The sequence below is a fragment of the Rhodococcus sp. ZPP genome (genome assembly GCF_017656075.1).
Lineage (GTDB): Bacteria > Actinomycetota > Actinomycetes > Mycobacteriales > Mycobacteriaceae > Rhodococcus_F > Rhodococcus_F oxybenzonivorans.
Genome location: NZ_CP058642.1, coordinates 57,672 through 113,113, shown reverse-complemented (window position 1 = coordinate 113,113; position 55,442 = coordinate 57,672). Strand labels below are relative to the sequence as shown.

Here is a 55,442-nt window from a genome sequence, read left to right as displayed (position 1 = left end):
GATGGGGCTCTCGACGAACATCTTCGTCCCATTCGTTCCGGTCACCCAGCGTCGGGTCTTGTCATAGAGGTGTGCGCCCCGGATCTGCAGATCCATCGGGATGGCCGACTGAACCTTGTCGCCGATCGTCTCGGAAACCTTCACGCGTCTTACCTGCCTTTCGTCGTCACAGTTGGAACTCGGGTGTTCGGACGACCAAGCCGTCCCATTCCTCTGAGCCCACCATCTGGCAGGACAGCCGAGAGGTAGGTTGCCGCTCAGGGTTCATCGCGAGCATCTCTTCTTCATCGGCACCCGAGAGGCCCACCACGTCGGACCATTGCGGATCGACGATCACATGGCAGGTCCCGCACGCCGTTTCTCCACCACAGTCCCCATCGATCCCGGGCACCGCATTATCGGTAGCAACCTGCATCAGCGACTGACCTTCCACCAAAGCCGCCTCATGCGTCTCGCCGTCGTGGGAGACAAAAGTGACAACTGCCATAGTCAACTCCTGATATGTAGTCCTCAATGTGAATACTTGGTAGAAGTCTTGTCGAAGATGAGCACCTACGACTATGTTCGACAGAGTCAGAAACTTGTGAATTTGGCTCAGCGAGACGATGGTGAACATCAGTGACGAGGGGCGTGCCCCAATGACGCGGGCGTGCCCCAATGACGCGGGTGTGCCCCCGCTCGTGTTCGTGCAGCTGCTCGAGAGCCAAGCGCTCGACCCAGACGCCGTCGCACGGCTTCGTAACATCATGGCACGCGAAGGAACCGACGAGGCGACGCTGATCCAGCGTGACACCCAGGTCCCGTTACGGTGGTTTCGGGAGGTCTACCCCGAACTCGATGTCGACCAGGCAACCCTGCTCGGTTTCGCGTTCGCTGAACAGGCCCAATTGACGTCCTTCGGCCCGTTGAGTTTTCCGTTGGTCAGCGCAGGCTCAGTGGCCGAGATCGTGGAGCTGCTCACCTATCTGCCGTTGATTTCGACAGCGGTCAGCCCCCAGTTTCACCCAAGTGAGCACGGCCTCACCGTCGGGCTCACCGGACACACACGTGATTCGGCCCTGGACTGCCTGGTCGTCACCTACAGTGGGTCGGCGCTACTGCGACTGCTTGACATGCTCGCCGGCGAGGTGCAGACCGTTACACTCCACTTGAGTTGGCCAGCGCCCGCCTTCCCGACCAATTACGAGGACATGCTAGCCGGGCGCCTGTTCTTCGACGCTCCGATGTCGTTCCTCCACATCCCCGCTGACACTCTCAACGAGGTCTGCCGGTTCTCTGATCCCGTCGCGTATCGACACGCCATCGCCGATCTGCAACGAACTCTCGACCAGCGCAGCGGAACCACGTCGTTCTCGGAGAAGGTGAGACGGCTGTTGGAGAAGGACCCCGGACAGAGAAGTAGCCAGTGGGTCGCGCACGAGCTGTCGATATCCACCAGCACACTCAAGCGGCGCCTTGCCGAGGAGGGGACCACCTTTCGCGGGTTGCACCAGTCATTCCTGCGCGAACGCGCGATGCTGCGGCTACTCGACCGATCAATGTCGGTGAGTGAGATCGCCACGGATCTCGGATACAGCGACCTCACCAACTTCTCACACACCTTCAAGCGATGGACCGGCCGCTCCCCGAGCGAGTTCCGGCGCACATAACGCTGAGCTGCCCGGGGAGTCCGGAGACTTTGGCTTCGCCTCGGCTCCTCGGTGGACTGTCGGAACAACGGCTGATCTGATGACCGATCGAACCCGTGCCCGGCTTCTCGCGCTCGACGTCCCCCGCGAACGGATCTTCATCGACAACGGCTTCTCCGGCACCACCCCGCAACAACCTGGCCGCCTCGATAACGTGCTCGCTGCGGTCACCTCGGTCGCGGCGGCCATCACCGGGCGGCAGCCGCGTTCTGACGCCTGTTCCTGGGCCCGAGCAACTCGACCAACGCATCGAGCCGGGCATAGACCGCGTCCCGGCGCTTGACCATCGTGGAGCGCTGCTTGACCAGCCGGACGGCCACGACGATCCGCAACGTCCATGCCATCGTCATCGCTCCTGTCGGTCCACATCCTGGGGTCACCAGGTGACTGACCATCGCGGCCACGGCCCAAACATCTTCTAAGCAGGAGTCCACGCCTACCGGGGGTCAAAGTCCTGGGTGGTGGTGTATGACGTCGTCGCGTGAGTCTTCGTCGGGTGGTTATGCGGTCAGCGCCGCTTGGGTCACCTCCTGAGCGGGTTCGGTGGCGGTGTTGTCTGAGGTTCCCCCCGAAAAGTGGACATCGAGTTAGCGGGACTCCAGTCCCGCTGGAAGGATGTCCGTATGCCTCCTCGCAAGCGTCGGTCGTTCACGGCCGAGTACAAGGTCGAGGCCGCCCATCGTGTGATCGATTCCGGCCGTACCATCGCAGAAGTGGCCCGGGAGCTGGGCCTGAGCGAGAGCCTGTTGGGTGAGTGGGTCAAAGTCGAGCGACGCAGGATCGCTGCCGCCGAGGTCCATGGAGAAAAACCTCTGGACACGGCCGAACGCGCCGAGTTGCTGCGATTGCGACGGCAGGTCGGCGAGCTCGAGAAAGACAACGCTTTCCTGGTAAAAGCCTCGGCTTATGCTGCGACGCAGAAGAATCGACCCGGTTCGATCTGATGGTGAAGTACGCCGGCCCCGACGACATTGCGGAGACCGCCGGTACCGCCGCACCGGAAGGTGAGCGCTTTTCGATCACGCGGATGGCGCGACTGCTGACAGTGTCCACATCTGGCTACTACCAGTACATCAAACGTAGAGCTACCACGGTGTTGACGCCGGGACAGCAGCGTCGCGCCGACCTCGAAGTCAAGATCGTCGAGATCCACAAGGATTCGAAGGGAACCTACGGGTCTCCGCGGGTCACGGCCGAGTTGCGTGCTCACGGCGAGGTGGTGAACAAGAAGACGGTGGCCAAGATCATGGCCTCGAAGGCATGGAGGGCATCAGTCCGCGCACGTTCAAGGTCAAGACGACGGTGGTCGATCCGCAGGCGTCGTTCCCGCCGGATCTGATCGAGCACTTCGACCAGGGCCGACTCGATGCCGTCTGGCTCACCGACGTCACCTATCTCACCTCCGGTGAAGGTGACATGTTCTTGTGCAATCCGGGACGGCCATTCGGCGGAAAGTGTTGGGATACAGCATTGCTGATCACATCGGTGCCGAGATGGTCACGACAGCCATCGACCGCGCCGTGGCTGCGCGCGGTGGGTGGTGTCGTGAGACGATCCTGCACTCGGACCGGGGTGGGGAATACACGGCTCACCTGACCGCTGAGGCTGCACCCTTGCAGTGGACACCCCTGACAATGGTTCCAATGGAGAGCCAGAAGGATGTCGAGGTGGGACGCCCGTCTCTGTACCCGGAGGAATTCCGGAAGGACGCGGTCGCGTTGTATCGCGCGGCCGACGGTAAACGCACATACGCTGTGGTGGCTGCGGACCTGGGATCACTGGCGAGACGCTGCGGACGTGGGTTCGCAAGGACACCGCCCGTAACGGGCCGTCGCAGGACCGCAGTACCGGCGCCGACGGGACCGAGTCGGACGAGCTCGCGCGGCTGCGCTCGGAGAATGCTCGGCTGCGGGGTGCGGAGAAGGAATGGCAGCTCGAACGCGAGATTCTGCGCCGGGCACGCCGGCACTGAACGCATTCGCGACCACATTCGCAGGCCGGATCACCCTGAGTCAGAACTAAACCGATGTGCCAGAGACACAGGCCTGACCGGCTGGAAACGCCCAACGCAACCTGGATGTCCAACTGGCGCAGATTCTACCGAATATAGAGAAGACAACGACGGTGCCCGGCACCCACAGGGGAACAGTAAAGAAAAAGAGACGAAGTGGTCGTACTCGTGTTTCGGGGTGAAATGCCTTTCGGCGGCGGCGTCGAACACATACTGCCCCTCGGGTGTCACATCACGTGTCGCACCCGCATATCGTCGAAAACCGCCGCCACACGTACTACGTCACCCGTTGTCGGCGCATGGATCATCTGCCCGTTCCCGATGTAGATGGCGACGTGTCCCGGCCCGTTCGGTCCCCAGTTCCCAAACAACAGGTCACCGGGCACTGCCTCGGCGAGGGGCCGTTCGAGACCGACGTTCCACTGGGTCTCGGAGGTGCGCGGGAGGACGACCTTCCCGGCGGTCGCCGCGTACAACGCGTAGGAGGTCAGGCCGGAGCAGTCGAATCCGCCCTGCGAGGGGCCGTGAATGTTTCCGCCGCCCCATACGTAGGGAAGGCCGAGAAACTTCATGGCGCTCTGGACGACCCGTGCGCCGGCCTCGGACAGGGCCGGTCCCCCGAAGGGGGAGAGCAAGCTGGCGAAGTAGGCCTCGGACGCGCGGATCTTCGCGACGTACGGTTTTGTCTGATTCTCGTAGTCAGGGCTACCGGAGGGCATTCCCCGAGAGGCGAGCACGGCGCCCAGGCCGGCGTTGTAGCCGGCGATCGCCAGGTCGAGGGTGTCCCCGCGGACTCGTCCTTGGTGCTTCCACGAGTCGATCTGGGTGTACATGTCGCACAACAAATGCCCGGAGGCCATGACGGAGTCCGCGACGCCGAGAACATCTGCGGTACCGTCACCGTCGGCGTCCTTGCCGTACGTGCGCCAGGTTCCATCCATGAATTGACCGGGGCCCTTGGCGCCGACCGGAGATACCGGGGCTGACGGTCCGTAGCGGAATCCGTTCTCCGCTGAATAGAGTGCCGCGAGCGTAGGCGCTGTGATCCCGTCGCACAGTGCGCCGGCCTTGTTCAGCCAGGGCACGAAGGTGGCGAAAGTATTACCGGGGGCCAAAGTGAGGCGGGGCAGTACGCTGCTGATCGGTGCGAGAGACGCGGTGTCTGCGAAATTGGCACTGCTCCAATATCCTCCATCGGATCCGTCGGTGGCAGCGGTGCCGGGGCTGGGTACGACGGCGCGGTCTGCCGGCGGCACGGGTTCTGCAGGGGCGGGATCTGGTCGTGGGGGTGTGTCGGCCGGAGGAAGCGGGATCGGCGGCGCGGGCGGGGGTTGAGGGGGTATCACCTCCGACATCGCCTGCGCCGCATTGTCGATCCCTTGCTGCGCAAACTGCTGCACGGGGGTGGGAAGTGTTGCCAACACATCTCCGACCTGTTGATCGAGGGCTGGTGCTGCCTGCTCGACCGCCGCTAGGGCGTCGGTGACCGGTGTTTTCACTTCGGGCGGCAGGGCGGTGTTGTTCGCGGCGCCACCGACGGCGATGACGATCGCCGTGATGATGGCGGAGGGGTCGGACATCTTGCGCTCGTTTCTCTACATCGGATAGTCGTCTTCGCGTCCCCCCATTGGGCTCGCCCGTTCCGCGAGCCGGGTCATGGCGTGCTCCATTCATGCACGTCGGTGGTGTCGATTTCCTCAGTGACGTAATCGAACTCGTTATAAAGCTGGTGTTCGTCGAAGCTTTCCTGGATCGCGATCTGCGCGCTTTCGGGCAGGGTGTGCAGGATGTGACGGACGCGTTCCTGTCTGCGGGTGACGGCTTGGCGGAACGGCATTCCGGGGGTGGCCTTCATCTGCGGGACGATGCCCTCGACGTCGTCGACGCCACCGGCGTGGTGGCCGGCGTCGACCATCGCTTGTTCGGCGGCCATGGTGGCTTCGTCCTTTTCCTCGGACATGCCGATCGGGCCGATCATGGTGCCGTTGAGGAACTGTTTGACCACCGGCTCCTCACTGGTGAGCAGCACCTCGCGGGGTCCGAACATCACCAGTTCCTTACGGAAAAGCATGCCAATGTTGTCCGGCACCGTCCGGGCGAGGTTGATGTTGTGCGAGACGATCAAAATCGTCGCGTCGATCTCGGCGTTGATGTCGATCAACGTCTGCGAGATGTAGGTGGTGCGCACCGGGTCCAGGCCTGAGTCCGGCTCGTCCACCAGAATGATCTGCGGATCCAGCACCAGGGCGCGGGCCAGGCCCGCGCGTTTGCGCATACCGCCGGAGATCTCGCCGGGGAGCTTCTCCTCGGCCCCGAGGAGACCGACGAGTTCCATCTTCTCCATCACGATCTTGCGGACGTCGGACTCGGACTTCTTGGTGTGCTCGCGCAGCGGGAACGCCACGTTGTCGTATAGGTTCATCGACCCGAACAGGGCGCCGTCCTGGAACAGCACCCCGAACAGTTTCCGGATCTCGTAGAGCTCCTTGGAGGAGCACTCGAGAATGTTGGTGCCGTCGATCACGATGGAGCCCTGCTCCGGGCGGAGCAGGCCGATCAGCGACTTCAAGAACACCGACTTACCGGTTCCCGACGGCCCGAGCAGCGCGCTGACCTCACCTGACGGAAGCGTCAACGACACGTCCTGCCAGATCCTCTGCGAGCCGAACGACTTGGTCAGGTCGCTGACTGAAACTTCGACACCCATCGTGACTTCCTTACGTCGATTTCGTGAACTGGGGGGGAACTCGGGTAGTTGATGCGGGAGCTCATACCGGGGTCATTTCGGTGATCTGCCAGGAATCTCCATCGCGCTGCAGTGAAACCTGGACGCGGCTGCCGTCCAGCTTGGGTGCAGGGCTGTCGGTGCTGGTGGTCGACTGGTTGAGGAACATCAGCACGGTGGCGGCGTCGGCGTCGGCAGAGACCACGGAGGATTCCACGACGGTCGCCGAGGTGACCACCTGTCGTTCCTTCGCGGAGGGGATGATGACGTCTTTGCTCACGCTTTCGAACTGAGTGCGGAAGTCGCCCCCGAGATACTCCAGTGCGTTGGTGAAGTGGTCGTCGATGGTGTTGAAGTCGTAGGACAGGATGTCGGGAACCATCTGCGCGGCATGCGCGCGGGCCTGGTGCCGGGTGTCTTCCTGGCTGCGGCCTTCGTGGGCGCGGATCGTCAGTGTCGCACTGGCGATCGTCACCGCGACCGCCAGGACGCCGAGTCCGGCGACCACCAGGGCGCGTTTGCGGCTGCTCCACGTGCCGAGGAGCGAGGTGATGCGAGCGAGGTAGGTAATCATGCGACGAACTCCACGTTGGATACGAGCCAGCGACCGTCGACCAGGTCGAGGGTCATTTTCATGCGGTAGACCCGCATCTCACCGTCGGGGGCCTCGGTGTTCTTGACCGTCGAGGTGACTGCCGCCAGGACGGTGGCGTGATCGTCCGTCGCGTCGACGATCCCGGCGGATTTCACTTCGCCCGTGGACTCGACCTGTCCCTGGTTCAGCACGTCACCGAAACCGCCTGAGGAAGTGGTGAATTGGTCGTGGAATGGTCCGGTGGTTCCGTCGGAGACTTTCTGGATGTCCTCGTCGAGGCTCTGGTGGCGGAGGGTGACCAGGTTGGTCGCCATCTGGGCGGCAGTGTCGAGGATGGTGACGTCGCGGGTTGCGGCGGTTTCCGTGGTCCGCCAGTCGTTCCACGATCTGACCCCCAGAACTGTGCCGGCCAGCATGAGGGCGCCGAGGAACACGATCGCAGCGAGAGTGATCCGGCCGGTCCGTCGGCGGGCGGAGTCGCCGGAATCGTCGGCGGCGGTCGTCGGGGTTTCGGGTGGTGGTTCGGGTCGATCGAGGACGTTTTCGTCGTCGATCGTCTCGGTGGCTAACGCTGTAGCAGACTTTGCCATGTCAGTTCCTCCTCGGACTGGGTTGGGGACTTGGCGTCGATGGAGTACAGGGCGCCGTCTGGGGCGCGGAACGTGCCGGTGATCGGGTCGTAGGGTGCGGTGGCGATCGCCCGTGGTTGCCGGCTGTCCCAGGAGGCCGGGGTTACCGTGACAGGCGCCTGCTGCGAGTTGCCCGACTGCTCGGGCTCCGGTGGAGCGGCGGGCGGTTCTCCCGGTGCCGGGACGTAGGGCTGCCCCGGCCGTGCGAGCATCTGCGGCCAGCTCGAGGGCAGGCCGCCGGGGCATTCACCGACTTCAGCCGTGCGCACGGAGGGGTCGGTGGCGCAGGGAAGGTTGCGGGCGCCGCGGACCACGCGGGGCTCGTTCGGAGGCAACTTGCAGTAGGGGTCGGTGGCTGGTTCGGCGGCGGACAGGTCGCCGGGGTCGCGGCGCTGGGTCTGCTCGTATCCCTCGGTACAGGGCAGGGGATTGGCGGTGTTGCCCAGCTTGATATCGAGCGGTCCCTGCCCGTAGGTGCGGTCTGCGCCCTGCACGCCCAGAGCTGAGTAGTTCATCGCGGCCGAGATCGCCGGGTAGATCACCAAAATCTGGCGGAGACCGGGCACGTTGACCCGCAACACTTCCCCGGCGCTCTGCAGGTTCGCCAACAGCAACGGCAGAGACGGCTGGAGGTCGGTCATGGTTCCACCGAACGCGTCGAAGAAGGCGGGGCCGTTGTCCAACACGCCGCGAATCTGAGTGTCGTTCATGGTCAGCTGCTCGGTGAACGAGGCCAGATCGGTGGCGAAGCTGGAGATATCCGGGCCGGCCTCGTTGGCCGCACCGAGGACCGGCTCGACGTCGTCGATCAAGGTGGTGGTCGGTTTCAGGTTCGCTTGCGCGAGCGCGATGAGCGGGCGGGCGGAGTCGATCAACCGGGACAGGGCGGGCCCGGCGCCGTTGAAGGCGATGTACGCCTCGTCGACGGTGGTCTTCAGATCCTCTTTGGGCAGCCCCTCGAGGAGCGTGTTGACCTCGTCCACCACCTTCGCGGCCGGCACGGGCAGGGTGGTGCGCGATCGGTCGATCACGTCGCCGTCGGCCAGGAACGGCCCCTCCGAGGTGGTCGGCACCAGGTCGACATACTGCTCACCGATCGCGGAGACGCTGCGCACGTAGGCGTCGGTCGACTGGGGAACCTTGTGGTCGGAGTCCAGCTGCAGGTGCACGGTCACATGGTCGGGGTTCACGTCGAGCGATTCGACGACGCCGACATCGACGCCGCGGTAGGTGACGAGCGCATTCGGATAGAGTCCTCCCGCTCGTTCGAGTTCGACATCCACCGAGTACATTCCGATACCCGAGAACCGCTTCAGGCCCATGTAGCTGTAGACGGAGTTGCCCACGGCGACGAGAGCGACGACGGTGAAGATGACGAGTTGGATTCGAACCAGTTTGGTGCGCATCAGCGTTGACCTCCCTGCTGTTGAGGTGTGCCAGCAGCCGGAGTTGCGGGGAGTGTGGCCTGGCGCGGCTCGGTGGGTGCCAGCAGCGGGTTGGCGGCTTGTCTGGCGGGGTTGAGCCCGGCGAGCTCGGATACCGGAATGCTGCCGAGGACCTTGCCGCCCACGGTCTCGGCGCTCACGTCGAGGGTGAGGAACAGGTTCACGTAGTCACCACGCGCCGCGCGGTCGGTGGTTTCGATCGGGAACGGCAGGGTTGTGGCGATCTTGAGCGCCTCGGGGATCGAATCCCCGACGGAGGCGAGCTGGCTCAACGTGGGCTGCAGCGCCGTGAGATTAGCGTGCAGATCCTCCCGGCTGCTGTCGAGCACCTCGGTGGCGACCTGACCGAACTCACCGACGCTGGTCAGCATGGTCGTCAGCTGCTGCTGCTGGTCGTTGAGCACCCCCATGGCCGGGGTGATGGTCTCGATGCCGCGATCGAGTGTTCCGCTCTGCGTCGCCAGCTCGGCTCCGAGCCGGTCGAGCCCGTCGATCGCGCGGACGATGTCGGCGCGCTGCTGATCGAGCCCGCCCATGAGGGTCTCGAGGTTCCCGAACAGCTCGTGCAGGTTCTGCTCCCGACCGTCCAGGACTCGCACGAGTTCGGAGGTCACGGTGCGGATCTGCTGCAGCCCACTGCCATTGAGTACGAGGGACAACGCGGACAGAACCTCTTCGGTGGAAGCGTACTGGCTGGTGCGGGACAGGGGTATGACGGCCCCGTCCTGCAGGGTTCCCCTAGGTTCTTCACCGGCGGGAACCGTCAGTTCCAGATACTGCGATCCAAGCACACTGTTCTGAGCCAGCTTCGCGGTGACGTTCGCCGCGATCTCGGCGTTGTCCTGGAGCTCGAGTGTCAGGTGAGCGATCCAGTCTTGTCCGCCGATTCGGGCGATGTTCCCGACGATCACGTTGTTCGCCTTGACCGGCGAGTTGCCCACCAGATTCTGGACGTCGGCGAGCTCGACCGTGACCTGGTAGGTGTCTCCGCCGACGGCGTTGCCTGGCAACGGAATGGAGTTGATCCCATCGAATCGGCACCCGGTCGAGGTCACCGCCACCCCGAGTACCAGGGCCGAGTAAGCGGTGAGTTGTTTGATCGAGGTCATCGGGTTCCTCCGCTCGGTGCCGGCGCGCCCGGGGGTTGGACCAGTCCGGTTGCCAGTGCTCCTGTGGTTTTGATGCATTCGTCGGCGGGGGCGTCGACTGTGGTGAGGAGGGCACAGATCAACGACCGTGGGTCGGGGGTATCGGAAACGGCTATCGCGGCGGTCAGTGAATTCGAGTCCGGGTCGTAGATGTTGTAGAAGTTCGACAGCGTCGTTGGAGCGGTGTGGAGGATGGAGGCAAGGGCGTCCTCACGGTCGACCAGCTGGCGGGTGATGTCGGTCAGTTTGCCTACGTCGGTGGTCAGTGCCCCACGATTGTCCTGGAGGAACTGGGTGACCTCACCGAAGGTCACGAGCATGCTGTTGAGCAGTGCATCGAGTTCGGTGCGATTGGCGTTGAGCACCGACGACGTGGTCGCGAGTTCCCGGCTGAAGGCCGTGATCTGCTGCTCGTTGGCCGCCAGTGCGCTGGTAAACGACTGCAGGTTCCGGACGGAGGCGAACAGGTCCTCCCCGCCCTTGCTGAGGGTGCTGCTGGCATCGGAGAGCTTGACGAGGGAATCGTGCAGGGTCTGACCGTTGCCGCGCAGGGTGTCTGCGGTGTTCGACACGAAATCGTTCAGCGATCCGTTGGGATTTTCGGGCGTGCGCCCGACGTCCTGGGCCAGCTTGACGACCTGCTCCTTGACCTCGTCGAATTCCACCGGTACCGCGGTGCGTTCGACTGGGATGGTCTGTCCGTCCTGCATCTTCTCGCCGCCGGTGTAGGCCGGTGCGAGTTGGATGTAGCGGCCGGTGACCAGGACCGGTGCCACGATCACCGCCTGCGCGTCGGCCGGGACGTCGTAGTCGCCGTCGTATTCGAACTCGATCCGGACGCGATCGCCTTCCGGGGCAATTTCATTGACCCGGCCCACCTCGACGCCGAGGATCATGACTCGGTCCCCGACATACAGTCCCGTCGCGCTCCGAAAGTAGGCCGAGATGTGGTGGGTGGCGTTATTGGCGACCCAGGCCCCGGTTCCGGCCACGACGGCGACGATGACCACGATAAGCAGCAGAACCTTCGCCGGCATCCGCACAGTCGGCCTGCGTGTCCCCTTCATCGAGGGCCTCCGAGGCTGCCGGGAAGCTGGCCGGCGAGATTCGCGGGCAGGATGTTCTGCAACAGTGCCGCGAAGAACGGTCCGCTGCCCACGACGTCACCGATCTGCTGGGAATAGCGCTCGAGACCGGTGAGGGAGGCGTTGATGTTGTCGTAGTTGTTGTTCAAGGTGGTCACCAGGGTGTCCATCTGCGCGAGGGTGGGTGCGAGGGTGGCTTCGTTGTCCCGCTTCAGCGCGGTGAGTTCGTCGGCGATCTGCCGGGCCTGCACGAGGATGTGGTGGATGGCGTCGGCCCGCTGATTGAGCGCGGCGAAAAGCGACTGACCCTGGCCGAGTAGTTCGGCGACACGCTGACTACGGTCGGAGAGTAGGGCGCTCACCCCGGCGGTGTTCGTCAAAAGGTGACGCAGGTCGGCATCGCGACTGGCCACCGTCTCGGACAGCCGGGACAGCCCCGTCAGCGACGACTGCAGGTTCGGGGGCAGCGCCTGCTCGACTTCCGAAAGCTGGTCGAGGGCACCGGACAGATCGACGGTGTCCGTCTTGGAAACCTTGTCGGTCACCTCTTCGAGCGATCGTGTCAGGTCATATCCGGAGGTGGTGTTGGACAGCGGTATCGTGCCACCGCGGCCAAGTTCCCCGTCACCTCCTGGTGTGAGTTCGATGTATCGACGTCCGAGCGCGGTCTCGACCTTGATTGTGGCGTGCGTGTCGTCGCCGAGGCGTACATCACCGCTGTCGGCATCGAATTCGACATCGACCTTGTCTCCGTCCAGCGAGATCTCCCGCACCTCGCCGACCTTGACGCCGGCGATCTGGGTGGTGTCACCCACTACCAGGCCGCTCGCGTCGCCGAACTCGGCGTGATAGGTCTTCGCCGCGATGCCGGGGATCGTGTCGTAGTTGAGGGCCACAACGATTACGCCGAGTAGGACGAGGGTGCCGACGACGCCGACGCGGATCGGGTTTCGTTCGAGGAATGATTTGGTCATCATTATTTGCACCTTTCGGCGGGCGCGGTGAACATCGGCGTGAGTCCGCCCGGCCCTTGCGCGTACTTGATCGCCAGCCCACACACGAACAGGTTCACGTAGCTTCCGTATCCTCCTGCGCGAGCAGTCAGACGGTAGTTCTCGGGCAACTTGGCCAGGATCATGTTCACCGTGTCGGTCTTGGCATTGAGTTGGCCGGCCAGGTCGCCGAGGGCGGATACGTCCTGCGCGATGGCGGGCCGGTTTTCGGTGAGAACCTCGGCCAGTGTCTTGGAGGCGTCGTCGATCTGCCCCAGGGAGCGGCTGATCAGATCCCGGTCGTCGTTGAGGCCGGCGACCAGGTGTTGCAGTTGGTCGACGAGTGCCCCGAACTGGTCGTGCCGGTTGTTGACGGTGCCGAGCACGGTGTTGAAGTTGGTGATCACTTGGCCGATGGCCTGATCGCGGTCGGCGAGGGTGTTGGTGAACGTGTCGATCTGGGAGATCAACGCGCTGATACTGGCTTCCTGACCGTTCAGAACCTGGATCAGAGAGGTGGACAATTGATTGGTCTGATCCGGATCCAGGCCCTGGAGAAGTGGACGGAAACCGTTGACGACCTGGTCGAGATCGAGGGCCGAGGTCGTCTGCTCGAGCGGAATCGGGCCGTCGAGCGCATGCGTATCGAAGGCGCCCTGGGACAGGTCGACATACCGGTCCCCGATCAGGTTCTTGTACTTGATCTTCGCTTCGGTGGTAGAGGGCAGGGGACGCTCGGTGGACAGTGAGAAGGTGACCAGTGCCGTGCCGTCCGGATTGAGGGCGACATCGGTGACCTTGCCCATCGGCACTCCGGCCACCCGGACGTCCTCACCGTTTCCGAGTCCGGACGCGCTGGTGAAGACCGCGCTGTAGGTGTGTGTGCTGCCGAAACGGAGGTTGCCGACCACCGTGGCGACACCGAACCCGGTCAGCGTGGTCACGAGCATGAAGATCAGCAGTTTGAGGACGGGTGCTTTCGTTGTCATCGCAGACCTCCCAGGAAGAACTGCGCGAAGGGGTTCCCGATCAGATCCATCGGGGTACGCGCGGGACGGTATGCGTCACTGCCGTCGTCAAAGTTGGTGTGTCCCTGCGGCTGTGTCCAGTCGTAGCAGGCCACGGGACCGTCGGCCTCCACGACCGGCAGATTGGCCGAGTTCGTATAGGGCGGGTCACCCATCAACAGGGTGCTGGTGATGTTCAACCCGGGCATGTCACTCCCCCCGAAGATCCGTTCGAGGTAGGTGTTGGTCTGCTTCAGGCTTTCGACGAAGCAGGGAAGGGCCGGAGCCCGCTCGGCGAGCAGGGCGGTGGTCGGCGCCAAGGATGACAGGGATTCGGTCAGCGGTGTGCCGGCGGCGTCGAGAAGGCCGTGACCACTGTTGCCGAAGCCGGTGAAGCTGAGGATGAACGCGTTGAGCTGGTCTTGGCGTTCGGTGATTGTCGTCGCGGTGGTGCTGGCGTGATCGACAGTTGCCATGAGGTCGGGAGTCGCGGCGGCGAGGATGTCGGTGGTTTGTGCGCCCTGCATCAGGTCACGCTGCAGGGTGGGGATGCTGTCGTTGAAACTCGAGAGATAGGTGTTGAGTTCGACCAGGGTGTCCCCGAGGTGGTCGCCCCGGCCGTGCAGTGACGTCGCCAATGCGTTCAAGGACCCGTTGACCTTCTCCGGCTCCACCGTGCGCAACACGGTCACCAACGATTCGAGTAGATCGTTGATTTCCGTCGCCACCTGTCCCGTCGAGAGCACCGTGCCCGCCGAGATCGTCTCGGAGGAGGGCGTTGCAGGCTGCACCAGGGTGACGAACTTGCGGCCGAACAGGGTCGTGGGATCGATCGCCGCTGAAACGTTCGCGGCGATGGTGCTCGCACGGTTGTCGTCGATGTCCATGGAGATCTCGGCCTGCCCGTCAACCAGCTTCACGTCGGTGACCCGGCCGACGACGACCTCGCGTATCTTCACGTCGGATCCGGGTTCGAGCGACAAGCCGGCGCGGGTTGCGTACAACTTGACGGGGATAGCCGAGGTGAAGTTTCCCCGGTAGACGGCGATTGAGGTGGCCGTCGCCAACGCGCCCACCACGACCAGCAGCAGGCCGAGTGCGACGTAGGTTTTGCGGCTGCGTTCTGCCAGATGTCCACTCATGTCAGCCCGACACCCGCACTGCCCCGGCGGTGCCGCCGTACACGGCGATACCGATCAGAAGGTCGATCACCATGATGGAAATCAGGGACGTTCGAACTGCCCGACCGACCGCGACACCCACACCGGCGGGACCACCGCTGGCGTTGTAGCCGTGGTAGCAGTGCACGCACATCACCACCACGGACATCGCCAGCACCTTGACCGCCGACCAGATCACGTCGCTGGGTACGAGGAACACGTTGAAGTAGTGCCAGAACGTTCCTTCTGCTTCCCCGACCATGTAGACGGTGACCAGCTGGGTGGAGGCGAAGCCGATGAACAACGCCACCGAGTACAGCGGGATCACCGCAATCACCCCTGCCATCACCCGCGTGGTGACCAGGTACGGCAGTGAAGGAATCGACATGGTTTCCATCGCGTCGATCTCCTCGCTGACGCGCATGGCGCCGAGCTGTGCGGTGAATCCAGCCCCCACGGTTGCCGTCAAGGCGATGCCCGCGATCACCGGGATCGCTTCGCGGGTATTGAAGAAGGCAGAGATGAAGCCGGACAGTGCACCAAGGCCGATGTGGCCGAGAGAGGTCGAGCCCTGCTGGCCGACCTCGTACCCCACTGCGGCGGTGAGCATGGTGATGACCACCAGGGTCCCCCCGATCACGGCGAGGGCTCCGGTGCCCATGCTCACTTCTGCGAGGAGCCGAATCGTCTCGGCGCGGTAGCGCCGGAAGGTCCGCGGAACCGACGCGATCGTGTGGTTGTAGAAGGAGAGCTGTCTACCCATCTCTTCGAGATGGCCGACCGGCGCATCAATCAACTTGATCGCGGCGGCTCCGGTTCCCCGGAGACCAGTAGGTCTGTTGGATTTCGACACGAGATTCCCGTCGTTCTTGTCGTGCGGTTTTCTGTCAGTTGTCCAAACGTGTTCAGTGCAAGGCCAATGTGGTGATGATCGAGTTCGCCAGGAACAGCAACAGGAAGCTGAAGACCACTGTCTGGTTGACGGCGTCACCGACGCCCTTCGGCCCGCCGCGCACGTTCAGGCCGAGGTGGCAGGCGACCAGTCCGGCGAGCATCCCGAACACCGCCGCCTTGATTTCGGCGACGAAGAAGTCCCCGAGACCGGTCAGAATCGAGATCGAGGTGACGTACTGGCCGGGGGAAGCGCCCTGCATGTACACGGTGGCGATATAGCCTCCGACCAGACCGACCGCCGACACCAGGCCGTTGAGGAACATGGCGATGACCGTCGAGGCCAACACTCGCGGAACGCACAGGCGGTGAATGGGATCGATGCCGAGGACCTTCATCGCATCGATCTCCTCGCGAATCGTCCGCGATCCGAGATCGGCGCAGACCGCGGTCGATCCCGCGCCCGCGACGACCAGGACTGTGACGATCGGTCCGATTTCGCGGACGATGGCGACACCGGCGCCGGCGCCGCTCAGGTCGACGGCACCGATCTCGGCCAGCAAGATGTTGATCTGATAGACGAACATCATGCAGAACGGGATCGCCATCAACAGAGTCGGCATGATTGACACACCGGCAATGAACCACGCCTGGAGGAGGAATTCGCGCAGATGAAATGGTCGACGAAACATGAAGCGGAACGTCTCGAGTGAAGTGGCGTAGAAGGCGCCCACCGCGCGGGGTGCCACGCGTAGGGCGGCCGACGCCTGCGCTCTTCTCTCGCTCGCCGATCCGGATTCTTCAAGCGTTTGCACGTAATCCTCCGCGCTGATAAGTGGGTGCCTGTGTGTGAGTAGGTGACGGCGGGTGCGCCGTCACCGTTCGATTCGCCCCTGCCAAAGACGGTCTTCGGTCGGCCTTGGCAGGGGCGGAGCCCTTTCCGGTGCTCGGTGCCCAGCGGGGTGCGGCCACCCACTACCGTCGATTCGACCGTGCCGGGGTCCGTGCCGGGTCCGAAGTCGTGGGGAGAGCCGCGCGGCCCCGGTGCCGACCGTGTCAGAAAGGTGTCACATCGGCTGACAATGCTCGTCGCGTTATCCGAGCGTTCCCTGCGGGAGACTCCGATCACCGTCGGCGATGGGTGAATCGCGGGTGAGCTGTGCTGCGTCGGTCGAAATGTGCTGTTCGATGTCACCTCGTGCGTACAGCGCGCGCAGCGCCTTCTTGTCGAACTTTCCGACGCTGGTTTTGGGCACCGTCTCGAGAAATGCCCAGCGTTCGGGAATCCACCACTTTGCGACCTGTGAGTCGAGGAAGGTGCGCAGTTCGTCCGGGCCGATCGTCGAGCCTGGGTTGCGCACCACACAGGCCAGGGGCCGCTCTTCCCACTTGGCATCGGGTACGGCGATAACGGCTGCTTCGAAGACCTCTGGGTGCCCCATCAGGGCGTTTTCGAGGTCGACGGAGCTGATCCACTCGCCTCCCGACTTGATGACGTCTTTCGTCCGGTCGGTGATCTGGATGTATCCGCGGGGGTCGATATGGGCGACGTCACCGGTGCGCAGCCATCCGTCCGCGAACTTGTCGGTGGCGTCGACGCCGTAGTAGGCCCCGGTAATCCATGGCCCTCGCACCTGGATCTCGCCGATCGACTTTCCGTCCCAGGGCACCTCGTTGCCGGAGTCGTCTATCAGACGCGCTTCGACGCCCGCGGTCACCCGGCCGGTCTTGGATCGCCAGTACATTTCGTCCTCCGGCGCACTTCCCTTCGGCGGCAGGGCGACCGCTGCGAGCGGGCTGGTCTCGGTCATTCCCCATGCCTGAATGATGCGGACACCGAAATCGGACTCGTAGCCCTCGATGAGAGAGCGTGGAACCGCGGATCCTCCGCAGGCGACGAGCCGCAGACTGCTCAGATCTGTGCTGTGTGTGCGGGCGTAGCCGAGGAGGTCGTTCCAGATTGTCGGTACGGCACCGGCGAGGGTGGGTCGCTCGGACTCGATCATTCTTGCCAGATGCTCAGCCTGGAGGTAGCGGCCGGGCAAGAGTAGATCGGACCCGGAGAGCCAGGATGTGTAGGCCAATCCCCACGCATTTGCGTGGAACATCGGTACCACCGGAAGCACGATGTCGTGCTCGTTGACACCGAAAACATTTCCTGCGGCCGACGCCAGGGAATGCAGGTATGTCGAGCGGTGACTGTAGACGACACCCTTCGGGTCGCCCGTCGTGCCGCTGGTGTAACACATTGCTGCAGCCTGAGATTCGTCTAGATCAGGCCAGACGAACGGTGTGCGGGTCAAGGTGAGTAGGTCTTCGTAGCGAAAGTTCCGGTCGTCGGGCAGCTCGTTGGTGTCGGTGTCGCCGACGACGATGACATGCTCGACGGTCGTGAGCTGGTCGAAGACCCGGGCGAGCAGCGGAAGGGTGGTCCTGTCGGCGATGACGACTTTGTCTTGAGCATGGTTGATCACGAACGCCAATTGCTCTGGAGTCAGTCGCAGGTTGAGGGTGTGGAGGACCGCGCCCATCGAAGGGATCGCGAGGTAGCACTCGAGATGTTCCTGCGTGTTCCACAGGAGTGTGGCGACCCGGTCGCCCGGAGAAACTCCGATCTCGGTCAGCCCGCTGGCGAGGCGTTCGGCGCGGTGGGCTACCTCGTCAAATGTGGTGCGACGGCAGGAATCCGGCTCGTAGGTCACGACAGTGGAGTTCCCGTATATGCGCTGTCCGTGAAGCAGAATCTCGCGGACCAGCAGGGGAGAGGTTTGCATCGTACTAAGCACGGGGGTCTCCAGGCTCCAGGAAAAAGGGGGGACTTGTCGTCGAGGGGGCGCGGCGCGGCGAAATCGGCGTGCCGCGCCCCCTCAGGGTGACTTAGGCGTTCAGCAGATCAGCGCGTTCGTCGGCGGCGAGCATTTTTCGGTACGGGTCGAACAGTGTCTTCGCTGCAGGGATGAGTTTGAGGAGCTTCGGCACCGGCCCCTTGGCGCGCACCGTGCCCTTCGCCATGGCAACGGGGAGATTGAGGTTGCCGAGCCAGAACTTGTTTCCGTTGTCGGCCGACATGAACAGCTCGACGTTCGGGTCGGGCCCGACGCCCGCTCCGGTGTAGACCTTGCCATTCGGAAAGTCGACGGTGATCACCGAATCCGGATCGGTGTAGGTGATCCGAAGGGTCACACCCGACTCCGCAAACTTCGGTCCGAGTTCGGGGTCTGCAACTCCCTGAGTGAACACCCCACCGACATACTTGTACACATCGTCGTCGTTCTTGAAGACGCCCATTGCGTTTCTCCTTAGTCGAGATTTATCCAGACCGACTTGGTCTGGGTATTGCCGAGAAGCGCTTCCTCGCCGAGGTCACGTCCATACCCGGAATTCTTGAAACCACCGAAAGGTGAGGTCGGGTCCAGCATGTTGTACATGTTGACCCACACCGTCCCCGCATCGAGTGCGTGCGCAACCCGGTGTGCGCGTGACACATCACGCGTCCACACGCCGGCCGCGAGTCCGTATTCGCTCGAGTTCGCGCGGGCGATTGCCTCGGCCTCGTCATCGAAGGTCAGCACCGACAGAACCGGGCCGAACACTTCCTCGCGGGCAATGCGCATGTGATCGGTGACGCCGGTGAAGATCGTGGGTTCGAGGAAGAAGCCGGCGGACTCGGGGCGGCGGTTGCCACCGATCTGCAGAACCGCTCCTTCCTCGAGTGCGGCCTGGACAAAACCCTCGACCCGGTTGAGCTGACTCTCCGAGACCAACGGTCCCATCTGCGTGTCGTCATCGAGTCCGTGCCCGGTCACGATTCCCTGTGTCGCCTCGACCAGTCGGGCCACCACCTCGTCATGGACGCTGCGGTGTACGAACAGTCGGCTACCGGCGCAACAGACCTGCCCTTGATTCACGAAGATGGCTGTCAGGGCACCCTCGACCACTGCGTCGAGGTCAGCGTCCTCGAAGACGATGTTGGCGGACTTGCCACCGAGCTCGAGCGTCACCTTCGCAAGGTTGCGGGCACTGGCGGCAACGATGCGCCGACCCGTCTCCGTCGACCCGGTGAACGTGATCTTGTCCACACCCGGATGTTCGACGAGCGCTTGTCCCGCCTCGTGGCCCAAGCCGGTTACGACGTTGAACAATCCCGGAGGCAGCCCTGCCTCGATGGCGAGTTCTGCGAGCCGCACCGCCGTCAGCGAGGTCATCTCGCTGGGCTTGACAACGACGGCGTTTCCTGCGGCCAGGGCGGGCGCGATCTTCCAGCTGGCGATCAGCAGCGGGAAGTTCCATGGGACGATGGCGCCGACGACACCGAGTGGTTGCCGCCGCGTGTATGTCAGGGCCTCGCCCACCAGCGGCGATACGGGCAGAACATCGCCGGTCAGCCGGGATGGACTACCGGAGTAGTATCGCCAGACTTCCGTTGCGATGCTCATGTCGAGGAAGAGTGACTCCGTGAGCGGCTTACCGTTGTCCAGGGTTTCGAGGATGGCAAGCTCCTCCGCGTTCTGTTCGACGAGGTGCGCGAGCTCGGCCAGCGCACGACTGCGTGCCGTGGGCTTGAGCGCGCCCCATTCGGTCTGGGCGGCGTGGGCCGAGCGCACAGCGGCGTCGACATCGTCACTGGTGCCCAGCGCGATCCGGGTCAGGACCTTCCCGTTTCCTGGGTCGACGGTGTCCAGGGTGTTGCCGCTCAACGCTGGGCGTCGCTGTCCTGCAATGAAGATGCTCTCCTCGGCACCTTCCAAGGACGGTGCCGTGCCTTCAGGGATGATCGTGGTCATCGAATCTCCTGCTTGAGGACGCCGGACTTCGGCGCACCAGAGGCAAGTCTGGTGATCCAGGTCACGTCTTCGCGCGGGGCGTACGGGCCATGGATGGCCCGAGCAGGCCGTCGCGGCCGCGCTGGAAGGCCCGAGACTTCCGACCGAGCGAGCACTGGGTGGACGGGTAGAAAGCGCCCACAATGCGCACACAGGGGAACCGCCGCCCCCAGATCCGTTCACTACGGGTAAGCCCGGCACCGGAGCAAGGTCGAGAAGTACGCCGGATCAGTACGGCAGAACTGGCTGTGGCGCACCGGGATGAACCGTCCGTAGTGACCGGATCCTGTCGCGGAGTGGTGCCAGTTTTCGTGGACAATGTTGTTACGCGGGCGGGTTGACGGCCTGATTGGCGGCGATCGGGCCGACGCTGCGCAGTGCAGGTGGTGGGCGGCGCCGGCGGGCCGCCGCATTACGAGCAGAGGTTGAGGCTGGGACCGATTCCCGCCCTTTCGGCGTGGAGGAGTCGCATCAGCGTGTGCCGGCGCGTGCTGGGGCCTCCGGGGGGCTGTCCAGTGGGATGACGACGCGGGCGATCAGTCCTCCCCCGGTGCGCGGCACGAGGACGAAGGTACCGCCCATCGCGCTCGATATTTCCGCGACGATCCACAATCCGAGCCCCGCGGTGCCTCCTCGCTCGCCGAGGCTGACGAACTTGCGGGTAACCAGGGTGGTCTCGTCATCGGTCAAACCCGGCCCGCGGTCGCCGACTTCGACCTTCAGGGACGATGAGGTGCAAACCAGGGACAGTTCCACCGGATGGTCCGCACCGTACCGTCGCGCATTCTCGAGAAGGTTCGTCATGACACGGCGTAGTCGGTGGGCATCGCAGCGGACCACGGCGCCGGGAGGTGTGATGGTGATCTTGCTGTTCGCGCGCGAGATGCCCGCCGCTTCGATAGACGCGTGGGCAAGCTCGTCCAATGCGGTGCGCCGGACGCGGGCGACGCCGGTGGGATCACCCGTCCGCAACGCCACATCGGCCAAACTGTCGAGCATGTCGGTGAGGTGCCGGCTATGTGCTGCAATCAGGCTGATTGCCCTTTCCTGGGCCTGGGCGTCAAACCGGCCTGGGGTGGTGAGGGAGTTGGCCAACGAACTCAATGAAGAGATCGGCGTGCGAAATTCGTGCAGCACCACCCGCAGCCCATCATCTCGCATCGCTTGGGCTTCGAGCAGTCTGGCGCGCAGATCGCGTTCCTCGATAACTGCCAGGTGCTCCGAGAGTGCCTCGGCCTTGGCCCGGATCGCCCGGTCGTGTTCACGATCGAGGAGGCTCCGCAGGGTGCCGGTCAATATGGCAAACATAATTAGGTAGCCGAACCACCACAATGCCGTCTCTATGCGGTACGCCGTCGCCACATCGGGCAGCGGGGTGGCGAGTGTAACCACGGCAAAGAGTGCACCCACACATGTTGCGTCGACAATGGCATGCCGCATCCCCTGGCGTACCGCGATCGCGACGATCGCCAAAGGCAGAACCGCGACCAGGTGGCTCACTGCTGCACCGGTCGCGGCCGCCACCGTCACCGACACCACCCCGTCGAGGGCTGCGACCGCATCCTGGGGCAGCTGGCGCAGCCCTCGTAGATCAGCAATCAAGACGTAAGTGGCGTACGTGTAGGCGAACCCGAGACCGATCACCGCCAGCGGCAGGTATGTGCGGTTTATCGGCGTTCCGAACGCTACGACCACGGTGATGCTGACGACGACCAGAACCCGGAGCACCGCGATGACGCGCTCGGGTTCCTTCCATTGAACAGGCTTCGTCGCAGCAGCTCCCACGACAGAGTCGTTCTTTCTCGACATGATCGTTACTCCTCAAGGCCGCACCGAATCGGTCCTGTCAGATCCGCGCCGTAAGCGACCTCACAGCGCCGTGTGCCGATCGGGCGTGTCACACTACAACCTATGCCTGGTTCCCCACTCGTCGTAGTTATTGTGGACGACCACGCGCTCTTCACCCAGGGCCTCGAACTCCTGTTGGGCACCAGGGCCGACCATCTTTTCGACGTTGCCGGCACCACGACGAACGGCGATGAGGCGGTAGCACTGGTCGGCAAGAACCGAGCGGACATTGTGACGATTGACCTGACTCTGCCGCCACGAGGCGGATTGGAGGCCATCGCCGCAGTACGGGCAGCCTATCCCGCAACGCGGATACTTGCGCTCTCGGGCACCGAGGACCTCGCCTTGGCCGAGCGTGCATTGCGGAGCGGTGCGGACGGATTCATGGCGAAGTCGTCCGACGCGGACGCGCTCGTGGCCCCGCTACTCGCCCTCGCCGCCGGAATGAAAGTCGTCGAGGCGGACTTGCTCGAAAAATTACTCACCAGTAGTCGCAAGCCCGAAAATGATCTCTTAGACAAGCTCGGCCCCCAACAGGTGACACTGTGGAGCCTGCTCGCTCATGGTCTGGAGACAACGGAAATCGCCGAGCGACTGCATGTCAGCGAACGAACAGCCAAGAGGCTGGTCGCCTCACTCATTCAACGGGTGGGGGCGCGAAACCGTATCGAAGCAGCGGCCATGGGGGGGCGTTACGGGTTACTCGACGCCGATTCCTGAGACCTGACTTAGAACATTTCGCTTAGTGCCCCGCCTCGAGGCCGAATAGAGCAAGATTTCACGCTCTTCGGGCGGGATCACCGGTGGGAAGTCTTCGGTGACGCCGGTCAGGCACCCAACAGGTGACACTGTGGAGCCTGCTCGCTCATGGTCTGGAGACAACGGAAATCGCCGAGCGACTGCATGTCAGCGAACGAACAGCCAAGAGGCTGGTCGCCTCACTCATTCAACGGGTGGGGGCGCGAAACCGTATCTAAGCAGCGGCCATGGGGGCGTTACGGGTTACTCGACGCCGATTCCTGAGACGAGAAGCCCTCGGCCGACAGCTGAGGGCCTACGCGCGTGCATCTGATCCGGGAGTGAAGCCCGTCCGTTCAACGGCGCAGCACCCTAAGGGTCTTGGGGCTGGTCGACGCCAGCCCCAAGACGAAACAGCTAGCTGCCGACCAGGTTCTCGTCCTGTGCGATGGAATCTGCGATTACCTTCTGATCCTCGATGTGGAAACGCTCTTCCAAGTCGGCGGGGGAGTAGTCGAGATCGATACTCGCAGGATCGGCACCGCGAGCACTCTCCATCGATTCGAGTCGACGGTTGACCTTGTCGAGTGCGTAGTCGGTCATCTCGTCGATTGTAATGCCGAAGGGAATCTCACGATCCTCGTACTCGCTGAAGAGACTGACGATCAGACTCAATGCGGGATTGAGCAGTTCCTGCATACGGTCACTGATCGCGCCCCAGTTACCATCGTCAGCGGCGATGAGACGACGGCACGTGAACGTTCCCCACGCCATATGCCTGCGCTCGTCGTCACCGATATGCTTGATGAGCTGCTGCATGCCAGGCAAGATCCCGCGCCGCTGACACATCTTGGCCCACGCAAAATAACCGGTCAGAGCGAGGCAACCCTCTACCACGTGGTTGTAAGTCACGCTCGCCCGCACCTGGTTCACCGGAGAGGGATCGTCGGCCAATGCGTAAAGGGCGCTGGGCAATTCGTCCAAGAAGATCTGCTTGTACGAATCGCTGTACTCGACGTACTGGTGCAGGTCGGTGTTCTCGTGGCCGATGGCGTTGAAGAAACGTCGGAAACCTTCGGTGTGCTTGGCTTCTTCGTAGATGAACTGGGTCAGGTACAGCTCGTCGCCGAGGCGTCCCTGCGCAGCCATGGCCGCCGCGAACGGCTGCAGATCCTGGGTCACCGATTCCTCGCCGCCGATGAAGTGAGCGGCCAGCACCATGGTCAACCGCTGCTCGTCCGGGCTCATCGCGGCAAAATCCACCGCATCCTGCGTGAAGTTGATATCCGCCGGATTCCAAACCTTCCCGTTGCCCTTGGTGAAAAGTTTCATCGGGAAGTTGTCGAGATTCAGGCCACCGGGGGTAAGGCTGCCGAACCCGGTCCGACCGTTGTGTGTGATCGAGCGCTCCATGCTTTGCTCCTAACAGTTTTCGGTGACGTCGCCGCGTTCTGCGACGACTTATGCATGTGATATGTCGGAGGCGAGACTCGCCCGGTTAGTCGTCCTTGACGAAGTTCTTGACGAAATCGGGATCCTCGAGTGCTCCCTCGACGTTGGTTGAGCCGCCAGAATTCCCAACGGTCTCGAAAAGGTTTGCAGCAGCTTCCTTGAAAGGCTTCCACTCGTCGGCCAGACGTTGCATGGGTTTGATCGCTTCCACAGGGCAGACGATTTCGCACGCGCCACAGTCGATGCACTCGGTGGGGTTGATGTACGCCATCCGCCCGCCCTCGTAGATACAGTCGACCGGACACTCCTCCATGCAGGATTTGTCCATGATGTCAATACAATGTTCGCCGATGACGAAGCCCATGACGAGCTCCTTTCCGATCTGGGTTTCTAGCTGATGGCTGCGAATGCCGGCGCATTGTCGCTGGAATGACCGGGTGCAAGACCGACCTCGGGCTGAAGAACGGCCGCGGCGTTGTTCACCGCGGAGGCGACCTCCCCGAAACCGACCGCGATGAGTTTCACTTTGCCTGGATATGTGGCGATGTCACCGGCAGCAAAGATGCCGTTGCGGTTGGTTCTCATCGCGGTGTCGACCAGGATCGACCGGTTCTCTAGTTCGAGTCCCCAGTTCGCGAGCGGACCCAGCTGCATCGTGAACCCGAGGGCGGCGACGACCAACGTGCACGGCACGGTGACCGGCTCGGCGGCGGCTTTGACGTTGACCACGGCGGATTCGACGCTGCCATTTCCGTGCAATGAGGTGATCTCGGCGTCGACCAGCTGACGGCAGGACGATTCCTGCAACAGCTTGACGCTGTGTGCGTGGGCGCGGAACTGCTTGCGGCGATGCACCAGGGTCGTCGACCGGGCACGCTCAACCGAAGCCAGCGCCCAGTCAACGGCGGAGTCGCCGCCCCCGACCACGAGCACATCTTGCCCATCGAGCACATCGAGCTTGGGGACGAAATACTGCACACCCTTGCCCGTGAATTCTTCGCCGCAGGGCAGAGGGCGAGGCGACACCGACCCCACCCCGGCGGTAATGACGACAGCGGACGCCAGAATCTGCTGGCCCGTGCTGGTGACGATTTTCCACCGGTCACCGACTGGGTCGAGACTGACCGCCTGCTGACCTAACAGATACGTCGATTGAAACGGTGCGCCCTGCTCGAGAAGCCCGTCGATCAGCTTTTGTCCCTTGATCGCTGGGAACCCGGCGATGTCGAAGATGGGCTTCTCCGGGTACATCGCTGTGATCTGTCCACCCGGGTTCGGTAGTGCGTCGATGACCGCGACCGACAGTCCGCGGAAGCCCGCGTAGTAGGCGCCGTACAGACCCACCGGGCCGGCACCGACGATGAGCAGGTCGACATCGACTGAATATTCCGTACTATCCATTCCGCTGATCTCTCTGTCAGTCCAGGGATTAGAAGCGGATCAACCCGCGAATGTTGTGTCCCTGACGCATGTCTTCGTAGCCATCATTGATGTCCTCGAGCGCATACTCCTTGGTAATGAGCTCGTCGAGTTTGAGTTGGCCGAGGTTGTAGAGCTCGAGGAGACGAGGAATATCCATCTGAGGGTTGGACGAGCCGAAGAGGGATCCCTTGATCGACTTCTCATACAGGGTGAGTTCGAAGAGTGACCCGGAAAAAGAATCCTCATCCGGATGGCCAATGGCGGTGACGACCACTCGACCGCGCTTTCCGACCAACGACAGGGCCGGGAGAACGTAGGAACCTTCGGCGACATCCGTGGTGATGATGCATGCATCTGCCAGCTGCCCGCGGGTGAGATCCGCGACCACCGGCCATGCCTCATCGACAGTGGCGAAGGCATGCGTTGCACCGAACTCGAGTGCCTTCTCACGTTTGAATGCGACCGGATCGATCGCAATCACATAGCGGCAACCAGCAATCCGCGCGCCCTGCACTGCGTTACTGCCGATACCTCCCACTCCGATGATGACCGCACTGTCGCCGGGGCGCAGTTCGCCTGTGCGAACCGCCGAACCGAAGCCGGTCGTCACGCCACAGCCGACTAGTGCGGCCCGGTCGAGTGGGAAGCCTTGATCGATCTTCACGACGCTGGCCACCGGGACCACGGTGTACTCGCTGAAAGTGCCGAGCACACACATCTGCCCGATATCTTGACCGCGACCGTGGAACCGGTAGGTGCCGTCAAGCTGTGGCCCCAGAATGATGGAAGCGCCCATGTCGCACAAATTGGTCATTCCCCGAGCACAATAGCTGCATCGCCCACACGCGGGCAGGAAGGAAAGGACGACGGGATCGCCCTCTTCGACATCGGTGACGCCGGCTCCGACCTTGTGGATAATTCCAGCACCCTCGTGGCCACCGACCACGGGGAAGGGAATCGGGATGTCGCCCGTGACCAGATGCTCGTCCGAGTGGCACAAGCCGCTGGCTGTGAGCTTGACCATCACCTCGCCAGGCTTGGGATCGTCGAGATCGAGTTCTTCGACCTGCCATTTCTCGCCGAGCCCCCATAGGACCGCAGCCTTAGTTTTCATCCCATTTTCTCCATTCATCAGTCACCCGAGACACGTCTACTGTGCGCGTGTGGTCTACGTCACCGCACGGTCCTTACGCGCCACGTTTGGCCCGAACGCGCCAATGGCGGCACGTCAGAAAGCCACCTAGACCGGCCTGTGAGGTCGGTCGGAAGGGGCCCGCCCGCGGTAGTTGTCGTTGGCTTGTGCCCCCGGGTTCGGGCGGCACGAACCCTCCGAGAGGTCAGGGCCTAATACTGCAACGACAGTTTGTGATGTCGACGTTTGTAGTGGCTGGCGCGGGCTCTGGCCTGGCTGGCTCGGCGCCAGTTCGACCAGTGCCAGACGTGGACGAGGGCGTGTTGCACCGGACAGGCGACGCGGTTGAACAATCGCTGGATCTCGTTGATTGTCAGAGGTATTAGATCTCGGGAACCGGCTGGAGATCCCCTTTTTGAGCACCGCGGCGCAGGATCGTCAGGAAGGCGGCCGCGGCCATCGACAAGGTGATGTGCCGGTACCAGGCCGGGTACCCACGCGCCTGGTAGTGGTCGAGTCCGGTCTCGTTCTTGGTGGTCTGGAAGCACTCCTCGATCGCCCAGCGACTGCCGGCCACCCGGACCAGTTCGGCGGGTTCGGTGTCGGCGGGGCCGTAGCAGATGTAGTAGGCAATCTCGTCGGGGTCGGTGATCGACCGTCGGGCCAGCAGCCAGTGACCGCGACCGCGTTCTCGCAGTGGCCGGATGTCTACGACCGCCCAGTCGTAGAGCCTGGGTCCGTGGGCGCCGTCGCCGCAGTTGATCCGCTGCCACGCGGTCGCCGGCAGGTCGGCGATCACGGCGTGGGCCCGGCGCTGACGCAACTCCATCGAGATCACCATCTGCGACTTCGGAACGGCGAGAACATGGGCCACACCACGGGATTCGAGCCACATCCGGAGTCGGCCGACCTGCCCGTAGGCCTCGTCACCGGCGAACCATCCGAACGGCATCCCGGCATCGAGAGCCCGTTCGATCATCGTCTGCGCCAGTTCGGGTTTCGTCGCGAAAGCCACCTCGTCGCCGATCCCGGCGGCCCGGCACCGATCGCGGTCCTCGGTCCAGGCCTTCGGTAGATACAACTCCCGATCGATCAGCGCCCGGCCCCGGTCGGAGGCGTAGGCGAGAAACACCCCGATCCCAGTGGCTGTTCTCGATCCGTCCGGCCGTGCCGGAATACTGCCGGGCCACCCCGGCCGAGCGCGTGCCCTTCTTCAAAAACCCTGTCTCGTCGACGATCAACACGCCATTGTCGGCGTCACCGATCGTCTCGACCACGACCTCACGCACGTCGTCGCGGAGCCCTCGCAGTCCCAGGAGTAGAAGTTCAGCAGCCGCTGCATGCCCTCCGGGCCCGCATCACCGGCCGCCTCGGCCAGTGTCCATCCGTTCTTGCGCTCGACCTCACCGAGCAGTCCGCGCACATACGCGCCCATCCGCCGCCGCGACTCCACCCGCGAAAACCGGTGGGCGAACCGCGTACAGAACGCCGTGAACCCCGCTGACCACTCCAGCACCTCTGACTGCACACAGATCAATTACCACAACAGTCCCATTAGTCACAAACTGTCGTTGCAGTACTAAGCCTCTGTCGGCGGGGTCGGGGCGTCGTAGAGCGATTGGAGTGTCACGGGACGGGTCACGGTGTGGTGTGGATCTGCGCGACGAGCGTGGGTGATGACCGGCGGCGAAGGGATCGCCGGGTCGCGACCCGGCGATAGACGTAGCCCTCCACACGCGCCCCACCGTCGACCTCGGGCCCTTCCCCCTGAGTGAGGACATCGTGAACACTGGGTCGTGAAGGTCCCAAGAGGAAGAGGGTCGTGGCATAGTAGGAGATCAGATCTCGGTGAATGCAGCACGTCTGGTTTGGCACACCGGCGACGCCCCGGCGCGGCTCGTGCTCGACGACGTGCCGTACCGGATCACCGATCGGCTCGCCGATGTCACCGACCGTCGCACCACCGCGGCGCCGCCCTCACCTGCCGCCTCGACGTTCGACCCGAGTCCGCTGCCACCGCTCCCGAACGTCGACACCGGCGCTTTCCGCGCCGTGGCGCGCGAACAGCTTCCGCGCGCCGAGTCCGACCGGATCGCCGAGCTCTATGACCATGGCCGCACCGCGTGCCGCTGGCTCGCCGACTGCGACACCGCAGAACTCGACCACCGTGCGCGCCGGCCACCGGGGACGGTCCGGTGGAACCGTCACACCTGTGAGTGTTGCTGACCGCGCTGGTGCAGAGAGTCCGACCAACCGGCACACCGTCACCATGCTGCGCGCCGCCCAGCACGGATTCGCCCAGCACGGATTCGCCCTGCACGGCTATCGGCTCGAGCTACCACCGCAGCAGTTGCCCTACATGGTAGGTCCGGGGCTGACCACCGGCCCGTTCACCGCCGAGACCGCCGCCCGGATCCGGGAGCGGATCGCCCATCCTGTCCGCGCCGGTGCGCTCGCCACCGCGCTGATCACCGGCGTCGGCTACGGCACCCTGGTCTCGATACCGATCACCGCACTCAGCGATCGCGCCGATGTCCTGCTGGCTGGAATCCCGCCGCAGCGGGCCGCACCCGGCGCACTCGCCGTCCCACCCACCGCTCGACCGCTGCTGGCCGCGGTCCGCACCTTCCAGGTCCTGCGCCGGTGCCGAGCCGCACCGTGCGCTGTTTCGCGGAGGCCTCGGGCGGCAAGGGCCGCGACGTGCGGGAGTCCGCCGATTGCTGCGGGCTGACGTTAGCGGCACTGGCCCGCGCCGCCGGTGGCGATGGCGCGGTTGGCGGAGCAGCTGGAAGTTGATGCTTCGCTGATCGGTTCGTATCCATCTTGGTCGACATCGACGCCGAACTCGCCCCACCGGCTACCGGCCACTTCGCGTGCGCGACACCCTGTTCTGATCGGAGCGATCAGGTGCGGCCTACGTATCTCTCTTCGGTCCGGGCGCTGTACGGTCCGGAGGTGGACACCACGGTCGGGGTGAGGGCGGTCGACGATTCAGTCGTCGGTCGGTGCGTTTACGGCCGTGGCTGTTGGGTGGGTGGCGAGGAAGTTGTCGACGAGCCGGGCGCAGTCGTCGTGGTCGATGGTGCGTAGTCCGGTGAGGCGGGCGAACACGATCGGGCCGATGAGTTCGATGATGGCGAAGGTGGTGTCGAGCTCGCCGAGCATGGCGCGGGCGTCGGGGCTGGTGAGGACCTGGTCGAACGGTTGGCGGTATTGCTCGATGACGCGGGCGCGCAGCGAGGTGACCGCGGCCGGGTCGGTGTGGTCGTCGCCGATGGAGCCCATCGCCAGCCAGGCCAGGGTGGTCATCTGCACCGGGGCCTGTTCGATGAGGTCGGCCTGGGTGGTGAGCAGCGCGATGAGCCGCTCGCGCACCGAGGCGGTGCCGGTGGGGGCGTCGACGTGGGGAAGCAGCCGTTCGAAGGTGGCCGCGAGCAGATGGGTGGTGCTGCCGAAGTGCCGGTAGAGGGTGGCGCGCGCGACCTTCGACACGCGGGTGACCGCCTCGACGGTGACCGCCTCGACACCGCCGGTGGACAGCAGATAGGTGGCCGCGTCGAGCAACCGGTTGCGTGAGCGTGCCAGCCGCGGATCGGCCTGCTCGTCGTCCGCGGCGACCGGGTCGGTCGCCGGAGGGGCCGGGTCGGTCATGGCCGCGCTTTCCTCCGATTCGTGCCGTTCGGCTTTGGGTATGGGTGGACTCTATCCCACGCCTCGACCACTATGATACTAAGGGTCTCGCACAGAGACCATTGGTCTTCATCGTCGGGAGGTACCGGTGAACACGCACGGGACGGACACTGTCGAGATCGCCCGGTGGACCAGGGCCGAGTGGTGGATGCTGACGGTGTCGTGCCTGGCGGTGGCGCTGGTCGTCGCGGCGATGGCGGCGTTGTATTCGGCGTTGCCGCAGATCGCGGTCGAGACGGGGGCGACGCAAGCCCAGCTGACCTGGATCGTCGATGGCTACACACTGGTGCTGGCGTGTCTGGTACTGCCCGCCGGAGCCGTCGGTGACCGCTACGGGCGCCGCGCGGTGCTGGTGGCGGGGTTGGCGGTGTTCGCCGCCGCCTCGGCGCTGCCGCTGTTGCTGGGCGACCCGGTGTGGCTGATTGCGGCGCGCGCGCTGGCCGGGGCGGGCGCCGCGCTGGTGATGCCCTCGACGCTGTCGATCCTGACCGCGGGGTTCGCCCCCGCTCATCGCGGCCGGGCGGTGGGGGTGTGGGCCGGGGTCGCCGGGTCCGGGGCGGTGCTGGGAATCCTCGGTACCGGGGTGTTGCTCGAGCGGTGGTCGTGGCTGTCGGTGTTCGTCGGGTTGACCGTGGCCGGGACGGTCATGGCGGGGTTGGCGTGCACCATCGCCGAGTCCCGCCAGCGTGAGCATCCGCCGGTGGACTGGGTGGGCGCGGTCGCGGTGGCGGTTGCGGTCGCGGCGATCGTGTTCGCCGCGATCGAGGTCCCCGCGCGCGGCTGGGCCGACCCGCTCGTCGCCGTCAGTGCGGGGGTCGGTCTGCTCGCGACGGTGGCGTTCGTCGTCGTCGAGCTGCGTTCCTCGGCGCCGCTGCTGGATGTGCGGTTGTTCACCCACCGCGGTTTCGGTGCCGGCGCGCTGTCGGTGACCATCCAGTTCCTGGTCACCTTCGGCGTGTTCCTGCTGCTGGTGCAGTACCTGCAGCTGATCTTCGGTTATGGGCCGCTGGCCTCGGCGGTGGCGTTGGCGCCGATGGTGGTGCCGCTGGTCGCGATCTCGGTGATCGCGCCGTGGCTGTCGAGCCTGGTCGGATTGCGGGTGATGACCGTTACCGGCCTGCTCGCCATCACCGCCGGACTGGTGCTGGTGAGCCGGTTGACCCTCACCGCGCACTACCCCGAGCTGCTGTGGCCGCTGCTGATCATGAGCGCGGGCCTGGGGTTGTGCACCGCCCCGGCAACCTATGCCATCGTCGCCGACACCCCCGAGGCCAAACACGGGGTCGCCGCCGCGGTCAACGACGCCGCCCGCGAGATCGGCGCTGCGATCGGGATCGCCGTGGCCGGCAGCGTGCTCGCCGCCGGCTACACCCACCGCATCCAGCCCGCCCTGCCCCGGCTGCCCGAGCCAGCCCGCGGCCCGGTCGCCGATTCCCTGGCCGCCGCCCTACAGGTCGCCGACGAGGCCGGACCGGTGGCCCGGCCGCTGGCCGAGTTCGCCAAGGCCGCGTTCGTGCACGGCAGCGGCCAGGCCGCGCTCGTGCTGGCCGCCCTCACCGCCGCTGGGGCGATCGTGCTGGCTCTGCTCGCCCCCGGACCCACCCCTCGCCGCACACCGCGCGCCCTCACACGTCCACCCCGTCCCACTGAGACGCCCGCCGCTCGCGAAAGACGCCCGTCATGACGGCCTACCGCACGATCATCGTCGACACCGACGGATCCGACCGTTCCTACCGGGTGGTCGACCAGGCGGCCGAGCTGGCCCACACCACTCACGCCCGACTACTGATCATCTGCGCCCGCCACGACATCGACGAACGCGCGGTCGGCACCGACCTCGACCGGCTCGGACCCGACGCCTATCTGCTGCGTGGGAGCACCCCCACCGACACCATCTTGCGCACCGCCCACCAGCACGCCCTCGCCCACGGTGCCACCGACATCGAAACCCATATCCTGCCCGAACCCCTCCTGCCCGCATTGCTGCACCTGGCCGCCACCGCCGCCGCCGACCTCATCGTCACCGCCAACCCCCACCGGTCACCACTGCTGGCCCGGCTGCTGTCCATCCCACCGATCGAGCTTGCCCGCAAAGTCCCCTGCGACATCCTCATCGCCGCCACCCGGTAGACAAACCCACAGAAAGCACTCATGACCGAGGACACACCCCGCACCGGCACACACGAGCCCGGATCCGAACCCTGCGAGGCCGAGGACTCGATCCCCACCTTCCCCGTGGTCGCGTCCGGATCCGCCGACCTGCCGCCTCACCACGACCACTGCCTCGGCTGCGGACCGGCCAACCCTCACGGCCACCAGCTGCGCGTCCGACGCGACGCACACGGCGTCCACGCCCATCACCGTTTCGACTCCCGCCACGTCGGCGCCCCAACGATCGCCCACGGCGGTGCGGTCGCCACCGTCCTCGACGACCTGTTCGGATTCCTGCTCTACACCGTGGGAGAACTCGCCGTCACCCGCCACCTCGCCATCGACTACCTCGCCCCGGTCCTGCTCGACACCCCCTACACCCTCCGCGCCCACATCCACGCCCGCGACGGCCGCAAACTACACCTGCGAGCCACCATCGAAAACGACCACGCCCACGTGGTGACCACCGCCACCGCCCTGTTCCTCATCGTCGACATCGACCACTTCCTGACCACAACACACCAACCCCACCACCGGTAACACCCCCAGATTGCGGCAATGCCCACGCACACGAAGACACACAACGCCGCAGATGGAAACCCCCTGATTTGCTCCGTAAGCCGTCACCAACGGAACACCACATCGGATGAATACCCGTCCAGCTCACCGGTGTTACCTAGAGATGTCCCGCGAACCGTCCCGTTGCACCCCCGCGATCCGGAACAATCCGGAAGATGGGTAAGCCCTTCCGCGTCGGATACTGCCGCGGAGCGCGACAACGGACGCCGGGCGTGCCTCGTCCGCGCTAGTTGATAACACTTATCGGATAGTGAAAATGGTTGGGGGAGCGGGCCTTTCAGTTCCTCGGCCGTCCTCGATCTGAGCGTTCGTCGAGCAGATTGCGCAGCATGTCGGTGACCTGTTGCTCGTCGCGGAAGCCGCCATAGCTGCCTTACCGCAGCCCCGTTGCGGCACAGCTATCGCGACATCTCAACGGTATGGTCCCAGTGGCGGCCAGTTCGGCTTGGCGGCACCAGGTAGGCCAGCGTGGTCGCCCAGGGATCAGTCAGCGGCATATGCGTGGCCCGGACACAAGAGATCCGGGGTGACTGCCCATTCCGCTGCAGTGAGCCATCGTCGAACGGGCTCGGCCAGGTTGCCGTTCTTCGCTTGCTCGGCGAGCGCGCCGGCGATGATGGGTCCGTCGCCGCAGACGCTGCAGGCGATGTCGAATGCTGGTTGCCCGGGTTCGCAATGCCGACAGTGGTGGCGGCTGATGACCCTTCCCCGGCGATTGGGGTCGGCGTGGACCCAGGTCACCGCGAGGTCGGCACGTTGGTGTGCTGCCTCGGCGCGAGTGGTCGGCTCATGTCCGCAGGTCGGGCACGTCCGAGGCGGGCGGACTGGAGGATCGGTGACCACGGCGCTCGCCTGCTCGGCCGGTGCGCGGTCCATCTGCCGTTTGTTCAGATGTCCATATACCGTGGTGCGCGGCAATTTCAGCATGCCCGAGATCTGGGCGACGGTGTGCTCGCCGGCGTCGTAGAGGCGTTGAGCGAGTCCGATCTGATCCGGGCTCAGCTTCGACGGCCGGCCGCCCTTGCGGCCGCGTGCGCGGGCGGCGGCCAACCCCTCTCGGGTGTTCGCCATTATCTAGATGCGAAGCATTCAGAATCTGGCTCCAAGTTGCGGAAATCACGACTGATGACCGTAATCGGTCTATGAGTTACGTGAGCGACAGGCGCTGGGCCCCAGTCGATTCTTCTACCGTTCCCGGTCGCCGACAGATCCCTCGATTCGCCGCGCGCGCCGACAGTCGGCGTGTCGATACCGGTCGAGCTCGTCGCTGGCTGGGGGCTCGGGCCCCGGCGTGGCAATTCAGCAGACGATCAGAGTTGCAATGGCTCCGGCGACACAGCAGTGCCGTGAGGAGGCAACGATGGCACGGGCTGGTTCGGTTTTTCAACACCATCACGAATAGCCATTATTCAGGGTAAATACGTCGGCTCTCGACGTCGAAAACCAGGGTGGTCGGGGTATTGTCGACGCATGTTGCTCGGCTACGCGCGGGTGTCCCCCGCGGATCTGAACCCGGATCATCAGGTCGACACGTTGCGCCGGGCCGGGGTGGCGGCCGAGGACACTTACATCGATCACGCGAGCGGCGCGAAGGCGTCGCGCCCGCAGCTGGATCTTGTGCTCAAGCTGCTCCGCGACGGCGACCACGCTGGTGATCACGCGACTCGACCGCCTCGGCAGGTCGGTGCTGCACCTGATCACTCTCGGCGCCGAGCTGCGCGAGCGCGGGGTCGGGCTGAGGGTGCTCGAGCAGGGCCTCGACACCGCGTTTGAGTACCGTCCATGCATCGTTCTCAAGCTCGCCCACGCGTTCGCGCTGCTGCCGAAAAGACAGGCGACGCCCCAGCAAGAAGATGGCGATGGTGACGCTGAGCGAGGTTATCGATACGGCGAGGGATAGAAGTCCCATCCAGGTAAAAGAAGCAGGCATTCGGTGAGGGTATCCGCAGGCCCAGTGGTGGTCGCTCGGCTCGCGTTGCGGCCACTGACGCGCCGGTGGGTGTCCAAGAAACGGCCCTTTTCGAGACACCGAAGCGCCGAGATGCGGCACGGTGCTTCGATTGGGCATCGAAGGCGGGTGGGCCGCACGCGGCCAGTGGGGTGGGGTGGGCGAGTGCTCGCACTTGGGTGTAGATGGGTCGACCAACAACCGCAGCTCGGTGGCCGGAAATGTGTTAGTTGGGCAGGCGCGGCATTTCATGATTGCTGCAAAATGAGACACGACACACTCACGATGCCTCGTCGGCTTCCTTCACCACCTTGACGCTCGCATGGTCCGTGCCCCGGCCGAAGTCAATTACCCCGAGGAAAACCTGTTCAGAAAGCTCAACACGTAGTCGGTACGCGTGCAGTCCGGCTTGAGATGAACCTCGATGATCTCCGTTGCACAGCAATAATGCGGCCACCTTCCTGTGTACCTAGCGGATTGACGAGGATCCCACCTGACGCGCCGAGGTACTGAATCCGGAAGGCGAATCCGCCCACGGTCGCCTGATCAACTCTCCTTTTGGGGTACCGTTTGCACTCGATAAGGACAATTCCTTCGTCGCCGAGCTTCACACCTTTGCCGTCGACCTCCCAGGACGTACCAACGTCACCGACGAGCGTCTGCTTGCCCTCAACTCGCTCTAGCCCTAGCTCGGCGGCGACCTTATCTAGCAGGAAGTTTGCTACCTCTTCGTAGTCCTGCCACAGCTCGCTCTTCATGACCCCTATTTTGCCGCCAACTGGGCCTGCTGATGTGCGAGAACACCGGTCGTGAAAACCTGATTCAGGCACTGAATTGCCTGCTCGAGGGCGGTCGGATGTTTCTGAGACAGTCATGCCCCATGAGCGGTTCCAATTCCTTCCGCCCCTTCAGACTGGCCAACGGCTCGTCGTGTGGACCACAGCGGCCCTTCCGCCGCTGCCGTGGTCCCAAGTCCGGGAGGCAATTCTCATGCGACGATCCAGGATTTGTCGGCCGTCGACGGCGTTACCTGGTTCGATGGCATGAATGAGCTCAAGGAGGAGTAACCGATGTCTGCCTCTGGTGGGTGTCGGTGACCACACCCACCCCGATGTCCGTGTCACCGAGGGCAGTCGGTGCCTTGCCCGGATCATCATTGATCGCCGCGTCGCGGATGTGCTGACCGTGGCTGGGTGACACAACTGTGAACTACTAGGCAGCCTGACCAGCCCTTCTCGTGAGAAAGTCAACCCACATGTCGAATCCGTTTTACCCCCAGCAGCCGCAGCGCCCGCAGGGGCCGCAGCGCCCGCAGGGGCCGCAACCGGGCCAGTTGGGGCAACCCACTGCAGGTCAGTCTCCGAAGCCGCCGAAGAAACCGTTCACGCCGCCGTGGGCGCCTCGTGAACCTGATGCTCCAAAGCGGAACTGGCCGTGGATCGTCGGTGGCATCTTCGCCGTGCTGATCGTCACTCTGGGCGTTGCCGCGACGGTGAATGACTACGATTCGCCATCGGCCGCGGACGCCGCGCGGAACTCGACGACGGCCCGCATCACCCGGACCATGACCCCGGAGGAGGTGGCGGCGAGGACCGCGCAGCAGGAGCAGGCCCGCCGGCAGCAGGAGGAGCAGCAGGCCAAGCGACAGGCCGCGATTGACGCGGAGAAGGCTCGGCTGGCTGCGATCGAGGCTGCGAAGTGGGATCGGTCTACGTACGAGACGCTGAGTGACCGGGATTTCGCGCTGGTGATGAAGAATCCGGATGCGAACAAGGGCAGGAAGCTGGTTGTGTACGGGCATGTGACCCAGTTCGATTCGGTGACCGGACCCGAGCGGTTCAGGGCCGACACAATGGCTGCGCCACAGGACTACAGCTTCCTCTACGACAACAACACCGTGGTCACCGGGGCGGTGCCGATATTGACAAATGTGGTATCCGGGGACTTCGTGACCATGTACGTCGAGGTAGTCGGTTCGCATACATACTCGACGACCCTGGGCGGGGAGACGACGGTACCGAAGCTGAACGCGCTGATGCTCGATGTAACCGGATCCAGTTAGGACAGGACACCCTTCGACGAGGAGGTCCCCTCGAATGCAATCAATGCTGGTATTGCTTGCATTCAGATGCTGGTCCCTTGGGCCGCATACAGTTGCCGATGGAAATCGAGCGTCAAGATCTCCACGCATGGATCAGTGAAGTCCACGATCGAGTCGATGCACGCCGCGATCGGCGACAGGGTTGCTGCACCTCGGAAACAACCGATACCGCGACCGTCTCAGCTTCGGTCGTTACCGGGAGCTGGTCTCATGAGACACCACAAGGGATCGCTTGCGGGGCGCATCCTGCATCATCGGGAGATGACTTCACCCGCAGGGTCAGCGAGACGGCGTTTCTAACGCGGGCGACGCAGCAGAACCTCTTGAACATTCTCTACATCGGCAACCCACGCATGGATCTCGCTGGAACGCCAGGACAGAACTTCCATCATTCCCGTGTAGCACTGGGACAAGTCGAATCGAGAAGTGTCCGAGATGGGTTCATGATGTCCCATACGATTTCTGATCCTGCGCACCCGTTCGTACCTCGTGCGCAGCGCATTGCGGTGATCGCGGATAGGTTCGGCGGAATCAACGTTCGGAAAGACGGTGCAGAGGTAGCTATTCCAGAAATCGGCATCATGCCGTTGAGTGAACATCTTCTCCCAGAATGCCATTTTCAGTTCGGGAATCACCTTGCCCGGTGTCGGATGGAGACGGCTCTGCTTCTGGAGATCTTCCCGTGCGCCGTACCCGGCGGGCCGGTTCGTGCTTCTGTCACGCGGCGCGGGTGGAAGTTTCGCGTGGAAGGAGGCGTCGTGAGTCCAATTCGGTCCGTGGACCTGGGTCACAGCATCGCTCACAGCATTCCGTACGGTGACTTCGAAAACGTGCATCACAGTCCACAGGGCCGCAGCGATCTCGGCATTCCATCGATAGAGCCTAAGAGCAGCAGCCAGCGGATCCTCGCCCTGATCGCAGGTGACCAGCGGAGGGTGATATGACCCAACTCGACCAGGCGAGAGGCATTTCTCGATAGCCTGCGCATCGGCAGGGGTCATTGCGTAGGAGGCCGTAGGCATGTACGGTGTCTACCACAGAGCCATTGAGGATCGTGGGCCGAGTGCCTCCCTCTAGGACATACGAATAGTGAAAGAACCCCCAGGGAAACCTGGGGGTTCTTTCGTGTGCGCGTCTGCGGGCCGTCCGGATGATTTTGCGGATAGCGTCCTCGGCCGCTTCCCGTCGCCGGCCCATGTCCCGAACGAGCTGAGCTGCACGGGTCCCGGTAACCCCGTCCGGTGAAGGAATCCCGAATCGGGACGGCGAACGGGACACCAGTTGGGTCCGCTCTGGATAGTTATGCGCTGTTTCGGGTTGTCTCTCATTCGACCATTACTGAGACGCCCGGAGTTGAGACACCGGACGGGAATCGAGTGCGTGCGGCCGCGAGTGGGCCGAACGAGACCGACGGCTGCTCGGCAGGTGTCCAGGAGTCGAATCGATGGGAAGCGTTACCGAATTGTTATGTGTCTCAGAAACCTGTCTCACCCTCTTGGGTGCCCACTGGAGGGTGTCAGACGTTTCTGGGACAGTCATCGCCTGTGAGCGCCGTATTCGGGTATCTGAGGGTAAGTGGCACCGATCAGGTGCTGGATTTGCAGAGGGACGCTCTGGCGGCCGCCGGGTGTTCGAGAGTCTGGGAGGAAGTGGCGAGCGGTGCCAAGAAGGACCGCCCCGAACTGCTGGACCTACTCGGGCATCTTCGCGCCGGCGACACCCTCGTAGTGTGGCGCCTGGACAGGCTCGGGCGATCGTTGAGCCATCTGATCGAGACGGTCGAAGACCTTCAGGCCCGCGGGGTGGCGTTCAAATCGCTCACGGAGACGATCGACACTTCATCTCCTGGCGGGATGCTGATCTTTCAAATATTCGGTGCCTTAGCGCAATTCGAGAGGGCGCTTATCCAAGAGCGGACGGTTGCCGGTCTCGCCGCTGCCCGGGCACGAGGCCGGATCGGCGGGCAGCCCAAGGCGATCGATGCGGCGAAGGCACGTCACATCCGACAGATGGTCGAGGCGGGAACCCCGAAAACTGAAATCGCAGCAGTTCTAGGGATTGGCCGCGCCACGCTATACCGGCATCTCTCGGCCACATCGCAATAGAGGCGTTGTCTCATGGACGGCGACTGCTGTGCCGAAGGGCCGGATGCGGAGATCTCGGCACTCCATGAACAACGCCAAATTCGCGGATCTATTACTCCGTGAAGTTCTGTGGAGCAGCCGTAAAAATGTCTATGCATTGCTGCTGCGAGCAGATATAGCCTTGTCAGAATTTTGTGTCAAATCGGCTATGCAGCTCGGCATCGAAGTCTCCGTTCGGTCTTCTGTACCAAGTTTCGTTTGAGGCGTCTGGCGTCAAATCTGACGGCTCGAAGTCCACTTCCGGGACATTCACCCTTGCGGTGTCCGAGCTTGGCACAGGTGACCGACAGGGGGCATTACGGGATTTCTGCTATGTGACGAATGGCACATGGGCAATTTTCAGATGCCGTGAGCAGGGAGAACGTACTGACGAGTAGGGCGTCGGGCACATAAATGCCGGTCGTTCGTCTCAAGTAAAGCGGAAATGTTGAAATCGGGTGCTAACTTAATTTGGAGACAGCAGAAAACCTCGAAACAACTCGGGGGGACTGAAAGTTTCGAGGTGTGTATTTATCTGCATTTTGCCGATGCACAGATGACCATACCTCGTGGCTCTAAGACCGCAAGATGCGGGGCGGAGATTCTGGTCTGGATAGCTGCCCTTAGGAGTTGTGCACATGGGTACTATCCGTCGAATCACTATCCGCCCGGGCCAGAAGAAGACGATCAGCGTGCCTGGTCCGATTCGCAAGGTCACCATCACGACGAAGCCTGGGCGGTAGAGCGCGTGGCTACCAAGAAGAACATCCACGTCGTGAAAAGTGGCGATGCCTGGAAGGTCAAGGTCGAAGGGAACTCCCGGGCAAGTGCTGTGACCGGGACGCAGAAGGAGAGCATCGCCAAGGCTCGTGAACTTGGTCGTGCAAATTCCGCCGGCGCTGAACTCAACATCCACGGTGTGGATGGAAAGATCAGGGCTAAGGACTCTGTTCCGCCTGCCACCGATCCCCGCAACACCCCGGGTTAAGAGGACCTGCAAAACTCCCGGTTAAACAGGCACCCCGGTCCATTCGGACCGGGGTGCCTGTGCACGATCGAGGTGCGAGAAGGCCGCGACATCAGCCTCGGAGCTTCAGTGGGCGGCGTGGAAGGCCTGCTCGACCTCAGTGGGGATACGGCCGCGGGAGGAGAGCTCGTAGCCCTGCTCGAGCGCCCAGGCGCGAATCTTCTGCGTTTCGCCCCGCGGCCGCTTCCCGGCAGTGGCGTTGTCCGGCCGGTCGGAGCGGTGCTTGCGGCCGCCGACCCGGGTGGAGTGCGCGATGTAGTACTCGAAGGTCTCGCGGAGTTCCTTCGCATCGTCCTTCAAGTCGATCACGTACTCGACGCCGTCGACCGCATAGTGGATGCTCTCGCCGTCCTCACCGAAGGCGGTGCCGTCGATGTCGTCGACCATCTCAACTACGACCCTGCGTGCCACAGATTCCACTCCTCAGTCTCCGGTACAGACCGGATGACAGTACTGGCAGCATCAGCGTCTCGACACGCCCGACATTTTGTCGTCTTTGTTAGGCTCAGCGATGCCGTACGGCATCGCTGCTGGTCAAGGCAAGCAACAACCTTCTTCGGGACTCCCGAGGTTTGGCTACCGTTCGCGCCATGACGAACTTTCTCGCTCCCTTGGCATGGCACCTGATGGTTCTCGGTGCGATCGCCGCCGCAATCGGGTACCTCTCGTCCAGAGGTGTCATCTTCCGGATGAAGATAAGCACTGAATTCCCGGTGCTGTTCGGTCGCCTGGGGGTCTTCCTCATAGGGTTCATGACCTTGCTGGCCTAGCGCTTCATTCAAGGGTCGCAGCGACTTTCAATGGGTTGCGTCGGGTGCAATTTCGCGCAATTGATACAAGAGAAAGTCTCTTTACCAATAGAACTCAAGGGGGGGTATGCGTTTCAAAGACGAGCACCCAGAGCTGTTTCAGCAACTACATCGGGCCCGCAATGCTGGGGTCGATCTTGATTCGATCTCGGCCTCTTCGCACGAGATGCTGTGGTGGCGATGCCCCGTGGGACACGAGTGGCGAGAAACACCGCTGCAGCGGCGATCACACGCGACGTGGAAGAAGGGGGACCTCCACGCATGCCTGTACTGCGTGGCCCCTGGCTGCGTTGTTTACAGTTGCGGTCACCGCAGGTTCCGGAGCAGTGAATCCACCTTTCGTGTACTCGCGGACCCGTGCGACAAGTGCGAGGTCACAGAGCACACGCGGCTGATCCTCGACGCGCATGAGGACTCGGCCGCGGCCGCGGTCCGCATCCTCGACGACAGCCCGCACTACGCCCTTTTCTGCGGCAGAGCGGCCGACACAGTCGAGTGGTGGGTAGAGATCTTCCCGCTGGTGGAGGCGTACTTCGTGCGGATGGTGAGCCTGTACGTCGCTATTGCGACCGTCGAGCATCGTCCCATGCTGAGCTACCCGGCATCGAGGTTGCTCGGCGCGTGCATGCTGCGCATCCTCGACGCGCTGCCGCAGAGTTGCCGGGAGGAGATGCACTCGGCTGTGCCGGAAGATGCCGGCCGCTTTCATGACCGGTATGTTCCCGGCGAGCATTCCATCCAGATCGGATGGGCGTTGAAGAAGCTCGGCTTCGATATTGTCGACGCTGCCCTAGATGACGATTTCGAGCGGCGCGTGCAATTCTGTGAACAACAGCGGTTCACGGCGACCGGTGCGCTGCCTCCGGTCAACCTCGCGAATCGGCACTACCCCAGCTTCGATCACATCGTCCGTGACCGTGAGAGAGGAGCGTCGTCCGAGCTGCGGCGGTTCCGGCCGAAGCAGCTTCCCGCGCGTTTAGCGGCCTTACGGGTCACGCTCCCCACAGTCTCACCCGCCGAACCCGACGACCCTCTCGGCCGAACTCACGTCGGTTACGCCCCAGGTCTCACGTCACAGGAACTGTGGGAGCGTGGCCGGGGGATCTGGAAGTTCCGGGCAGATCATGTCGCCGCATCGAAGATCATGCTTCTGGTCCACGACAAGACAGTTGTGCTGGTTGCGTCGATCACCGGACTGACCCTGCACCGCGGCGGCCTGGCCATCCTCGGTGAGCCACTCACCGATCACCCTCTCATCGGTAGGCCGGACCCGCTGCATACACCGAATCCCCTTGCTCACGGCATCATCAATCATGGACAGGCCCCGTGAGCAGCTGAACCTTCCGAAGCGGCAGTGAGCCCCGCCGGAATACCGCCAGCTCGGCCCATGTTGAAGAGGGCGACGGTGGCGCTCATACCCCGGGTACCACACCAGAAAAGTCGCTGCGAGCGACCGCTTGCCGAGAGGCGATATGGCGTCACTGTCACCCCCGAGCCGGGTAAGACCTACATTGCGTAGCGTTCCAGGCGTAGGGGATTAGGAGCCGCTGACGCCGGGGAAGGTGTCGGCGGCTTTCCTCTGGCCGGCCTACAGGTCCTCCGCACGAACCGATTGAAAATCGACGTCGAAGCGCCGACCCTTCAGAGAGGGATGCCGTAGCCCACCGGCCGTGTGCGCCCTGTAGGCGACGTCCACGACCAGCCGAGGAGTGAGCCACTGAATCCCAGGGAAGGTCTCCGCGGCTGCTGACGGGTCCGTGAGAGGGCTGCTAGGGCGCTCCAGCGGCCGGAAGTCCTCCCGGAGCTGTCGGCGCATCGGCACCGTGAGCCCGGAAGAAACGGAACCCACCTGGATTAATCTATTCTCGGCGTCGTACGCTCCGAGGATCAGTGCCGCGACCGAACGGCTCGAGCCGACGAACCCGATCACCAAAACCGAGCTGCGCGTGCGGATTGCGTGTTTGATCCAGGATCTGCTCCGCTGGCCCGGAAGATAGATCGAGGTCGATCGTTTAACCAAGATCCCCTCCATGCCAGCGCTTCTCGCCGCATTGAGCATGATCTTGCTGCTCTGATTCTCCCAGTGCGGAGGGACCGTGATGGGAAGGCCGCCGACGTCCTGGATGATCGAATCCAGCACGGCCAGCTCCGCCCGCCGATCCAGGTACGACGCGCTCATGAGATCCAGGTCGCCGAGCACCAGAACTGTTGACCGGATTAGGGCGAGACACGCCGAGTCTGATCCCGGTATGCCCTTCATCTGCGGATAGGAATACGGGGCCTGAAAGGAGGCCGCGTGGTGTCGAGAAACGACAAGTTCGTCGTGGAGGATCTAGTGGTGCCTCGGTGGGGTCGCGTCGTCACAGCCGAGGGTGTGGTGCCGTTTTACGTGGTGGACGACGCCGGCGAGGTGCTTGCACCGGTGTCGGAGTTTCTTCAGGACTTCGTCGCCCGGGGGAACAGCGCCGGCAGCGTCCGCAGCTACTCCTTCGTACTGTTGCGGTGGTGGCGCTGGCTGCGGGTGGTCGAGGTTCCGTGGCAGCGGGCGACCTCCGACGAGGTGCGCGATCTGGTGTTGTGGCTGCTTCAGACGTCAAAGCCGCGCAACAGTGCCCGGACCGCATCGTTGGCAACGGTGGGGACGGTCAATACGGTCACACGCAAGCCGTATCTCAACGACAGGTATGCGGCCAGAACGGTGCGCCACAACAATGCCGTGCTGCGCAGTTTCTACGAGTACTGGATCGAGCGCGGCGAGGGTCCGTTGCTCAATCCCGTCGCCCAGAATCGTCGCGGAGGCCGTTTCCCGGTCACGCGCAGGAGTTCCGCGGAGCCGTTCAGGGATGCGGGGCGATTGCGGTACAACCCGAAGGTGCCCAGGCGGTTTCCACGCGCGGTTCCAGACGAGCGGTGGGATGAGCTGTTCGCGGCGCTGCAGTCGGACCGGGATCGGGCGATGCTGGCACTCGCGGTGAGTTCGGCAGCACGCGCTGGGGAGTTGCTGGGGCTGCGGTTTTGTGACGTCGACTGGGGAGATCAGCTGATTCGGGTGGTCCGTAAGGGGACCAGGGCACAGCAGTGGATCCCGGCGAGTTCGGAGGCGTTCGTCTGGCTACGCCTGGTGATCGCGGCCCATCCCTCCGGCCGGGCGGCCGATCCGGTGTGGTGGACGCTGCGGCGCCGAGACCGAGGGACCGGACTGCGGGTGCAACCACTGTCCTACGACGCGTTGCGTGCGGTGCTGCGACGGGCCAACACACGGCTGGCGACCAACTGGACGATGCACGATCTGCGGCATACGTGCGCTATCCGGATGCTCCGCGATGCACGGTTGTCGCTGCGGGACATCCAGATGATCCTCGGCCATTCGCATCTGTCGACCACACAGCTCTATCTCGACCAGGACGACCACGAGATGATCAGTCGCGTCCACGAGCATCTGAAGACGGTAGGTGACCGGCCACCGGCCACGGCGGTGGTGTCGTCGCCAGACGGGGCGGGCTATGACGCCGCGGACCTAGCGGTCCTGTTTGGGCAGGTGCCATCATGACCATCGATGCGCCGGAAATAGAGGCGCCTTACGTCACGAAATTGGCGTCTCCGTCCCGGTTCGTGCGGCAATCCTCCGCCCCGCTGCGGGTTGGTGCCGCAGACGAATTGAGCATCGAGGAGGTGATGAAACTGGTGCGGCGGCTGCCGCTGCCGCATTCGGAGTCGGATCCAAAGCGGAACAAACTCGCGCGTGGCGCCTTTCGTATCCTGCAATGGTTGGATGGCCATGACGGTGCCGGTTGGCAGGACAAGTGGATGGCCGCAGGCGGCGAGCACCGCAACTGGATGGACGAATTGTCAGTCGGGGACACCCGGTCGATGGCGTACCAGCGCCAAGAACTCACCATCGGGTTGACCGCGCTGTTCTTGTGCCGGGCAGTGTTGCCGAGCTATCACGTGTTGAATCGAAGCCGTTCGCGGTATGTATTCATCTTCAGTCGGTTGGTCCTCGACCCGGACGGGTTCACCGCGGCCGAGGAGGTCGCCAGACAGCTGGATTGCGCGACGAACCACCAGGACAGCGGCATCCGGGTACTGACCAGAATGGTCCTCTACACCGGGCGCGGGGTCCGCGAGCTGACCGCGCAGGATGTGCACGAGTATCACACCCTGTGCCGTGACGAGGTTCTGACGACGGTTGTCGGTATCTATCCGGCCTGGGACATCCTGCAGCGAATGGGAATCCTGGACCCGAATCTCACCCTGCGAGATCAACTTCGGCACGGCCAGGTCACCACCACCGCGGTGATCGACAGTTACAACCTCCGCACGGAGTCCGTCCGTGAGGTACTCATCCGCTATATGGACGAGCGGCGTACTCAGGTCGATTACAGCACCTTCCGCGCCCACGCCGGCATCATCGCCGGCACCTTCTGGCGTGACATCGAATTGCACCATCCGGAGGTCGACAATCTCCGACTCAATGATGACGTGGTATCGGCATGGAAGCAACGTTTGCACTTCGCAACAGGCAAGGGCGGCAGACCGCGCCCTCGTCGCCGCCGCATCGAGATACTGATGCGGATCCGGTCGCTCTACCTCGACATCCAGGAGATGGCACACGAGGACCCCTGGTGGGCGCAGTACGCCGCCCCGTGCCCGATCTCCCGCACCGAAACCCGCGGTCTCGGCAAGACGATCCGACAAACCCGCTCGGACATGCACCAACGGGTGCGCGAACGCCTTCCCCACCTCCAGAAGCTGGTCGACTCGGCCCGCGAACATCGCGACCGCCAGACAGCGCTCCTGGCCGCGGCCAGCGCGGTCGCACTCGGTGAGACCTTCGAGTTCGATGGCGACAGATATCGGCTGCGGAGACCGAAGATGATCAAGGATCGTGAACCCTCCGTGCAGATCGATAGCCTGCGCACCGGCGAGTCCATCAACATCCGGCAAGTAGAGGATGAAGCCTTTTGGGCATGGGCGATCATCGAAACCTTGCGGCACACCGGTGTCCGGGTCGAGGAACTTCTCGAACTGACACACCTGGCGTTGGTGTCCTACCGCATCCCCGAGACAGGGGAGCTCGTGCCGCTACTGCAGATCGCGCCGTCGAAGAACAACGAGGAACGGCTGCTGCTGGTATCCCCGGAATTGGCGAGCGTCCTCGCGACCATCATCGCCCGCGTGCGAGCCAAGAACTCCGGGACCGTACCGCTGGTAGCGCGCTACGACCCACACGAACGTGTCACCGGCCCTCCGCTGCCGCACTTGTTCCAACGCCGGCACGGAGCGAGGATCATCGTGATCGGGACATCGACGATCAAGACGACGCTCGCCGCCACCCTGACGCGCGCCGGTCTACGAGATGCCGCCGGCGCCCCGCTGAAGTACACCGCCCACGATTTCCGGCGGATGTTCGCCACCGACGCCGTCACCGGCGGGCTTCCCGTCCACATCGCCGCCCGCCTGCTCGGGCACCGCAGCCTCGACACCACCCAGGCCTACCTGGCGGTGTTCCAGGAAGACCTTGTGAGTACCTACCGCACCTTCCTCGACCGCCGGCGCGGCATGCGACCGACCGAGGAATACCGCGAACCCACCGAGCAGGAATGGGCCGAATTCCAAAAGCATTTCACCGCCCGCAAACTCGAACTCGGCACCTGTGGCCGCCCATACGGCACCCCCTGCAATCACGAGCACGCGTGTGTCCGGTGTCCGATGCTCCGCGTCGATCCGCAGGCGCGACCTCGGCTGGTCGCGATCATCGCCAACCTGCGCGAACGAATTCAGGAAGCGCGTCTGAACGGCTGGCTCGGTGAGGTCGAGGGACTGCAGACCAGTCTCAATGCCGCGGCCGCGAAACTGACGGCGGTTGATCGATCATCGTTCCCTCAGTCGGGAGCGGCTGACCTGGGCATTCCAGTCCTCAGCGGAAAGGTGTAATGAGTCTGACTTCCAGAAACGACCCTCATCGCTGACGACTCCCAGTCGTGATCGAATCCTGAACGCATCAGGGTATTCGCTGAACCTACCCGGCCCCGGGGACGATCAGGCTGGGGTGACGGCGCGGTCGGCGCGGACGAGTCGAGGAACCAGCCGCACGTAGACGACCATCCCGACGACCTCGACGAGAGTCTGAGTCACTACGACGACCGCGGCGACGGCCAACTGGTCCGGCAGGGCCAGGGCCAGCGGGAGAACGACCAGGGAATTGCGAGTCGCCCCGGTGAAGACCACCGCCCGCCCCGACGGGGCATCCAGCCGGAACGCGAGGGCAACCAGGGCCCCGGCGAAGGCCATCACCACCAGGAACAGCACATAGAAGGGCACCACCGCGGGCACGTCCGCGTCCCGCCCAACTTGGGGATCTGTGAGGCGACCACCACCAGGAGGGTGGCCGCCATCAGCGGCGCCATGATCGAGGTGGCCGCATCGGACACCCTCCTGCCCAATGGTGCACGGGCGGAACAGAACTGCGTCACCGACGCCAAGGCCAGAGGGATGACGATCAGCACTACGAACGCCTCCAGGAAGGGGCCGACCTCGACAATGTCGGACAAGTCCGAGCTCATGAACAGGAACAGGAAAAGCGGCAGCAGCAACATCTGGGTGATCAGCAGCAGCGGGGTCGCGGCGAGGAGTCGGCCGGCTACTGCGGAATCCCCGAGACCGCCGCCAGTTGCGAGATCCGATAAGTACTCATGAGATGACGGTAAACCTTCGAGTCGACTCGAAGGTCAAGCGAGGAATTGGAAAATCTTTCCAGCACGGAATACGTCTGCGCAGATCATCGCTCACATACTCACTCCCACTCGCGACAAACTTCGACCAGGTGGCAGTCCGGTTCGGTGTCTACGTAGAGCAGGTGCTGCGAACAATCACGTAGTCCGGTAAAGAACGTCAAAGGGTAGAAACGTCACAGGTATTCGACGTTGCAGCGGCTTCGTGGCATGGGCTACACCCAGGCGCCGCTGGAGCAGTCCGAACGAGGGCCGGCCGTGATCGAGCACGACAATCTCCCCGTCGAGAACGATGCGCCCGCGGCCACCGAACGCTGCCGTCAATGCCTCGGCGATCTCGGGATACGAGGGTGTCACCACGTTCAGGGCGCGGGTCCACAGCACCGGCTCCCGGCCCCCGCCCACCGAGGCCAGCATCCGGCACCCGTCGTACTTCATCTCGAAACTCCACGGCCGTTCCGCCGGGTCGTCCGGGAGTGCGCCGGCCGTGGCCAGCATGGGCGCGATCAGCCGCATACGCCCGATTGTGCCCGTGACCTGGGAGCTACGCAGGTAGAAGGCTCAGGACAGCGCCATCACCACGCAGCCGTCACCGCCCAGCCGTCGCCAGCGGCACGCACGTAGGTACTGGGTCAGTGCCAGGAGTTCCACCAGAGAACTATGGGCACCAGCCAAGGTGTCCACACCATCCAGCTGTCGCCCAACCCGTACGGGGGGATCGGAATCACAACCGTCATCGCCTCCGGGGTTAGGTGAATGGAAGCGACTGCCACCACATGCTTATTGCCACCCAGGCGTCGGTGAACTGAGGGAAAGCGTAGAAAAATCCCAGGTCCAACATGGCGACTCCTTGGTCGGAAACGGGCTCAGTTGAATGAAGCAACCCCCTCCTGCGCTGTGTATCGGCTGCCGGAGGCGGATCGGTACAGCTACCCAAATGAGTGGGCCCTTTAGGTGCGGGCCGGTGGTGGCGGGTTCACCCCCGAAGATCGCAAAGAGAAACAGGCCGCCACCCCTGCCAATCCGCGGTACACCGCGGATCAGGACCGTGATCAGATCAGCGGTCTGGGCAGTGAGTGGCGACCTGTTGCTCGTCGCGGTTGTCAGAGTAGATCGTCCCTCCGACATTTAGCCTCGGAGGGAGTCCGCAGGCGGGACGAGAAACTTCAAGGCGACGCTGAACGCGTATTTTCCTGGGCTGTCCAGTAGGGACTCGATGAGTGCATGGCCGTCCTCACCGATGCTGAGGATTTTGAACTTCGAAACCCTTGAGGGTGGAGCATCACCGTGTCACCAGTTGTCAAAAAGCGTGCGAGTTCGTGGATTCTCGGTCGTCCGACGCGTCAAACTCGCACGAGCTCGACGTAAAACCGGCGGAGGATGGTCGAGTTCCTCGACGGCGGGACGCGCGGCGCGGCTCCCGTGGCGCGTTCGGCGTCGGGATGCTCACGTCGCTGCGGAAGCCGCGAAGGTCCTGATCTGGCGTGTCGGCTGTCGTTGCGGGCGCCAGGTGAGCAGCAGCGCGACGGCGAGGAGTAGTTCGGCGATGTCGCCGCCGTAGTACATCAGCTCCCCGGCTCCCTGACGCTGGTCGGTCGGGACGGGGATCTGGACGAAGATCCCGGCGTACATCAGTTGAGAGATCACGGCATGTCCGGCGATCGCGACACCGAGCACCACCAGCCGGACCGGGACCGAGGGGCGGTGTGGGGCGGGGTCCGGGCCGGCGATGACCCAGGCGAACAGGCAGCCGGCCAGCAGGAAATGGACGTGCACGAGAAGGTGCAACGCCTCGTCGGTGGTGGTCGCGGTGTACAGCGGGGTGAAGTACAGGGCGACGAGGCCGCCGACGGAGAGGGCAAGGGCCACGACGGGGTGGGCGAGGAAATGTGCTGGGCGGGACCGCAGCACCCGGCCGATGAGGCGGCCGTGCACCGGGGAGATCGAGCGTAGGAGCAGGGTGATCGGTGCGCCGAGCACCAGGCCGAGTGGGGCGTACATTCCCAGCAGCAGGTGTTGGTGCATGTGGCCACGGAAGTCCCCGACCGGGTACGGGGACAAGGCCGGGGTCACGGCCAGCACGAGCAGGACGATGCCGGTGAGAAAGCTGGCGGTCCGCCAGAGGCTCCAGCCCCGGGGTTCGCGGCTGCGCTGCACGGCGAGGACGAGATAGACGGCGGCCACGGCTGCGATCAGGAGCAGGGCCACGACGGTGCCCGGACCGAGGGCATGGGTGGTGTGCGCGTCGTGTGCGGAGATCATCGCGGCGCGGTGGTGTCCGGACTCGGTTGCGCCGGTGCGGCGCTGCGTTGCAGCAGCCATCCGCCGGCGACGAGGACGGCACCGAGGGCGAGGAAGCCGAGGTCCCACCAGAGTTGGTGCTCGCCGGCGCGCACGTGGTGGATGCCGAGGAGGTGATGGTCGATCACGCCCTCGACGAGGTTGAACAGTCCCCAGCCGACCAGGACCCATCCCCAGAGCACCCGTGACGCCCAGATCCGGCCGCGGGAATGCGTGACGCGGGAGTACAGCAGCCCGAGGCCGACGAGGACCGCCAGCCAGGTGAAGGTGTGGAACAGCCCGTCCCAGACGGTGTTGATCTGCAGTCCGTGCACGGTGTCGGCCGGGTAGGTGTCGATGCCGACGTTGTCGGTGTCGGTGCTGGTGAGCATGTGGTGCCACTGCAGCACTTGGTGCAGCAGGATCCCGTCGACGAAGCCGCCGAGGCCGATGCCGAGAATGATGCCGGGCAACGCGATCCCCCGGGTGGGGGTGGCGGTGGTCTGACGTGCGGGTCCGACCATGTCGTCCTCCTGTTGCGGCATCCGCTCTCGTGTACCCCGGCTCGTGAGAAGCAATCAGCACCTCGGGGACAGCGGGCGCCTATGTCGTGCTGGTGATGTCGGTGTCCTTCGCGTTGTCGAAGTCGTCGTTGATCAACACGGTGGTGCGGTCGGGTCGGTCGATCATCGAGGCGGCGATGGAGGATCGGTAGCCGGAGGCGCAGTGCACCCAGATCTCCCCGTCGGGGAGAGTCCCGAGGCGGTCGGCGAGTTCGTGGAGCGGGATGTTGATCGCCCCGTCGATGTGGCTCGTCTCGTATTCGTTGCGTTGACGCACATCGAGGACGGTGATGTCCTGCTCGGGCAGTCTCTCCGAGAGGGCGGCGAAGTCGGCGACCCGGTAGGACCGCAGAGCGGTGCCGGCGACGAGGGTGTGGATTTCGCCGACCGCGGCGCCGTCGAGGTCGTCGATGCCGATGCGGACCAGTTCACGGCGGGCGTCGGCGACCTGGTCTTCGTTCTCGCCGATCAGGGTCAACGGTGCACCCCACTGGTAGAGCCAGCCGAGGTAGGTGACGAACGAGTCCGACAGCTCGAACCCGAGGGTCCCGCCGAGGTGGCCGGCGGCGAAGGCGGTGCGCTCACGCAGGTCCACCACCCATTCCCCGGCCTCGATGCGGCGGCGCAGCTCATCCGGGTCGACCAGTTTGGGCAGTGACAAATCGACCGGGGGCGGCCCTTCGGTGTTGAGCACGCCCATGTGCGCGTAGTAGGCCGGGTAGTCGGCCAGGCCGGCGAGGAGTTCGTCGACGTAGCGTTGTTCGTCCTGGGTCAGCGCCGGGTTGGTCTCGCGTTGTTCGCCGACGGTGGAGGAGTCCCCGGTGGCGGGGGTGGCGGCGCAGAAGCTGCCGAACCCGTGGGTGGGGTACACCTCGGTGCCCGGGGGCAGCTCGGCGGCGAGGCGGCGCACCGAGTGGTACTGGGCGTGGGTCAGCTCCTCGGTGTGCTCCTTGCCGAGGAGGTCGGTGCGGCCGGTGGTGCCGAAGAGCATCGATCCGCCGGTGAAGACTCCGCGGATGCCGCCGGTGGTCTCCCGCAGCACATAGCTGACGTGGTGGTGGGTGTGGCCGGGGGTGTGCATCACCTGCAGGAGGATGGGGCCGGCATCGATGAGGTCACCGTCGGACACGGCTCGCCGCTGGTATCCGACGTCGTCACCGGTGGGGACGACGTACTCGGCACCGGTGGTGCGGGAGAGCTCGAGGCCGCCGGTGACGTAGTCGTTGTGGATGTGCGTTTCGAGGACATGGGTGATCCGCACGCCGCGGTCGCGTGCCAGGGCAAGCACCCGGTCGATGTCGCGTTGCGGGTCGACGACGACGCCGATAGCGCCGTCGCTGATCAGGTAGCTGCGGTCGCCCAGGCTCGAAGTCTCGATGATCGACACGTCCAATTCTCGTACCTTCCTCACATGTTCTCTGTAGGCCGCATACCCGGGAGGGCATAGGTGAAACGTGTGGTGGTCGGCTCCCGCCCTCCTCAGCGGAGAAAGATCGTGTCGACCAGCACATAGGCGGCGACGACGAAGACGAGGTAGGCGAACCAGCGCTGCAGCCGGTCGGTGTCGACCCTGGTGCCGAAGTGACTGGCGATCAGGGACCCGGCGATGGCGGTGCCGGCGAACGCGGCGGTGATCGCCCAGTCGATGCTCGCGCCGCTCAGGTGAGAGATCAGACCGGCCGCCGAGTTCGCGACGATGATGACCAGGGAGGTGCCGATCGCGACTGGCATTTGCAGGCCGAGCATCAGCACCAGGGCGGGGATGATCAGGAAGCCGCCGCCGACGCCGAACAGGCCGGTGAGGAAGCCCACCGCGGCCGCGGCGGGGATGGATCGGGGGGCGCAGCGGCGCCAATCGATCCCCGAGTCCCCGACCGCGCAGGCGGTGCCGGTGTCGCCTCGGTCCATCAGCATCCGGATCCCGGCGACGACCATCACCGCGGCGAAACCGATCATGACCACCGATTGCGGCAGCAGGCGCCCGACCGCGCTGCCGGCGAAGGTGGCAGGAATACCGCAGGCGGCGAAGACGCCGGCCATGCGCCAGTTGATTTGGTGCTGACGAATTTTCGGGATGGCACCGATGAGGGAGGCGACACCGATCACCAGCAGGGAAATAGGGATGGCCTCCTCGAGGCTCAGTCCGAGGCCGAAGACCAGGGCGGGGACGGCCAGGATCGACCCGCCGCCGCCGAGGAGGCCGAGCAGGATGCCGATGATCGCTCCGAGCGCGAGCGCGAGCGCGACCGCTATGTCCACGATCCTCCTTCCCCTGCCGGCCCCGGGTGTGACGCTCCGGGTCTGGGCTACCGGTCGCCGGTGTTTCGGGTGAGGGAGTCGATGGCGGCCTGCAACGCGGCGGTGGCGTCGTCGGCGACGCCACCGAGCCCGGGTTGGTCGGCGACCTGGACCATCACCTGTGGGTTCATCGCGTCGATCAGCACCGCGCCCGGGTCGGCGGGGTCGGCGCGCACGACGACGTTGCACGGCAGCAGCAGCCCGATCTGCCGGTCCACGGTGACCGCGCGGTGCGCGAGCGGCGGATTGCAGGCGCCGAGGATCAGGTAGTCCTCCATGTCCTCACCGAGTTTCGCCTTGAGGGTGGCCTTCATGTCGATCTCGGTGAGTACGCCGAAGCCTTGCTCGGCCAGGGCTTGACGGGTCCGTTCGACCGCGTCGGCGAACGAGGTGTGCAGGGTGGTCGAAAGAGCGAGTGTCATGAGCGTGTCTGCCTTTCCGTCGAGTACTGGGGTGAGCGGTGGTGGTCGGCGCGGTCAGCACCCCGGAGGGGGCGGGACACCGCGCGGTGAGGCGCGGGACGCCGGCGGTGCAGCAGCAGGCTCGCCGGGCACCATCCCCCGCGCTGAACCGCAGCAGGAGAGGGTGCCGGTCATGTCACCTTTCCCCGTCGGCGGATCGGTTTCTCAGGCGAGGGCGAGGAAGAGCTTTTCGAGTTCGGCCTCGGTCATCGGCTCCTTGCCTTCCTCGGTCTCGCCGGTGAGGCATTCGCGTAGGCCGGTGGCGACGATCTTGAAGCCCGCCTTGTCCAGGGCCCGGGATACGGCGGCGAGCTGGGTGACGACGTCCTTGCAGTCGCGGCCCTGTTCGATCATCGAGATCACTCCGGCGAGTTGCCCGTGGGCCCGGCGCAGCCTATTGAGTACCAATGCAATGCTGTTTTCGTCGCCGACCATGGCGGTTTCCTTTCCTAGACCTCTCACCACTGTACCCCCAGGGGTATTGCTGCTGGGGTGAGTAACGTGTGCTGTGGCCCACCCCCCGGCTCTTTCTCTCAGTGCGAGAAATCGATCTTCGGCAGGACCTTGCGCAGCCAGGCCGGTGACCACCAGGCGGCGTGTCCGGTCAACCGCAGCAGCACCGGCAGCAGCACCAACCGGATCAGCACCGCATCGAGCAGCACCGCGACACCGAGGATGATGCCCATCTCCTTCGGGGGCAGCGGGTCGGCCAGGGCGAAGGTGAAGAACACCGCCACCATCACCGCCGCGGCGGCGAAGATCACCCGCCCCGAATGCGCCAGACCGTCGACGTGCGCGACCTTCGGATCCCCTGACCGCTCGTAGTGCTCCTTGGCCGTGGCGAGGAGGAACACGGTGTAGTCCATGGCGATTGCGAAGATCATCGCGAAGAAGAACACCGGTCCCCACCCGTCGAGGAAGCCCTGGGGAGTGAAACCGAGCAGGCTCGCGCCGTGGCCGTCCTGGAAGATCAGCTTCGCGACCCCGAATGCGGCGGCGGTCGAGAGCAGGCTGACCACGGTGCCGAGGAGCGCGATCAGCGGGGCCTGTAGCGCCACCAGCAACAGCACGAATCCGAGGATCAGGATGATGCCGACGATCAGCGGGAGGTAGTCGTTCAGTGCCTGCTGCAGATCGAGGTTCTCCGCCGGTGCGCCGCCGACCAACGCGCCCTCGGGTAGATCCGCGCGCAAAGTGTCGAGAATCGTGCCCATCTGCGCGTCGGAGGGATCGACGGTCGGCATGGCCTGGAGCATCACGTAATCGCTGCCATCGGGGGCGGGCTGCGGCGGGGTGACCATGGCGATGCCGTCCGTGGCCGTGGCCGCGGCCGCGGTCTCGGCACTCTCGGCGGCGGGGGTGATGATCTGCAGCATGCCCGGTGCGCCCTCACCCATCTGGGCTTGGACGAGTTCGTAGCCCTGGCGGACCGGGGCGTCGGTGGGAACGACCTCGATCGAGGGCATGGCAACCTTCAGACCGAGTACCGGGATCGACAGCGCGATCAGCACGAGCAGGGAACCGATCGCGAACGGCCACGGGTGGCGGTGCAGCAGCTCACCCCAGGCGGCGAACCGCGGCGAACGGTGTACCTGCCGCTTGGCGTGGGGTAGGGAGCCGGCGTTGACTCTGCTGCCGAGTGTGCCCAGGACCGCGGGCAGCAGCGTCATCGACGCCACCAGCACGAAGAACACCGCCAGCATGATCCCGACGGCCATCGTCCGCACAGCCGGCGCGGGCACCAGGAGCACCGCGGACAGGCTGACCAGCACCGTGATCCCGGACAGCACCACGGCCTTCCCGGCGGTGTCCATCGTTTCGGCCACGGCGGCCCGCGGCGACGAGGCGTGACGGATCGCATCGCGGAAGCGGGCGACGATGAACAGG

The 55,442-nt window shown here is 64.2% G+C and carries 57 protein-coding genes and 3 pseudogenes (2 of these 60 cut by a window edge); 21 read left to right on the top strand and 39 right to left on the bottom strand.

From position 1 onward, the window contains the following. Together HYG77_RS38605 and HYG77_RS38600 are read right to left on the bottom strand one after the other, a co-directional pair. Positions 1–144: the 5' portion of a cytochrome P450 gene (locus HYG77_RS38605; RefSeq protein WP_109336423.1), read on the bottom strand. 1,245 nt of this gene lie to the left of the window's left edge; the window shows 144 of its 1,389 coding nt (coding positions 1–144); it begins with the start codon at positions 142–144; its stop codon lies off the left edge, out of view. Between the two features lie 22 nt (positions 145–166). After that, positions 167–487: a 2Fe-2S iron-sulfur cluster-binding protein gene (locus HYG77_RS38600; RefSeq protein WP_109336470.1), complete on the bottom strand. Its 321-nt coding sequence runs from the start codon at positions 485–487 to the stop codon at positions 167–169. A 151-nt stretch (positions 488–638) separates the two neighbouring features. Between HYG77_RS38600 and HYG77_RS38595 the strand changes: the two genes are divergently transcribed. Beyond that, a complete protein-coding gene (locus HYG77_RS38595) occupies positions 639–1,649 on the top strand; it encodes an AraC family transcriptional regulator (RefSeq protein ID WP_109336422.1) in 1,011 nt (336 codons plus the stop codon). A gap of 227 nt (positions 1,650–1,876) precedes the next feature. Here the strand turns inward: HYG77_RS38595 and HYG77_RS38590 are convergent, their stop codons facing one another. After that, entirely contained in the window at positions 1,877–2,038 is a 162-nt protein-coding gene (locus HYG77_RS38590; protein WP_162603431.1) for a hypothetical protein, read from the bottom strand. Between the two features lie 273 nt (positions 2,039–2,311). On the opposite strand from HYG77_RS38590, the gene HYG77_RS38585 reads away from it, so the two are divergent. From HYG77_RS38585 to HYG77_RS38570, 4 genes and pseudogenes are all read left to right on the top strand, one after another. Beyond that, the gene (locus tag HYG77_RS38585) at positions 2,312–2,632 is read left to right on the top strand and encodes a transposase (protein ID WP_109336421.1); all 321 of its coding nucleotides are present in this window, start codon (positions 2,312–2,314) and stop codon (positions 2,630–2,632) included. After that, positions 2,632–3,027, top strand: a complete 396-nt coding sequence (locus tag HYG77_RS38580) for an IS3 family transposase (RefSeq protein ID WP_109336420.1) — start codon at positions 2,632–2,634, stop codon at positions 3,025–3,027. Before HYG77_RS38585 ends, HYG77_RS38580 begins: the two co-directional genes overlap by 1 nt. Next, a complete protein-coding gene (locus HYG77_RS38575; protein WP_162603435.1) occupies positions 2,949–3,284 on the top strand; it encodes a hypothetical protein in 336 nt (111 codons plus the stop codon). The genes HYG77_RS38580 and HYG77_RS38575 overlap by 79 nt, the downstream gene beginning before the upstream one ends. A 71-nt stretch (positions 3,285–3,355) precedes the next feature. Then, a pseudogene (locus HYG77_RS38570) lies at positions 3,356–3,650 on the top strand (transposase); the annotation flags it as partial. Positions 3,651–3,926: 276 nt separating this feature from the next. Here HYG77_RS38570 and HYG77_RS38565 read toward each other — a convergent pair. The 16 genes from HYG77_RS38565 to HYG77_RS38490 form a co-directional block, all read right to left on the bottom strand. Further along, positions 3,927–5,279, bottom strand: a complete 1,353-nt coding sequence (locus HYG77_RS38565; protein ID WP_109336418.1) for a bifunctional lytic transglycosylase/C40 family peptidase — start codon at positions 5,277–5,279, stop codon at positions 3,927–3,929. A gap of 74 nt (positions 5,280–5,353) precedes the next feature. After that, positions 5,354–6,406, bottom strand: a complete 1,053-nt coding sequence (locus tag HYG77_RS38560; RefSeq protein ID WP_040270032.1) for an ABC transporter ATP-binding protein — start codon at positions 6,404–6,406, stop codon at positions 5,354–5,356. 61 nt (positions 6,407–6,467) lie between these two features. Next, positions 6,468–6,998: a hypothetical protein gene (locus tag HYG77_RS38555; RefSeq protein ID WP_040270034.1), complete on the bottom strand. Its 531-nt coding sequence runs from the start codon at positions 6,996–6,998 to the stop codon at positions 6,468–6,470. Further along, entirely contained in the window at positions 6,995–7,609 is a 615-nt protein-coding gene (locus HYG77_RS38550) for a hypothetical protein (protein WP_109336417.1), read from the bottom strand. Before HYG77_RS38550 ends, HYG77_RS38555 begins: the two co-directional genes overlap by 4 nt. Continuing rightward, positions 7,585–9,054: an MlaD family protein gene (locus HYG77_RS38545; RefSeq protein ID WP_109336416.1), complete on the bottom strand. Its 1,470-nt coding sequence runs from the start codon at positions 9,052–9,054 to the stop codon at positions 7,585–7,587. Before HYG77_RS38545 ends, HYG77_RS38550 begins: the two co-directional genes overlap by 25 nt. Beyond that, on the bottom strand, positions 9,054–10,202 hold the full coding sequence (locus HYG77_RS38540) for an MCE family protein (RefSeq protein WP_109336415.1): 1,149 nt from the start codon (positions 10,200–10,202) through the stop codon (positions 9,054–9,056). The genes HYG77_RS38545 and HYG77_RS38540 overlap by 1 nt, the downstream gene beginning before the upstream one ends. Beyond that, positions 10,199–11,308, bottom strand: coding sequence for an MCE family protein (locus tag HYG77_RS38535; RefSeq protein WP_109336414.1), 1,110 nt, complete (start codon positions 11,306–11,308; stop codon positions 10,199–10,201). Before HYG77_RS38535 ends, HYG77_RS38540 begins: the two co-directional genes overlap by 4 nt. Further along, positions 11,305–12,303 carry an MCE family protein gene (locus tag HYG77_RS38530; RefSeq protein ID WP_208964485.1) on the bottom strand — a complete coding sequence of 333 codons (999 nt, stop codon included), beginning with the start codon at positions 12,301–12,303 and terminating at the stop codon, positions 11,305–11,307. The genes HYG77_RS38535 and HYG77_RS38530 overlap by 4 nt, the downstream gene beginning before the upstream one ends. Then, positions 12,303–13,307, bottom strand: a complete 1,005-nt coding sequence (locus tag HYG77_RS38525) for an MCE family protein (RefSeq protein ID WP_040270046.1) — start codon at positions 13,305–13,307, stop codon at positions 12,303–12,305. The genes HYG77_RS38530 and HYG77_RS38525 overlap by 1 nt, the downstream gene beginning before the upstream one ends. After that, positions 13,304–14,467 (bottom strand): MCE family protein, encoded by a 1,164-nt coding sequence (locus HYG77_RS38520; RefSeq protein ID WP_052455227.1) that lies wholly within the window; start codon positions 14,465–14,467, stop codon positions 13,304–13,306. The genes HYG77_RS38525 and HYG77_RS38520 overlap by 4 nt, the downstream gene beginning before the upstream one ends. A 1-nt stretch (position 14,468) precedes the next feature. Next, on the bottom strand, positions 14,469–15,248 hold the full coding sequence (locus HYG77_RS38515; RefSeq protein WP_096824229.1) for an ABC transporter permease: 780 nt from the start codon (positions 15,246–15,248) through the stop codon (positions 14,469–14,471). A gap of 142 nt (positions 15,249–15,390) precedes the next feature. Next, on the bottom strand, positions 15,391–16,068 hold the full coding sequence (locus tag HYG77_RS38510; RefSeq protein ID WP_230831853.1) for an ABC transporter permease: 678 nt from the start codon (positions 16,066–16,068) through the stop codon (positions 15,391–15,393). 402 nt (positions 16,069–16,470) lie between these two features. Further along, a complete protein-coding gene (locus HYG77_RS38505; RefSeq protein WP_096824230.1) occupies positions 16,471–18,150 on the bottom strand; it encodes a long-chain fatty acid--CoA ligase in 1,680 nt (559 codons plus the stop codon). A gap of 103 nt (positions 18,151–18,253) precedes the next feature. Further along, complete coding sequence (locus tag HYG77_RS38500) at positions 18,254–18,664, bottom strand: SCP2 sterol-binding domain-containing protein (RefSeq protein ID WP_040270049.1); 411 nt, start codon at positions 18,662–18,664, stop codon at positions 18,254–18,256. A gap of 11 nt (positions 18,665–18,675) precedes the next feature. Next, a complete protein-coding gene (locus HYG77_RS38495) occupies positions 18,676–20,160 on the bottom strand; it encodes an aldehyde dehydrogenase family protein (RefSeq protein WP_040270050.1) in 1,485 nt (494 codons plus the stop codon). A 510-nt stretch (positions 20,161–20,670) separates the two neighbouring features. After that, a complete protein-coding gene (locus HYG77_RS38490) occupies positions 20,671–22,008 on the bottom strand; it encodes a HAMP domain-containing sensor histidine kinase (RefSeq protein WP_109336412.1) in 1,338 nt (445 codons plus the stop codon). Positions 22,009–22,110: 102 nt separating this feature from the next. On the opposite strand from HYG77_RS38490, the gene HYG77_RS38485 reads away from it, so the two are divergent. Both HYG77_RS38485 and HYG77_RS40870 read left to right on the top strand, forming a co-directional pair. Further along, a complete protein-coding gene (locus tag HYG77_RS38485; protein WP_109336411.1) occupies positions 22,111–22,767 on the top strand; it encodes a response regulator transcription factor in 657 nt (218 codons plus the stop codon). Positions 22,768–22,889: 122 nt separating this feature from the next. Continuing rightward, entirely contained in the window at positions 22,890–23,024 is a 135-nt protein-coding gene (locus HYG77_RS40870) for a LuxR C-terminal-related transcriptional regulator (protein WP_109336410.1), read from the top strand. Between the two features lie 178 nt (positions 23,025–23,202). On the opposite strand, the gene HYG77_RS38475 is transcribed toward HYG77_RS40870, so the two are convergent. The 5 genes and pseudogenes from HYG77_RS38475 to HYG77_RS38455 all read right to left on the bottom strand — a co-directional run bounded on the left by HYG77_RS38475 (position 23,203) and on the right by HYG77_RS38455 (position 28,319). Next, a complete protein-coding gene (locus HYG77_RS38475; RefSeq protein WP_109336409.1) occupies positions 23,203–24,198 on the bottom strand; it encodes a R2-like ligand-binding oxidase in 996 nt (331 codons plus the stop codon). An 85-nt stretch (positions 24,199–24,283) separates the two neighbouring features. After that, on the bottom strand, positions 24,284–24,601 hold the full coding sequence (fdxA, locus tag HYG77_RS38470; protein WP_109336408.1) for a ferredoxin: 318 nt from the start codon (positions 24,599–24,601) through the stop codon (positions 24,284–24,286). Between the two features lie 26 nt (positions 24,602–24,627). Next, positions 24,628–25,638: an NAD(P)/FAD-dependent oxidoreductase gene (locus tag HYG77_RS38465; protein WP_109336407.1), complete on the bottom strand. Its 1,011-nt coding sequence runs from the start codon at positions 25,636–25,638 to the stop codon at positions 24,628–24,630. A 28-nt stretch (positions 25,639–25,666) separates the two neighbouring features. Beyond that, entirely contained in the window at positions 25,667–26,773 is a 1,107-nt protein-coding gene (locus HYG77_RS38460; RefSeq protein WP_109336406.1) for an NDMA-dependent alcohol dehydrogenase, read from the bottom strand. A gap of 400 nt (positions 26,774–27,173) precedes the next feature. Continuing rightward, positions 27,174–28,319 (bottom strand): annotated as a pseudogene (locus tag HYG77_RS38455) (IS701 family transposase). Between the two features lie 320 nt (positions 28,320–28,639). On the opposite strand from HYG77_RS38455, the gene HYG77_RS38450 reads away from it, so the two are divergent. Together HYG77_RS38450 and HYG77_RS38445 are read left to right on the top strand one after the other, a co-directional pair. After that, positions 28,640–29,017, top strand: a complete 378-nt coding sequence (locus tag HYG77_RS38450) for a hypothetical protein (RefSeq protein WP_109336405.1) — start codon at positions 28,640–28,642, stop codon at positions 29,015–29,017. Further along, on the top strand, positions 29,004–29,522 hold the full coding sequence (locus HYG77_RS38445; RefSeq protein ID WP_109336404.1) for a hypothetical protein: 519 nt from the start codon (positions 29,004–29,006) through the stop codon (positions 29,520–29,522). Before HYG77_RS38450 ends, HYG77_RS38445 begins: the two co-directional genes overlap by 14 nt. Before the next feature lie 260 nt (positions 29,523–29,782). On the opposite strand, the gene HYG77_RS38440 is transcribed toward HYG77_RS38445, so the two are convergent. After that, positions 29,783–30,442: a TetR/AcrR family transcriptional regulator gene (locus HYG77_RS38440; protein ID WP_109336403.1), complete on the bottom strand. Its 660-nt coding sequence runs from the start codon at positions 30,440–30,442 to the stop codon at positions 29,783–29,785. Between the two features lie 127 nt (positions 30,443–30,569). Between HYG77_RS38440 and HYG77_RS38435 the strand changes: the two genes are divergently transcribed. From HYG77_RS38435 to HYG77_RS38425, 3 genes are read left to right on the top strand one after another with little or no spacing between them, the layout of a single operon-like run. Beyond that, positions 30,570–32,165 (top strand): MFS transporter, encoded by a 1,596-nt coding sequence (locus HYG77_RS38435; RefSeq protein ID WP_109336402.1) that lies wholly within the window; start codon positions 30,570–30,572, stop codon positions 32,163–32,165. Next, positions 32,162–32,611 carry a universal stress protein gene (locus HYG77_RS38430; RefSeq protein WP_109336401.1) on the top strand — a complete coding sequence of 150 codons (450 nt, stop codon included), beginning with the start codon at positions 32,162–32,164 and terminating at the stop codon, positions 32,609–32,611. Before HYG77_RS38435 ends, HYG77_RS38430 begins: the two co-directional genes overlap by 4 nt. 21 nt (positions 32,612–32,632) lie before the next feature. Then, the gene (locus HYG77_RS38425) at positions 32,633–33,172 is read left to right on the top strand and encodes a PaaI family thioesterase (protein WP_204165075.1); all 540 of its coding nucleotides are present in this window, start codon (positions 32,633–32,635) and stop codon (positions 33,170–33,172) included. 522 nt (positions 33,173–33,694) lie between these two features. Here HYG77_RS38425 and HYG77_RS38420 read toward each other — a convergent pair. Beyond that, positions 33,695–34,282, bottom strand: a complete 588-nt coding sequence (locus HYG77_RS38420) for a helix-turn-helix domain-containing protein (RefSeq protein ID WP_109336400.1) — start codon at positions 34,280–34,282, stop codon at positions 33,695–33,697. Between the two features lie 399 nt (positions 34,283–34,681). Here HYG77_RS38420 and HYG77_RS38415 point away from each other — a divergent pair, with 399 nt between their 5' ends. Beyond that, positions 34,682–34,984 carry a recombinase family protein gene (locus HYG77_RS38415; protein WP_230990492.1) on the top strand — a complete coding sequence of 101 codons (303 nt, stop codon included), beginning with the start codon at positions 34,682–34,684 and terminating at the stop codon, positions 34,982–34,984. After that, positions 34,896–35,111 carry a hypothetical protein gene (locus HYG77_RS40470; protein ID WP_230990491.1) on the top strand — a complete coding sequence of 72 codons (216 nt, stop codon included), beginning with the start codon at positions 34,896–34,898 and terminating at the stop codon, positions 35,109–35,111. The genes HYG77_RS38415 and HYG77_RS40470 overlap by 89 nt, the downstream gene beginning before the upstream one ends. Before the next feature lie 425 nt (positions 35,112–35,536). On the opposite strand, the gene HYG77_RS38410 is transcribed toward HYG77_RS40470, so the two are convergent. Then, a complete protein-coding gene (locus tag HYG77_RS38410; protein ID WP_109336399.1) occupies positions 35,537–35,917 on the bottom strand; it encodes a hypothetical protein in 381 nt (126 codons plus the stop codon). 497 nt (positions 35,918–36,414) lie between these two features. Here HYG77_RS38410 and HYG77_RS38405 point away from each other — a divergent pair, with 497 nt between their 5' ends. After that, positions 36,415–37,221, top strand: a complete 807-nt coding sequence (locus tag HYG77_RS38405; RefSeq protein ID WP_162603434.1) for a DUF2510 domain-containing protein — start codon at positions 36,415–36,417, stop codon at positions 37,219–37,221. Positions 37,222–37,556: 335 nt separating this feature from the next. Here the strand turns inward: HYG77_RS38405 and HYG77_RS38400 are convergent, their stop codons facing one another. Continuing rightward, the gene (locus tag HYG77_RS38400; protein WP_162603433.1) at positions 37,557–38,282 is read right to left on the bottom strand and encodes a hypothetical protein; all 726 of its coding nucleotides are present in this window, start codon (positions 38,280–38,282) and stop codon (positions 37,557–37,559) included. A gap of 522 nt (positions 38,283–38,804) precedes the next feature. Here HYG77_RS38400 and HYG77_RS38395 point away from each other — a divergent pair. Together HYG77_RS38395 and HYG77_RS41105 are read left to right on the top strand one after the other, a co-directional pair. Then, positions 38,805–39,365 (top strand): recombinase family protein, encoded by a 561-nt coding sequence (locus HYG77_RS38395; RefSeq protein ID WP_109336396.1) that lies wholly within the window; start codon positions 38,805–38,807, stop codon positions 39,363–39,365. Positions 39,366–39,828: 463 nt separating this feature from the next. Next, a complete protein-coding gene (locus HYG77_RS41105; protein WP_250775892.1) occupies positions 39,829–40,371 on the top strand; it encodes a DUF2188 domain-containing protein in 543 nt (180 codons plus the stop codon). A gap of 105 nt (positions 40,372–40,476) precedes the next feature. On the opposite strand, the gene HYG77_RS38385 is transcribed toward HYG77_RS41105, so the two are convergent. Further along, positions 40,477–40,821, bottom strand: a complete 345-nt coding sequence (locus HYG77_RS38385) for an Lsr2 family protein (RefSeq protein ID WP_109336394.1) — start codon at positions 40,819–40,821, stop codon at positions 40,477–40,479. Between the two features lie 179 nt (positions 40,822–41,000). Here HYG77_RS38385 and HYG77_RS38380 point away from each other — a divergent pair, with 179 nt between their 5' ends. Together HYG77_RS38380 and HYG77_RS38375 are read left to right on the top strand one after the other, a co-directional pair. Then, positions 41,001–41,180 (top strand): hypothetical protein, encoded by a 180-nt coding sequence (locus HYG77_RS38380; protein ID WP_109336393.1) that lies wholly within the window; start codon positions 41,001–41,003, stop codon positions 41,178–41,180. A 106-nt stretch (positions 41,181–41,286) separates the two neighbouring features. Then, the gene (locus HYG77_RS38375; protein WP_109336392.1) at positions 41,287–42,549 is read left to right on the top strand and encodes a zinc-ribbon domain-containing protein; all 1,263 of its coding nucleotides are present in this window, start codon (positions 41,287–41,289) and stop codon (positions 42,547–42,549) included. 258 nt (positions 42,550–42,807) lie between these two features. Here the strand turns inward: HYG77_RS38375 and HYG77_RS38370 are convergent, their stop codons facing one another. Beyond that, positions 42,808–43,479 (bottom strand): DNA ligase, encoded by a 672-nt coding sequence (locus tag HYG77_RS38370; RefSeq protein WP_348273612.1) that lies wholly within the window; start codon positions 43,477–43,479, stop codon positions 42,808–42,810. 36 nt (positions 43,480–43,515) lie between these two features. Here HYG77_RS38370 and HYG77_RS38365 point away from each other — a divergent pair, with 36 nt between their 5' ends. Together HYG77_RS38365 and HYG77_RS38360 are read left to right on the top strand one after the other, a co-directional pair. Continuing rightward, a complete protein-coding gene (locus tag HYG77_RS38365) occupies positions 43,516–44,769 on the top strand; it encodes a site-specific integrase (RefSeq protein WP_208964529.1) in 1,254 nt (417 codons plus the stop codon). Next, entirely contained in the window at positions 44,766–47,156 is a 2,391-nt protein-coding gene (locus HYG77_RS38360) for a site-specific integrase (RefSeq protein ID WP_208964528.1), read from the top strand. The genes HYG77_RS38365 and HYG77_RS38360 overlap by 4 nt, the downstream gene beginning before the upstream one ends. A 105-nt stretch (positions 47,157–47,261) precedes the next feature. Here the strand turns inward: HYG77_RS38360 and HYG77_RS38355 are convergent. The 9 genes and pseudogenes from HYG77_RS38355 to HYG77_RS38315 all read right to left on the bottom strand — a co-directional run. Continuing rightward, positions 47,262–47,857: pseudogene (locus HYG77_RS38355) on the bottom strand (arsenic resistance protein); the annotation flags it as partial. A 234-nt stretch (positions 47,858–48,091) separates the two neighbouring features. Beyond that, entirely contained in the window at positions 48,092–48,469 is a 378-nt protein-coding gene (locus HYG77_RS38350) for a hypothetical protein (protein WP_244461598.1), read from the bottom strand. Between the two features lie 930 nt (positions 48,470–49,399). Then, positions 49,400–50,215 (bottom strand): cytochrome c oxidase assembly protein, encoded by an 816-nt coding sequence (locus tag HYG77_RS38345; RefSeq protein ID WP_109336390.1) that lies wholly within the window; start codon positions 50,213–50,215, stop codon positions 49,400–49,402. After that, complete coding sequence (locus HYG77_RS38340; protein ID WP_109336468.1) at positions 50,212–50,757, bottom strand: DUF2243 domain-containing protein; 546 nt, start codon at positions 50,755–50,757, stop codon at positions 50,212–50,214. Before HYG77_RS38340 ends, HYG77_RS38345 begins: the two co-directional genes overlap by 4 nt. A gap of 79 nt (positions 50,758–50,836) precedes the next feature. Beyond that, complete coding sequence (locus HYG77_RS38335) at positions 50,837–52,189, bottom strand: MBL fold metallo-hydrolase (RefSeq protein WP_109336389.1); 1,353 nt, start codon at positions 52,187–52,189, stop codon at positions 50,837–50,839. A gap of 86 nt (positions 52,190–52,275) precedes the next feature. Beyond that, the gene (locus HYG77_RS38330) at positions 52,276–53,049 is read right to left on the bottom strand and encodes a sulfite exporter TauE/SafE family protein (RefSeq protein ID WP_109336467.1); all 774 of its coding nucleotides are present in this window, start codon (positions 53,047–53,049) and stop codon (positions 52,276–52,278) included. Positions 53,050–53,102: 53 nt separating this feature from the next. Continuing rightward, entirely contained in the window at positions 53,103–53,516 is a 414-nt protein-coding gene (locus HYG77_RS38325) for a DUF302 domain-containing protein (protein WP_109336388.1), read from the bottom strand. 204 nt (positions 53,517–53,720) lie between these two features. Beyond that, the gene (locus HYG77_RS38320) at positions 53,721–53,990 is read right to left on the bottom strand and encodes a metal-sensitive transcriptional regulator (RefSeq protein WP_109336387.1); all 270 of its coding nucleotides are present in this window, start codon (positions 53,988–53,990) and stop codon (positions 53,721–53,723) included. A gap of 98 nt (positions 53,991–54,088) precedes the next feature. Next, positions 54,089–55,442, bottom strand: partial view of an MMPL family transporter gene (locus HYG77_RS38315; RefSeq protein ID WP_109336386.1) — the 3' portion only. It continues 803 nt past the right edge of the window; the window shows 1,354 of its 2,157 coding nt (coding positions 804–2,157); its start codon lies off the right edge, out of view; it ends in the stop codon at positions 54,089–54,091.

What these genes read in the sequence shown, in the direction of transcription:
- HYG77_RS38600 (WP_109336470.1), bottom strand. Translation starts at nt 487, where the DNA reads ATGGCAGTTGTCACTTTTGTCTCCCACGACGGCGAGACGCATGAGGCG.
- HYG77_RS38595 (WP_109336422.1), top strand. Translation starts at nt 639, where the DNA reads ATGACGCGGGCGTGCCCCAATGACGCGGGTGTGCCCCCGCTCGTGTTC.
- HYG77_RS38590 (WP_162603431.1), bottom strand. Translation starts at nt 2,038, where the DNA reads ATGACGATGGCATGGACGTTGCGGATCGTCGTGGCCGTCCGGCTGGTC.
- HYG77_RS38585 (WP_109336421.1), top strand. Translation starts at nt 2,312, where the DNA reads ATGCCTCCTCGCAAGCGTCGGTCGTTCACGGCCGAGTACAAGGTCGAG.
- HYG77_RS38580 (WP_109336420.1), top strand. Translation starts at nt 2,632, where the DNA reads ATGGTGAAGTACGCCGGCCCCGACGACATTGCGGAGACCGCCGGTACC.
- HYG77_RS38575 (WP_162603435.1), top strand. Translation starts at nt 2,949, where the DNA reads ATGGAGGGCATCAGTCCGCGCACGTTCAAGGTCAAGACGACGGTGGTC.
- HYG77_RS38565 (WP_109336418.1), bottom strand. Translation starts at nt 5,279, where the DNA reads ATGTCCGACCCCTCCGCCATCATCACGGCGATCGTCATCGCCGTCGGT.
- HYG77_RS38560 (WP_040270032.1), bottom strand. Translation starts at nt 6,406, where the DNA reads ATGGGTGTCGAAGTTTCAGTCAGCGACCTGACCAAGTCGTTCGGCTCG.
- HYG77_RS38555 (WP_040270034.1), bottom strand. Translation starts at nt 6,998, where the DNA reads ATGATTACCTACCTCGCTCGCATCACCTCGCTCCTCGGCACGTGGAGC.
- HYG77_RS38550 (WP_109336417.1), bottom strand. Translation starts at nt 7,609, where the DNA reads ATGGCAAAGTCTGCTACAGCGTTAGCCACCGAGACGATCGACGACGAA.
- HYG77_RS38545 (WP_109336416.1), bottom strand. Translation starts at nt 9,054, where the DNA reads ATGCGCACCAAACTGGTTCGAATCCAACTCGTCATCTTCACCGTCGTC.
- HYG77_RS38540 (WP_109336415.1), bottom strand. Translation starts at nt 10,202, where the DNA reads ATGACCTCGATCAAACAACTCACCGCTTACTCGGCCCTGGTACTCGGG.
- HYG77_RS38535 (WP_109336414.1), bottom strand. Translation starts at nt 11,308, where the DNA reads ATGAAGGGGACACGCAGGCCGACTGTGCGGATGCCGGCGAAGGTTCTG.
- HYG77_RS38530 (WP_208964485.1), bottom strand. Translation starts at nt 12,303, where the DNA reads ATGATGACCAAATCATTCCTCGAACGAAACCCGATCCGCGTCGGCGTC.
- HYG77_RS38525 (WP_040270046.1), bottom strand. Translation starts at nt 13,307, where the DNA reads ATGACAACGAAAGCACCCGTCCTCAAACTGCTGATCTTCATGCTCGTG.
- HYG77_RS38520 (WP_052455227.1), bottom strand. Translation starts at nt 14,467, where the DNA reads ATGAGTGGACATCTGGCAGAACGCAGCCGCAAAACCTACGTCGCACTC.
- HYG77_RS38515 (WP_096824229.1), bottom strand. Translation starts at nt 15,248, where the DNA reads ATGGGTAGACAGCTCTCCTTCTACAACCACACGATCGCGTCGGTTCCG.
- HYG77_RS38510 (WP_230831853.1), bottom strand. Translation starts at nt 16,068, where the DNA reads ATGTTTCGTCGACCATTTCATCTGCGCGAATTCCTCCTCCAGGCGTGG.
- HYG77_RS38505 (WP_096824230.1), bottom strand. Translation starts at nt 18,150, where the DNA reads ATGCAAACCTCTCCCCTGCTGGTCCGCGAGATTCTGCTTCACGGACAG.
- HYG77_RS38500 (WP_040270049.1), bottom strand. Translation starts at nt 18,664, where the DNA reads ATGGGCGTCTTCAAGAACGACGACGATGTGTACAAGTATGTCGGTGGG.
- HYG77_RS38495 (WP_040270050.1), bottom strand. Translation starts at nt 20,160, where the DNA reads ATGACCACGATCATCCCTGAAGGCACGGCACCGTCCTTGGAAGGTGCC.
- HYG77_RS38490 (WP_109336412.1), bottom strand. Translation starts at nt 22,008, where the DNA reads ATGTCGAGAAAGAACGACTCTGTCGTGGGAGCTGCTGCGACGAAGCCT.
- HYG77_RS38485 (WP_109336411.1), top strand. Translation starts at nt 22,111, where the DNA reads ATGCCTGGTTCCCCACTCGTCGTAGTTATTGTGGACGACCACGCGCTC.
- HYG77_RS38475 (WP_109336409.1), bottom strand. Translation starts at nt 24,198, where the DNA reads ATGGAGCGCTCGATCACACACAACGGTCGGACCGGGTTCGGCAGCCTT.
- fdxA (WP_109336408.1), bottom strand. Translation starts at nt 24,601, where the DNA reads ATGGGCTTCGTCATCGGCGAACATTGTATTGACATCATGGACAAATCC.
- HYG77_RS38465 (WP_109336407.1), bottom strand. Translation starts at nt 25,638, where the DNA reads ATGGATAGTACGGAATATTCAGTCGATGTCGACCTGCTCATCGTCGGT.
- HYG77_RS38460 (WP_109336406.1), bottom strand. Translation starts at nt 26,773, where the DNA reads ATGAAAACTAAGGCTGCGGTCCTATGGGGGCTCGGCGAGAAATGGCAG.
- HYG77_RS38440 (WP_109336403.1), bottom strand. Translation starts at nt 30,442, where the DNA reads ATGACCGACCCGGCCCCTCCGGCGACCGACCCGGTCGCCGCGGACGAC.
- HYG77_RS38430 (WP_109336401.1), top strand. Translation starts at nt 32,162, where the DNA reads ATGACGGCCTACCGCACGATCATCGTCGACACCGACGGATCCGACCGT.
- HYG77_RS38425 (WP_204165075.1), top strand. Translation starts at nt 32,633, where the DNA reads ATGACCGAGGACACACCCCGCACCGGCACACACGAGCCCGGATCCGAA.
- HYG77_RS38420 (WP_109336400.1), bottom strand. Translation starts at nt 34,282, where the DNA reads ATGGCGAACACCCGAGAGGGGTTGGCCGCCGCCCGCGCACGCGGCCGC.
- HYG77_RS38415 (WP_230990492.1), top strand. Translation starts at nt 34,682, where the DNA reads ATGTTGCTCGGCTACGCGCGGGTGTCCCCCGCGGATCTGAACCCGGAT.
- HYG77_RS38410 (WP_109336399.1), bottom strand. Translation starts at nt 35,917, where the DNA reads ATGAAGAGCGAGCTGTGGCAGGACTACGAAGAGGTAGCAAACTTCCTG.
- HYG77_RS38405 (WP_162603434.1), top strand. Translation starts at nt 36,415, where the DNA reads ATGTCGAATCCGTTTTACCCCCAGCAGCCGCAGCGCCCGCAGGGGCCG.
- HYG77_RS38400 (WP_162603433.1), bottom strand. Translation starts at nt 38,282, where the DNA reads ATGCCTACGGCCTCCTACGCAATGACCCCTGCCGATGCGCAGGCTATC.
- HYG77_RS41105 (WP_250775892.1), top strand. Translation starts at nt 39,829, where the DNA reads ATGTTGAAATCGGGTGCTAACTTAATTTGGAGACAGCAGAAAACCTCG.
- HYG77_RS38380 (WP_109336393.1), top strand. Translation starts at nt 41,001, where the DNA reads ATGACGAACTTTCTCGCTCCCTTGGCATGGCACCTGATGGTTCTCGGT.
- HYG77_RS38375 (WP_109336392.1), top strand. Translation starts at nt 41,287, where the DNA reads ATGCGTTTCAAAGACGAGCACCCAGAGCTGTTTCAGCAACTACATCGG.
- HYG77_RS38370 (WP_348273612.1), bottom strand. Translation starts at nt 43,479, where the DNA reads ATGAAGGGCATACCGGGATCAGACTCGGCGTGTCTCGCCCTAATCCGG.
- HYG77_RS38360 (WP_208964528.1), top strand. Translation starts at nt 44,766, where the DNA reads ATGACCATCGATGCGCCGGAAATAGAGGCGCCTTACGTCACGAAATTG.
- HYG77_RS38350 (WP_244461598.1), bottom strand. Translation starts at nt 48,469, where the DNA reads ATGCGGCTGATCGCGCCCATGCTGGCCACGGCCGGCGCACTCCCGGAC.
- HYG77_RS38345 (WP_109336390.1), bottom strand. Translation starts at nt 50,215, where the DNA reads ATGATCTCCGCACACGACGCGCACACCACCCATGCCCTCGGTCCGGGC.
- HYG77_RS38340 (WP_109336468.1), bottom strand. Translation starts at nt 50,757, where the DNA reads ATGGTCGGACCCGCACGTCAGACCACCGCCACCCCCACCCGGGGGATC.
- HYG77_RS38325 (WP_109336388.1), bottom strand. Translation starts at nt 53,516, where the DNA reads ATGACACTCGCTCTTTCGACCACCCTGCACACCTCGTTCGCCGACGCG.
- HYG77_RS38320 (WP_109336387.1), bottom strand. Translation starts at nt 53,990, where the DNA reads ATGGTCGGCGACGAAAACAGCATTGCATTGGTACTCAATAGGCTGCGC.